Origin of the sequence: Aeromonas allosaccharophila (assembly GCF_000819685.1) — a bacterium.
Taxonomy (GTDB): domain Bacteria; phylum Pseudomonadota; class Gammaproteobacteria; order Enterobacterales; family Aeromonadaceae; genus Aeromonas; species Aeromonas allosaccharophila.
Genome location: NZ_CDBR01000066.1, coordinates 1 through 57,671, shown reverse-complemented (window position 1 = coordinate 57,671; position 57,671 = coordinate 1). Strand labels below are relative to the sequence as shown.

Genomic DNA, 57,671 nt, shown 5'->3' with positions numbered 1-57,671 from the left:
GGGTGCCGAGGTTCTGCTTGGCCAGGATGGCATCCACCAGATAGCGCGGTTTGAGCTCGGTGAGGGTGGCGCAGTCGGGGTCAACCAGCAGCGGGATAATGCCCCGATCCAGCTGCTCGAACGCCTGCTCGACGCTCTCGACCCGCTTGGCGCGCACTCCCTCGACACTGGTTTCACCATCGAACATCCCCTGGGCGAAAGCGACGGTGCGGCGGATCACCGTGGGTTTGTCGAGATCCAGCATCACCACCTTGAAGCCCGCATTGTGCAGCCGCAACGCGACGCCGGTGGCGATATCGCCGGAGCCGCGCATCACCACCAGTTGATCCCGCTTGAGGCGCACATCGTCCTGCATCAGGCCACCCGATTTGCCGTTTTTCACTTGAAGCAGCTCGGCGAGAATGCTGATGGCGATCTCCTCGGGGGTCTCGGCACCGATGTTGTAGCCGATGGGGGCGTGCAGCCGCTGCAGTTGCTCCTGATTCACCCCTTGCTGGCGCAGGGCCTGGGTGAAAGTCTGTACCTTGCGCTTGCTGGCGAGCAGCCCCAGATAGGCGAGGGGACGGCTTATCAGCCGCTCCAGCGCCTCCTTGTCCTGATGGTTGGTAGCGATGATGACAAAGTTGGCGGGCTCGATGGCCAGCGCCTCAATCACCGCGCTGATGGTATCGGCCTGCTTGAGATGGGTGCCGGCGGGGAAGTGTTCGGGGTTGAGGCTCCCTTCAAAGCAGTCGCCCACATGGATATCAAAGCCCAGCGGCGCGGCGGCGTGGGCCAGCGCCCGGTTGACGTGACCGGCGCCGATCAGTACCAGACGGGGGCGCAGGCCGTAGACATCGATATAGACCGACATGGCGCCGCCACAGTCCGATCCCACCGCATGCTCGCCGTTGCGGGCCATCCGGCCATGGAAGATGCGCGGCTTGCGCTCACCAATGGCCGCTACGGCCTCTTCGATCACCAGCCGTTCAATCATGCCACCGCCGATGGTGCCGAGGATCTGGCCATCGGCCATCACCAGCATCTGGGCCTGATGGCGGGGGGTGGAGCCACGGCTCTCGATGATCTGGGCAATGGCAAACGGGGTGTTCTCCTGTTCCAGTCGGGCTGCGTGTGAAAACAGATTCATAAGGTACCTCTTTTTATCCTTAAATCATCATGGGCGAGGCGGCTGTGCCTCATCCTGAGCGAAGTAGCCGAGTGCGTGGCGAATGGGCTGTGGCTCGCGAACCGCCCCCTGCCAGATGGCGTGAAGCTCGGGGTGCCGGGCCAGTAGGTTTATCAATGGCGTTAGCCATGACGGCTCATTTTGATAATCGCCATTGATAAACCAGATCCGGCGCGCCCTGGCCGGGGTGCCCTTGAACACCCCCTGAGGGTGGGATAGCAGCTTGTGAAACAGTGCCCAGTCGAGCGGGTCACCGGCCTCTATCCCGCACAGGGCCTGGAATTCGGCCCAGCGGTGGATCTGCTGCGGGTCGGCCTTGGCCCCCACCATGGCGCCGCCCGTCAGGGCGATCACCCAATCACTGCTCTGGGGAATGCAAGGTTCGTGCAAAGCGGGCACTTTCAATAACTTGTGATTGGCGCCATCCGCTTCGACCAGGATGAGATCGAAGCGTTGCTGCCCCTTGATGAGATCAATCTGCTGGGGTGTGGGGCCCGCCACCTTGCCGCTGGCCTGATCGATATGGCTGAACAGGGCGACCAGGGTCGGCTCATCGGGCAGTTGCTGACAGCGGGTCAGTTGGCGGACGGGATCGGCTTCCAGGATCAATTCCCGATAGTGTGACGGGGCTGGCAGAAACATCCGGGTGGTGGTGGTAATTAGCACCCTTTTACCCTGTTTATAAAAATATTCCGCCAGCCAGAACAGGGTGCTTGTTTTTCCACCGGCCCCGCAGAGGCTAATTAAGGTGGTATGGCTATCAATATTTTTGGTGAGCGGGTTTAATAGCGAATCTATATCTGGAAATGCGACAGCAACAGCGTGTGGGTGCGACATGATGACGACCAAAATAAATATCGAAGGGAGTAGGAAACAACGTTGCCAGGAACAAGTGCAGTGTGACTGTATAATAACGGCGGCGGGTTTATCTTCCCGAATGGGTACCTGGAAAATGATGCTACCTTATTGCCAGGGGACAATGCTTGATGCAAGTCTCAAAAATGCCCTGGCTTTTTGTCAGCGGGTTATTCTGGTGGTGGGCCATCGTGGCGAGGAGCTTCAAGAACGCTACCTTGAGCGGCCGGATATTGTTGTTGTCCACAATCCCGACTATCGGCAGGGGCTGGGCAGCTCCATCCGCTGCGCCCTGGCGGCCAGTGACGCTGATTACCTCTTTATCAGCCACGGGGATCTCCCCTGTATCCCGCGCGAGGTCTATCAACAGCTCTGGCAGGCAAGGTGCTGTGAGGCACTCTTTCCCACCTGGCTGGGGGAGGCGGGCCATCCGGTGTTGCTGCCCAAATCCCTTGCCCGCGAGCTGGCAGCGGCCCCGGTGCAGTCGTCGGTACGGCGCTGGTTGCAAGGGCATCCCCACCGTATGGTGCCAGTCGACAGCCCCGCCATCCTGTTTGATGTGGATACCCCGGAGCGCTATCAGGCGCTGCTGGGCGGCATTCTTGAAAATGAGACCGAGCCCACGAAATAACCCTGTTTTAAAAAGATAACGGGGAGATAAATGGCGTATCAAAGTGATATTTCTCGCACTTGATCTGATAGGGCGAACTCTTTTTAATCAGCTCATTCAGTAAATTTCAAAGTGATTGATAACTACTCGCAATACCCATAATGGTGGCATCGTAAATTCTCATCATTAATTGGAGCTGTCTCACGCTTTCACCCTAAAAAATAGTTTTGTAGCTGGTGTGGCCTGATAGTTGCTCCTCTCCTTGCCAAGGGGTAAAGCCCGTGCGGGATACCCCATTTATTCATGCTGCCAATGGGCAGAACAGCTGCAAGGAGATTGCCATGGGCGATATTATGCGACCCGTTCCGTTCAAGAACCTTCTGACCCGTATTTTCGCGGAATATAAAGAGAGTCAGAGCATTTTCGGTATTCCCGCCGCGCAATTCTATCGCAAGCAGGACGAGCGCAAGATCAAGGTGTTCGGTGAAACCTGCGAAACCCCCATCGGTCCGGCGGCTGGCCCTCATACCCAGCTGGCCCAGAATATCGTCACCTCCTGGCTGACCGGCGGGCGCTTTATCGAGCTCAAGACGGTGCAGATCCTGGACCGTCTTGAGCTGGCAAAGCCCTGCATCGACGCCGAGGATGAGTGCTTCAACACCGAGTGGTCCACCGAGTTCACCCTGCCCAAGGCGTTCGACGAGTACCTGAAGGCTTGGTTTGCCCTCTATCTGCTGGAGGAGGTGTTTGACCCGCGTCTTGAAGGGGAGGCCAAGTCCTTCATCTTCAACATGAGCGTGGGTTACAACCTCGATGGCATCAAACAGCCGCCGATGCAGCAGTTTATCCACAGTTTGAAAGATGCCAGCACCAGTCCGAAGTTTGCCGAGTACCAGCAAGTGCTGCGCGAGCTGGTGGCCGATGAGCAGTTTATCGCCGAGCTGGGACTGGGTTCCCGCCGCGATCGCCTGCAACAGCTGGTGGCAACCATCCCGGCCAATCTGGTTCACGGCGTCACCCTATCCACCATGCACGGCTGCCCGCCCAACGAGATCGAGGCCATCTGCCGCTACATGCTGGAAGAGAAGGGGCTCAACACCTTCGTCAAACTGAACCCGACCCTGCTGGGCTACCCGCGGGTGCGCGAGATCCTCGACACCTGTGGCTTTGATTACATCGGTCTGAGCGAAGAGTCGTTCGATCACGACCTCAAGCTGGATCAGGCCAAGGCGATGCTGACCCGCCTGATGGCGCTGGGTGCCGAGAAGGGGCTCACCTTCGGGGTCAAGCTGACCAACACCCTCGGCACCATCAACCGCAAGGGGGCGCTGCCGGGTGATGAGATGTACATGTCCGGCCGGGCGCTGTTCCCGCTCTCCATCAACGTCGCCGCCGTGCTGTCACGCGCCTTCGATGGCAAGTTGCCCATCTCCTACTCGGGCGGTGCCAGCAAGTTCAACATCGCGGAGATCTTCGAGACCGGTATTCGCCCCATCACCATGGCCACCGACCTGCTGAAACCGGGTGGCTACCTGCGCCAGATTGAGTGCCTCAAAGAGATCGATGCGTCGGGCAGCTGGGGCATGAGTCAGGTGGATGTGGCCAAGCTGGAGGCGCTGGCCGCCAAGGCCCTCACCATGGATTACACCCAGAAGGAGTGGAAGTCCGACGATCGCATCGAAGTGGGTGGCGGCCTGCCGATGACCGATTGCTACGTGGCACCCTGCGTCACCGCCTGCGCCGTGCATCAGGATATCCCCGAGTACATTCGCCTGATGGGCGAGGGGGAGTATGTGGCAGCCCTTGAGCTGATTTATCAGCGCAACGCCTTGCCCGCCATCACCGGCCATATCTGTGATCACCAGTGCCAGTACAACTGCACCCGTCTCGACTACGACAGCCCGCTCAATATCCGTGAGCTGAAAAAAGTGGCGCTGGAGCGCGGCTGGGAAGGGTACAAGGCCCGCTGGCACAAGCCGGCAGGCAGCGGTGACAAGCACCCGGTTGCGGTAATAGGTGCAGGCCCGGCCGGTCTCTCAGCCGGTTACTTCCTGGCCCGTGCCGGTCACCCAGTCACCGTGTTCGAGCGCGAAGCCGATGCCGGTGGCGTGGTCAAACACATCATCCCCGAGTTCCGCATCCCGGCCGAGCTTATCCAGCACGACATCGACTTTGTCGCCGCTCACGGGGTCAAGTTCGAGTTTGGTTGCGATCCGGCGCTCACCGTCGACAAGCTGCACGCCCAGGGCTTTACCTATGTCTTCGTCGGCATCGGCGCCGACAAGAATGGCGGCATGCGTCTCGAAGGGGGTCATGATCGGGTCTACAAGTCCTTCAACTTCCTGCGCAGCTTCAATCAGGGCAAACCGCTGCCGCTGGGCCGCCATGTGGCGGTGATCGGCGCCGGTAACACCGCCATGGACTGCGCCCGCGCCGCCCTCAAGGTGCCGGGAGTGAGCGATGTGACCGTGATCTACCGCCGCAGCGAGAAAGAGATGCCCGCCTATCGCGAGGAGTATCTGGAAGCGGTGGAGGATGGGGTACGTTTCTGCTTCCTCACCAATCCGGAGCGCTTTGACAAAGATGGCAAGCTCACCGTGCGGATGATGGCGCTGGGGGATCCTGACGAGCAGGGCCGCCGCCGTCCGGTGCCCACCGAGCAGACCGAAGTGATGCAGATGGATGCCTTGATCACCGCCATCGGCGAGCAGCCTGACTGCGAAGTATTGAAAGCGATGGGCATTCCCCTTGGCAGCGATGGCTGGCCCGAGGTGGATAGCCAGACAGGCGAAACCAGCCGTCGCAACGTCTTCCTGATCGGTGACGTGCAGAGTGGCCCATCCTCCATCGTCGGTGCCATCGGTGGTGCCCGCCGCGCCGCAGATCTGGTACTGGCCCGCGAGCATATCGCTGGCAGTCAGGCCGAGGTCTCAATCCAGCCGTCGGGCAAGGACGAGATCTACCGTCGCAAGGGAAGCATCGCCGTCACCCTGGTTGACAAGAGCGAGCGGGAGGCCTTCGTGGCGCAAGAGGCGCACCGTTGCCTCGAGTGCAACTACCTCTGCAGCAAGTGTGTGGATGTCTGTCCCAACCGGGCCAACGTCGCCATCGCGGTGCCGGGCTTCAAGGACCAGTTCCAGACATTGCACCTGGATGCCTACTGCAACGAGTGCGGCAACTGCGCCCAGTTCTGCCCGTGGCAGGGCAAGCCCTATCAGGACAAGGTCACCATCTTCAGCCTGCCCGAGGACTTCGACAACAGCCGCAACCCCGGTTTCTATCTGGCGGATGGTGGCAAAGGGGAGGGCGAGCTGCGGGTGCGTCAGGGTGGCGAGACCTACCGTCTCACTATCGATGCGCAGAGCCGGATCAAGGATGCCCCCGAGGTGCTCGCAGACATGTGCCGCATCATCAGCCATGTCCACGCCCATCACTACTACCTGCTGGGGGCCGTCGAGGTCTGAGCGAATAACGAATAAGCGAAGGAGCAAACCATGTTTATTCTGAAAAACATCACCGCCGTCCAGCTGGAGCCGACCCGGGTACTGGAAGGGGTGGATATCGCCATCGAAGGCACCCTTATCAAAGCGGTAGGGCCCAATCTGCGGGCCCTCTACCCGGAGGCCAACTATCGGGAGATGGGGGGCAAGCTGGTGATGCCGGGCATCGTCTGTGCCCACAACCACTTCTACTCCGGCCTGTCGCGGGGGATCATGGCCAACATCGCCCCCTGCCCGGATTTTATCTCTACCCTGAAAAACCTCTGGTGGCGGCTCGATCGGGCGCTTGATGAAGAGTCCCTCTACTACAGCGGCCTCATCTGCTCGCTGGAGGCGATCAAGAGCGGTTGCAGCGCGGTGATCGACCACCACGCCTCGCCCAACTTCATCAAGGGTTCCCTGAATGTGCTGCGCAAAGGGTTTGTGGAGGCGGGTCTGCGTGGCATGACCTGCTTCGAGACCACGGATCGCAACGGCGGCCTCGCCGAACTGCAGGCCGGGGTGGAGGAGAACATCCTGTTCGCCCAACAGATCGATGCGGCCAAAGCCAAGGGGAACGAACCTTATCTGGTGGAGGCCCATATCGGCGCTCACGCTCCCTTCACCGTGCCCGACGAGGGGCTGGCCATGCTGCGCGAAGCGGTGCAGGTCACCGGTCGCGGTCTGCATATCCATGTGGCGGAAGATAGATACGACATGGCTCATGGTCACCATCACTATGGCAAGGAGCCGATTGCCCGGCTGGACGAGTTTGGCCTTATCGACAGCAAATCCTTGGTGGCCCACGGCATCTACCTGAGCCCGTCCGACATCGAACTGCTTAACAGCCGCGATGCCTTCCTGGTGCACAACGCCCGCTCCAACATGAACAACCACGTGGGCTACAACATGCATCTGCCGGAGTATCGCAATCTGGCGCTTGGCACCGACGGCATCGGCTCCGACATGCTCGAAGAGCTCAAGTTCGCCTACTTCAAGCACAAGGATGCCGGCGGCGTGCTCTGGCCCGACAGCTTTGCCCGCTTCCTGTGGAACGGCAACACCTTGCTGGAACGTAACTTCGGCGCCAAATTTGGCCGCCTGGAGCCAGGCTACAAGGCCGACCTCACACTCTTCGACTACGACGCGCCGACCCCGCTGGCGCCGCGCAACCTCGGTGGCCATCTCGCCTTTGGTATGGGATCGAACAGCGTCAACAGCGTGATGGTGGAGGGGCGCATGGTCTATCAGGACCGCGAGTTCCCGTTCGATGTCGCGCCCATTTATGAGCAGGCCAGCAAGGTGGCGAGCCGCCTGTGGCAACGGATGGATCAGCTGGCCTAAGGCCACCTTCCACAGTTTTGGACCGGATTGCCCGCCCTGTGGATCTCCCCGGCGGCGGGCAGCAAGAGTAAGGACGACACATGATTGAGCAATTCTTCCGACCCGAACAACTGGGTCAGGCTTTGGAACTCAAGGCCAGCTTCGGCAACGACGCCGTCTACATGGGGGGCGGCAGCAAGCTTAACGCCGCCCCGACCCGCACCGACAAGAAGGTCGCCATCTCGCTGGAGAAGCTGGGGCTTGACCAGATTGAGCAGCAGCACGGCCAGATCCATATCGGCGCCACCGTCACCCTGCAGACCCTGAAAGAGGATCCCCGTACCCCGGCCGCCCTGTGCGAGGCGCTGGGGTTTGTCTACTCCCGCCATCTGCGCAATCAGGCCACCATCGGCGGCGAGATTGCCTGCCAACAGCAGGATTCCCCCTTGCTGCCGGTGCTGCTGGTGCTCGAAGCGGTGGTCGTGCTGGAGAACAACCTGCTGCAACCCATCGACGCCTATCTGGCGGGTCAGCGCAATGCCCTGGTGCTGGGGATTGTGCTGCCGGAGCCTGAACTGCGCTGCGCCACCCGCCGCATCAGCCGCAACGCCGACGGGCTGGCAGTGATGACCGCTGCCGTGGCCCTCGACAGCATTGGCGAGATGCGGGTGGCCGTCGCTGGCGTTACCCCGCAGCCGATGCGTCTGCGGGATCTGGAGCGCCGCGAACTGCACGATGCCGCGCTGGAGGCCGCCGTGAGCGAGCTGATTTCGCCCCGTGAGGATTTGGCGGGCAGCGTGAGTTACAAGCGGTATATCACTGGCGTGGTAGTGGCGGATCTGCTGGTGGACTGCCAGCAGCAGGAGGTGCAAGCATGATGGAACTCAACTTTACCCTGAACGGTGCCCTGCGTACCGTCATCTGCCAGGCCGGTGACAATGCCCAGCGGGTGCTGTTCAACCAGTGCAGGATGCACTCGGTACGCAACAGCGACGACGGCTTCGGTTTCGCCGGCTCCGACGCCATTCTCTTCAACGGCAAGGTGATCAACGCCTCCCTGCTGATCGCCGCCCAGCTGGAGGGAGCGCAGGTGCGCACCGCCGAGTCCCTCGGCAGCTGGAACCAGCTCAGTCTGGTGCAGCAGGCGATGGTGGATGTGGGTGTGGTGCAGTCCGGCTACAACGATCCGGCCGCCGCGCTGATTGTCACCGACCTGCTTGATCGCCATCCCGAGCCCAGCCGTGATCAAATCGATGATGCCCTCTCGGGCCTATTTCACCGCGATGGCGGCTACCAGCAGTTCTATCAGGCCATCGAGCTTGCCTGCTCACGGATGAAGGATCCCGATTATCTGTGCCAGATCGCCCCGGAGTTTCGTGACGACCTGCGCCACATCGGCAAGAGCTGTCCGAAAGTGGACGCCGCCAAGATGGTGCAGGCCAAGCCCTGCTACGTGGAGGATCGGGTTACCGACGATGCGCTGATCATCAAGATGCTGCGCAGCCCCCATCCCCATGCGGTGATCACCAAACTTGATGTGAGCCGTGCCGAGGCGCTGCCGGGTGTGGTGCATGTCATTACCTATCTCAACTGCCCGGATGTGTTTTACACCCCGGGTGGCCAGAGTGCCCCCGAGCCGTCACCGCTCGATCGCCGCATGTTTGGCCGCAAGGTGCGTCACGTCGGTGATCGTGTCGCCGCCGTGGTGGCAGAGAGCGAAGCGGTCGCGCTGGCGGCCCTCAAACTCATCGATGTCGAGTATCAGGTGTTGCCTGCGGTCATGAACATCGATGAGGCGATGGCCCCCAATGCCCCGCTGGTGCATGACGAACCCATCGTCTACATGGCCGGAGCGCCGGCGGATCTGGAGCAGCAGAACGCCTGCTCGGTACGCCGTGGCGACGAGCACATGATCATCAACTTCCCCATCGGCTCCCGCCCGCACGAGAACCTGGCCGCCAGCGTCCATGGCCAGATCGGTGACGTGGCAAAAGGCTTTGCCGAGGCGGACGAGATTGTCGAGCGCACCTACGAATCGACTCAGGCCCAGCAGTGCCCGACCGAACCGCACATCTGCTTCACCTACATGGATGGCGATCGTCTGGTCATTCACGCCTCCACCCAGGTGCCGTGGCACGTACGCCGTCAGGTAGCGCGTATCGTCGGCCTCAAGCAACATCAGGTGCACGTGATCAAGGAGCGGGTAGGGGGCGGCTTTGGCTCCAAGCAGGATATCCTGCTGGAAGAGGTGTGCGCCTGGGCGACCAAGGTCACCGGCCGTCCGGTCACCTTCCGCTATACCCGTGAAGAGGAGTTCATCAGCAACACCTCGCGCCACGTGGCCAAGGTGAAGGTGAAAGTGGGGGCCAAGAAAGATGGCTCCATCACCGCCATCGAGATGGATTTTCGCGCCAACACCGGCCCTTACGGCAACCACTCATTGACGGTGCCGAGCAACGGCCCGGCGCTCTCTTTGCCGCTCTATCCGTGCGACAACGTGCGCTTTACCGTCAACACCTACTACAGCAACATCTGCCCGACCGGGGCCTATCAGGGCTACGGCGCGCCCAAGGGCAACTTCGCGCTGACCATGGCGATTGCCGAACTGGCCGAGAAATTGGGCATCGATCAGCTCGACATGGTGGAGCACAACCGGGTGCATGAGGGGGATATCCTCAAGGTGCTGGGTGCCATCGGCGAGGGCAAGATGCCTACCTCGGTGCCCCACGCGGCCAGCTGTGCCCTCGAACCCATCCTCAAACAGGGTCGCGAACTTATTGCCTGGGATAGCCCCAAACCCGCTGACGGGGATTGGCGCATCGGTCGTGGCGTCGCCATCATCATGCAGAAATCGGGGATCCCGGATATTGATCAGGCCAACTGCATGGTCAAGCTGGAATCTGACGGCACCTTTATCGTCCACTCCGGTGGTGCCGACATCGGTACTGGCCTGGACACTGTGGTGGCCAAGCTGACTGCCGAAGTGCTCGGTTGCCCGCTCAGCGATGTGCATGTGATCTCCGGTGACACCGACCACGCCCTGTTCGACAAGGGGGCCTACGCCTCGTCCGGTACCTGCTTCTCCGGCAACGCGGCCAAGATGGCGGCCGAGAACCTCAAGGCGAAGATCCTGTTCCACGGCGCCGCCATGCTGGGCGAGCCGGTGGAGGATGTGGAACTGGTTCACCCGGGTATAGTGCGCGGCAAGCAGGGGGAGGTGACCCTCGCCAAGCTGGCCCACAAGGCCGAGACCGGCACCGGCTTCGGTATTCTGGTGGGCACCGCCAGTTACATCACCTCCGAGCTGGCCTTCCCGTATGGGGCCAACTTCGCCGAGGTGGCGGTCAACGTCAGAACCGGCGAGATCCGTCTCGACAAGTTCTACGCCTTGCTCGACTGCGGTACCCCCATCAACCCGGAGCTGGCGCTCGGCCAGATCTACGGGGCGACCATGCGGGCCATCGGCCACACCATGAGCGAGGAGATCTGCTACGACAGCAAGGGCATCCCGCTCACCCGGGATCTCAAGAGCTATGGCGCGCCCAAGATTGGCGATATTCCGCGCGACTTCCGGGCTTTCCTGGTACCGAGTGACGACAAGGTCGGCCCCTACGGCGCCAAGTCCATCTCGGAGATCGGGGTGAACGGCGCGGCGCCCGCCATCGCCACCGCCATCCACGACGCCTGCGGGGTCTGGCTGCGCAAGTGGCACTTCACGCCGGAACAGATCCTGCGCGAACTGGGCAAGCTGGAGCAAAAAGTGTCGGCATAACAAAAGAAAAGGTGAGGGGCGGGTGAACGCTCGCCCCCAGCGCCTGATGGCGGAATGAGTACTCCGCCTCCATTCTGTGTGATGGGACAAACACGATGTCTAAAACAACACGCAAGCACTCTGATCTTATTTACGAGCTGGAAGACAAACCCCCGTTTTATCAAACCCTGATGGGCGCAGTGACCCATCTGCTGGCGATTTTTGTTCCCATGGTGACCCCGGCGTTGATTGTCGGCGGTGCCCTGGGCCTCTCCACCGAGACCACCGCCTATCTGGTCTCCATGGCGATGATCGCCTCCGGTATCGGCACCTGGCTGCAGGTGAATCGTTATGGCCCTATCGGTTCGGGGCTGCTCTCCATTCAGTCGGTCAACTTCTCCTTCGTCACCGTGATGATCGCCCTCGGCGGCGCCATGAAGAAAGATGGCATCCACGAGGAGCTGATTGTCTCGACCCTGCTCGGAGTCTCCTTCGTCGGCGCCTTTCTGGTGATGGGCTCCTCCTTCGTGCTGCCCTACCTCAAGCGGGTGATCACCCCGACCGTGAGCGGGGTAGTGGTGCTGATGATTGGCCTGAGCCTGATCAAGGTGGGGATCATCGACTTTGGCGGCGGCTTCTCCGCCATGAGCAGCGGCACCTTTGGCAAATATGAGAACATCGGGCTGGGGCTGCTGGTGCTCTGCGTCATCGTCGCCTTCAACTGCAGCCGAAGCCCCTTGCTTCGCATGAGCGGGATCGCTATCGGTCTGATGGTGGGCTATGCGGTGGCCCTGATGCTCGGCATGGTGGATTTCTCTGCCCTTGAGAACCTGCCGCTTATCACTGTGCCAATTCCGTTCAAGTACGGTTTCTCCTTCGATTTTCACGCCTTTCTGCTGGCGGGCACCATCTATCTGCTGAGCGTGCTGGAGGCCGTGGGGGACATTACCGCTACCGCCATGGTCTCCCGGCGGGAGATCCAGGGCCCCGAGTTTCAAAAACGGCTCTCCGGCGGAGTGCTGGCCGACGGTCTGGTATCGGTGATCGCCTCGGCCCTCGGCTCCCTGCCGCTCACCACCTTTGCCCAGAACAACGGGGTGATCCAGATGACTGGGGTGGCATCCCGTCATGTGGGCAAGTTTATCGCCGTCATGCTGGTGCTGCTGGGGCTCTTCCCCGTCGTAGGGCGCTTCTTTACCACCATCCCTTCGCCGGTGATGGGGGGGGCCATGGTCATCATGTTCTCCATGATCGCCATCGCTGGTGGTCGCATCATCATCAGCCACGGTTTCGATCGGCGAGAGACCCTGATTGTCGCCACCTCGCTGGGTCTTGGGCTTGGCGTCTCCTATGACCCGAACGTCTTTAAGGTGCTGCCAGCGGGCATCTACATGCTGGTGGAAAACCCCATCTGCGCCGGTGGGATCACCGCCATCATCATGAATCTGGTGTTGCCGCAAAGCCGCAAGCGCAAGGCGGCTATCAAGGATGCCGAGGCGGTGGAGGTGATCCAGCTGAGCGACAAACCGGATGTGATCTTTACCGCCCGCAGTGCGGGTCAGCCAGGGGGCAGGAAGGGTGAGGATTCACCAGAGCAAGTGCCCGGGCAAGCGGTGGCGCCACAAGTGGAACGGATCTGACGGTTAAACCGACAAAAACGTCAACAGAACAAGAAAAACAGGGAAACAGTTATGAAAAACGACAACTCTGTCAAAGCGGTGCGTGGCAGCTTCTTCGATATCACCCGGGTGGTGGATCAGCCCGAGGAGATTGAGGCCAATGCCCGTCTTATCGAGGATGGCCTGCTGATCATTCGCAACGGTTGCATCGACTGGTTCGGTCAGTGGGAGGAGGGCAAGGATCGCATTCCGGCCGAGGTGCGGGTGCGCGATTATCGCGGCAAGATGATAGTGCCTGGCTTTGTCGATACCCACATTCACTATCCCCAGAGCGAGATGGTGGGGGCCTATGGCGAGCAGCTGCTGGAGTGGCTCAACCGCCACACCTTCCCGGCCGAGCGGCGCTACAACGATCTCGAATATGCCCGCGAGATGTCCACCTTCTTTATCAAGCAGCTGCTGCGCAATGGCACCACCACCGCGCTGGTGTTCGGCACCGTTCACCCCGAGTCGGTGGATGCCCTGTTCGAGGCGGCCAGTCGCATCAATATGCGGATGATCGCGGGCAAGGTGATGATGGATCGCAATGCGCCCGACTATCTGCTCGATACCGCCGAGAGCAGTTATGTGCAGAGCAAGCAGTTAATTGAACGGTGGCACGGCAATGGTCGCCTGCTCTATGCCATCACACCACGATTTGCACCCACCTCGACACCCGAGCAGCTGACGATGGCGCGGCGACTGCGCGAAGAGTTTCCCACCACCTATCTGCACACCCATCTGTGTGAGAACAAGGACGAGATCGCCTGGGTCAAATCCCTCTTCCCGGCGCACAAGGGTTATCTCGATGTCTATCACCAGCATGGCCTCACTGGCCACAACTGCGTCTTTGCTCACTGCGTTCATCTGGAAGAGCAGGAGTGGGATTGCCTGAAGGAGACCGGCTCCACCATCGCCTTCTGCCCCACCTCCAACCTTTATCTCGGCAGCGGGCTGTTCAAGCTGCACAAGGCGTGGCGCAAGCAAGTAAAGGTGGGGATGGGCACCGACATCGGCGCCGGTACCACCTTCAACATGCTGCAGACCCTCAACGAGGCCTACAAGGTGATGCAGTTGCAGGGGGAGCGGCTCTCGGCCTATCAGGCCTTCTATCTGGCGACGCTGGGCGGTGCCCATTCGCTGGGGCTGGACGAGAAGATCGGCAGCTTTGCGGTGGGCAAGGAGGCGGATTTCGTGGTGCTCGACCCGGTTGCCACCCCGTTGCAGCAGCTGCGTTATGACAACTCCACCACCCTGCGGGACAAGCTCTTTGTGCTGTTGACCCTGGGGGATGACAGATCCATCTACCGCACCTATGTGGATGGCCAACTGGTACACGAACGGGGGTAGGGGATGGAGGGGGCTGCCGCGGCGCAGCCCCAAAGAATACGGCGGCTGGCGTGCCCCACGGGGCGCCAGTCTTGCCGCACGACAGGGGATCTCCCCGCAATAGAACCTGAAATGGCCCGGTTTTTTGACCAGCAAGGCAAACGTTTGAGTCAGGGTTGCCTCTCCTGGTCTGTCTGTCGCACTCTCTGCCGCTATCGCCTGTTTTTCACCATACCGGCGCTCGGCAGATCCGCAGATCCTGCCGCCATTTCGTCATGGAACATTCAGGCGCGTGTGAAGGAGTTGGGTATGACCCAAGCAAACAGCAGGACAAACAGCGTGGAACAGCTGGCCAATGATGACGCCGGCAAGAGCGCACCAAAGCAACAGCCGATCACCGCTCTTGATCGCTACTTTATGATCAGCGAGCGGGGCAGCAACATCAGACAGGAGGTACTGGCGGGCCTCACCACTTTCCTTGCCATGGTCTACTCGGTGATAGTGGTGCCGAGCATGCTCGGCAAGGCGGGCTTTCCTCCCGGCGCCGTGTTTGTCGCCACCTGTCTGGTGGCGGGTTTCGGTTCGCTCTTGATGGGGCTCTGGGCCAAGTTGCCGATGGCCATCGGTTGCGCTATTTCCCTCACGGCGTTTACCGCCTTCAGTCTGGTGCTGGGGCAGCAGATCCCGATCCCGGTGGCGCTGGGGGCCGTCTTCCTGATGGGGGTACTCTTTACCGCCATCTCGGTGACCGGGGTGCGTAGCTGGATCCTCGACAACCTGCCGATGGGGATTGCCCACGGCACCGGCATCGGGATTGGTCTCTTCCTGCTGCTGATCGCCGCCAACGGGGTGGGGCTGGTGATCAAGAACCCTCTGGAGGGGCTGCCGGTGGCGCTGGGGGCCTTTACCTCCATGCCGGTCATTATGTCCCTGATCGGCCTTGCGGTGATCTTCGGGCTGGAGAAGCTGAAAGTACCGGGTGGGATCCTGCTGGTGATCATCGCCATCTCCATCTTCGGCCTCATTTTCGATCCGGCAGTGAAGTATCAGGGGCTGTTCGCCCTGCCGAGCCTCTCGGACGCGCAGGGTCAGTCCCTGATCTTCAGTCTGGATATTATGGGGGCCCTCTCGCCGCTGGTGTTGCCGAGCGTGCTGGCGCTGGTGATGACGGCGGTATTTGATGCCACCGGCACCATCCGGGCCGTGGCGGGGCAGGCCAACCTGCTCGATAAAGATGGTCACATCATCAACAGCGGCAAGGCGCTCAGTGCCGACTCGGTCAGCAGCATCTTCTCCAGTCTGGTGGGGGCGGCCCCGGCTGCCGTCTATATCGAATCGGCAGCAGGCACTGCGGCGGGGGGCAAAACCGGCCTGACCGCGACTGTGGTCGGCGGCCTGTTCCTGTTGATGCTGTTCCTCTCGCCGCTCTCCTATCTGGTGCCAGCCTATGCCACCGCACCGGCCCTGATGTATGTGGGGCTCCTGATGCTGAGCAATGTCACCAAGCTCGATTTCGATGACTTTGTCGGGGCCATGTCCGGTCTGGTGTGCGCGGTCTTTATCGTGCTTACCTGCAATATCGTCACCGGTATCATGCTCGGCTTCAGCTCGCTGGTGATCGGCCGCATCTGCTCGAAGGAGTGGCACAAGCTCAACGTCGGCACCGTGGTCATCGCCCTGGCGCTGGTGCTCTTTTATGCTGGGGGGTGGGCTATTTAGGGATAACCCTCCCGTTTGGGGCCGCACTGGCGGCCCCATTTTTATGCCTGCGTTTTTTATATCTGCTTATGTCTGCGGCGCTCAGCCCGCCCACGCTGGCTATCACGCCTCGGTCGTCTCCGCAGTTGGGTGGTCTCATCGCGATACCATTTTGATAAATCCCCCTACCAGATTGATAGGCTCACGCCCTTGCTGTCCCCGCGCTGCCGCTTTTTTCACCGCTGATGCGCCCCATGTGCTCAGGGGCTGCGCTTGGTTTGTCGCTGCGAGCCAACAAAAGCGGGTTAGATGGGATCCCCTTCACACTTCTCCCCATTGTCCTGACGATGGCTGGAAACAGGCGCATATCTTGCTGTTTTTTATGCCGGTTCCAGATTTTTCCCTTCGAAAAAAGGACTTGCATATGTCCATAGGATTACCGCTCAAGCGGGTGGATGCCGAGGCCAAGGTGACCGGCAGCGCCCGCTATACCGATGACAACATCATGCTCGGGATGCGCCACGCCAAGTATGTGCGCAGCAATATCGCCCACGGCAAGGTGCTTGCCATCGACGCGACCGAGGCGCTGGCCCTGCATGGGGTCGAAGCCGTGTTTACTCATGAAGATGTGCCCACCACCTGTTTTCGCACCGCCGGCCACGCCTGGTCCCTCGATGAGGCGAAACGGGATGTGAAAGACCGCCGTCTGCTCACCGACCATGTACGTCACTTCGGCGATGGCGTTGCCATCGTGGTGGCCCGCGATCCGCTGGTGGCCGAAAAAGCGGCCTCGCTGGTCAAGGTGACCTATGAGCCACTGCCGGTGATGACGGATGCCGAAAGTGCGCTGGCAGAGGGGGCCTATCCCATCCACCCGAGTGGCAATTTGCTGCGCCAAAGTCAGCTTCGCGCCAATGACCCGGAGCAGGCCATTGCGGCGGCAGATCTGCAGTTTCAGGCACACTACCGGACACCGGTGGTGCAGCACTGCCATCTGGAGACGGTGACCTGCTACGCCTACATGGATCAGCCGGACCACATCATCGTCGTCAGCAGTACCCAGATCCCCCAGATTGTGCGCAGCCGGGTGGCCAAATCCCTCGGCCTGCCCTGGTCCAGCGTGCGGGTGATCAAGCCCTATATGGGTGGCGGTTTTGGCAACAAGCAGGATGTACTGGAAGAGCCGATGGCGGCGTTTTTGAGCTACAAGCTCGGTGGCGTGCCGGTCAAGGTGACCCTGAGTCGGGAAGAGTGTTTCTTTGCCTCCCGCACCCGCCACGGCTTTGCCATCGATGGCAAGATGGGCCTCAACCGCGATGGCACCCTCAAGGGTTATCAGCTCGATGTGCTCTCCAACACCGGCGGCTATGCCTCTCACGGCCACTCCATCGCCAGCGCCGGTGGCAACAAGATCAGTTACCTCTATCCGCGCAGCGCCTTCGGCTATGACGCCAAGACTTTCTACAGCAACCTGCCCACCGCCGGTGCCATGCGCGGTTACGGTGCACCGCAGGTGATTTTTGCCCTCGAGTGCATGCTGGATGATGCCTGCGCCGAGTTGGGGCTGGATCCGCTCGATGTGCGGATCGCCAACGTGGCGCGCGAAGGCGACGTCAATCAGGTCAACCAGAAGACCATCTACAGCGCCGGGTTGCCGGACTGCCTGCTGCGTGGCCGCGAGATGTTCGAGTGGGATCGGCTCAAGGCCGAGTGTCTGGGGCAGGATCCGGCAAGCCGGGTGCGGCGCGGCATCGGAGTCGCCTGTTTTAGCTACGGCTCCAACACCTATCCGGTGGGGGTCGAAATTGCCGGTGCCCGCATGCTGCTCAATCAGGATGGCACCGTCAATCTGCAGATCGGCGCCACCGAGATAGGGCAGGGGTCGGATACCGTCTTTGCCCAGATGGCGGCCCAGACACTGGGGATCCCGTTTGAGCAGATCCGGGTCATCTCGACTCAGGATACCGACATCACCGCCTATGATCCGGGCTCGTTCGCTTCGCGCCAGAGCTATGTGGCGGCCCCCGCCATCCATCAGGCGGCGCTGCAACTGCGGGCTCGCATTCTGTCGCTGGCAGCCCAGCTCTGCCATCAGGATGTGGGGTCGCTCACTCTGATCGACGGCTACGTGGTGCTGGCTGGTGCGCCGGACAAGGTGCTGATCAGCGTGGCCGAGGTGTCGGTCAACGCCTATTACCACCTCACCATCGGCGGCCAGATCACCGCCGAGGTCTCCCACAAGACCACCACCAACCCGCCGAGTTTCGGCTGCACCTTTGTCGATCTCAGCGTCGATATTGATCTCTGCAAGGTGACCATCAATCGCATCATCAACCTGCACGATGCCGGCAAGATCCTCAATCCGCAGCTGGCGGAGGGGCAGGTGCACGGCGGCATGGGGATGGGGATCGGCTGGTCGCTGTTCGAGGAGATGATCATCGACGCCAAGACCGGCGTGGTGCGCAACCCCAACCTGCTCGACTACAAGTTCCCCACCATGCTGGATTTGCCTGAACTCGAATGCGACTTCGTGCAGACCTATGAGCCCCAGTCGGTCTATGGCCACAAATCACTGGGGGAACCGCCCATCATCTCGCCGGGCCCTGCGATCCGTAACGCCATTCGCATGGCGACCGGGGTGGCCATCAACGAGCTGCCTATCACCCCCAAGACCCTGTTCCGGGAGTTTGTCGCGGCGGGTTTGATTGGCGAGGGATCAGGGGAGGAGCAACACCATGTTTGATATTGCCCGTTACTACAAGGCGCACAGCGTGGCCGAGGCCGTCGCCCTGCGCCAGGCCTACCCCGAGGCGCGCCTGCTGGCCGGTGGCACCGATGTGATGATCCAGCTGCATCACCTCAACGCCGCCTATCGCCATATCGTCGATATTCACGACTTGCCCGAGCTCAAAGGGGTGAGCGAGTTGCCGGACGGATCGATCCGTATCGGCTCCGGCACCACCTTTACCGAGATCATCGAAAACGAATTGGTGCAGCGCCGCCTGCCGATGCTGGCGGAAGCGGCTGCCACCATCGCGGGCCCGCAGATCCGCAACGTCGCCACCTATGGCGGCAATATCTGCAACGGTGCTACTAGTGCCGACTCGGCGGCGCCTACCGTCGCGCTGGAAGCCGAGCTGGAGATTGCCGGGCCAGACGGCACACGCCGCATTCCCATCGCCGGTTTTCACACCGGCCCCGGCAAGGTGGCGCTGCAACCGGCGGAAATCCTGGTGGCATTTCACTTTGCCCCGGACTCACACCCCCATGTGGGCTCCCACTACTTCAAGTACGCCATGCGCGATGCCATGGATATCGCTACCATCGGCTGCGCCGCCTACTGCCAGATTGAGGATGGTCACTTCAAGAGTCTACGGCTGGCCTATGGCGTGGCGGCCCCGACCCCGGTGCGCACCCCTCACGCAGAAGCTGCGGCCGAAGGGCAACCGCTGACTCGCGCCACACTGGCCGCGATTGCCGAGGCGGTGGTGGCCGATGTGGCGCCGCGATCCTCCTGGCGGGCAGAAAAGGAATTTCGCCTGCACCTTATCAAAACCCTGGCGCAGCGGGTGGTCGCCTGCGCAGTCGAACGTGCCGGAGGCAAGATCCTATGATGCAACCGCAAACCTGTCCCGCCGTAGAGATCCAGTGCGAGATCAACGGCAAACCTTACTCCTACGCGGTGTCGCCCACCATGTCGCTGCTCCACTTCCTGCGCGGGCAGGGGCTGATCAGCGTGAAAGAGGGGTGCAGTGTCGGTGAATGTGGCGCCTGTACCGTGCGGGTGAATGGCACCGCCATCGACAGCTGCCTCTATCTGGCGGTGTGGGCCGATGGCAAATCCATTCGCACCGTGGAGGGGGAGCGCAAAGGCAATGAGCTCTCCGACGTGCAGCAGGCCTTTATCGACGAGGGGGCGGTGCAGTGCGGTTTTTGCACGCCCGGGCTGGTAATGGCGAGCGCCGCCCTGCTCGACAAGACCGAACGCCGCCCCTTGACCGATGCGGAGATCCGACGCGGGCTGTCGGGCAATCTCTGCCGCTGCACCGGTTATCAGAACGTGGTGCGGGCGGTGAAAAAGTGCTGCAAGGGATGACGGCCTGAGCGCAATGACCGTGAGTGCCGCTGTTTGAAAAAAGTTAAACAAGCCACCCCATAAACCACAGGCCCGCCTAGAAAGAGGCGGGCCTGTGGTTTATGGGGTCAGGAGACATCACACTTTTGGCTGGTCGATCACCAGTTTGCCATCCTTGACCGGAATGGTGGCGCCGGGGGCTTGCTTCATGCGGATCACCCCCTCTTGACCTGCGAGGCGATAGGTCACGTCATAGCCGATGGTGTTGACGCTGCTATCCTGCACGGTTTTGCAGCGCTGCTCAGTGGTGGTGTAGGTATCCCCCGCCTGCATATTGCCTTGCACCTGATTACCGGCATACCCCCCCGCGACCGCTCCGGCTGCGGTGGCCACTTTCTTGCCGCTGCCACCGCCAAACTGGTGGCCGACCACGCCACCCAGTGCCGCGCCGACCACGGTGCCGAGGATCTTGTGCTCATCCTGTACCGGCTTGCGGTGAGTCACGGTGACGTTGCGACACTCCTGTCTTGGGGTCTTGATGGTCTCGGTGATCGGTTTGCTGGCGATCACCTCGGCAAAGGTGGGCTGCGGCGTAAAGAGGGAGCCACTGGCTGCCGCCGAGAGCGCCAGGGCCGAGGCGATGCCAATACCGATACCTGCCATCATGGATCTGTTCATTTTATGGTTCTCCTGCATGCCCATACGGGCTGTTCCAATCTGGCGCCATCTTGTCATAACCGGTTGGCCGGACAAGGCGAGGGGGGCGGTTCTGCGACAACTGCTGGCAAGGTCAAAAAATAGCCACCCCGAAAAAGTGTCTGGCTTTGGCGACAATGCGCTGAAAGTGACCAGTTTCCGGCGCATGTCGCGCTCTGTTGGTGCGACAAGGAGCAATTCGAGTCGCATTTTGCAATGACATTCGCGGGCAGAAGGCAAGAGCGGCAAAATGCTGACGACTGTTGGTCAGGCATTTGCCATGAAAGCGGATACTTGTGCTCCGGGATCGGCGCCAACGGGTTGATAAATGGCTATAGCCCCCTTGATTAGATGCCGATAAGAGATTACGGCAAGCATTTTGCTTTGATTAAGTGGCAGGCAAAGGGTGAACGGGTCGGCAGACAGCCGCGTAAGACCTGATATGAAGATGTTCACCCGAGGTCACCGGATCAATGAGGGGGAGATATGTCAATGTTACCCAGCTGGATCACCCCGGCCATCCAGGCCAACATCATCACGGCGCAGCAGGCCGAACGTCTGCTCTCATCCCTCTACCGGCCTCTGGCCGAGCGGGGCGAGGAGCTTCCCGCCGATATCGCCGACATCAGCCTCAAACTCTACTGTTTCCGCCAGCAGGGGCGGGTACGCCACTAATCATTGTTTGGAAAGGCCTCCGCCATTGACGGGGGCTACTCTCTTTCTGGTGCTCTCCCCACACGTTCCTGCCGTTGTTCCTCTAAGACGTTTTGCTAATACCTGCCGCCACTGGCGCACTGTTAGGCTGTCATCCCCATAAGAGACCAGCGACGGGCAGGATGATCATGTCGCTTGCTGATCTTTGAATGAGCCCGGGACAGCCCGTTGTGTGCCACCTGTGAGGAAGGAACCCGATGACAGTGCAGAACATCTATGAGCGCGACCTTGCTAAAACCGCCGCCAATTTCGAGGCCCTGACCCCCATCAGCTTTTTGGGGCGGGCGGAGCGGGTCTATCCCGACTATCCGGCGCTGATCCACGGCCCGCTGCGCCAGAGCTGGGGCGAGACCGCCCGCCGTTGCCGCCAGCTTGCCTCGGCCCTGCGGCTGCGCGGCATCGGGGAAGGGGATACCGTCTCCATCGTCGCGCCCAATATCCCGGCGATGTTTGAAGCGCACTTCGGGGTACCCATGAGCGGCGCCGTGCTCAACACCATCAATACCCGGCTCGATGCCGAGTCGATGGCCTTTATCTTCCTGCATGCCCAGAGCAAGGTGGTGCTGGTGGACAGGGAGTTTGGCCCTGTGGTGCGCAAGGCGCTGGATCTGCTGGAGAGCCAACCGCTGGTCATCGCCATCGATGATCCTCTCTATCGGGAGGGGGCGCTTGTCAGTGACCTCGACTATGAACAGTTTCTTGCCCAAGGGAACGGGGATGAGCCCGGCTGGCTGCCGCAAGATGAGTGGCAGGCCATCTCCCTTAACTACACCTCCGGCACCACCGGCAATCCCAAGGGGGTGGTCTATCACCATCGTGGTGCCCACCTCAACGCCATCAACAACGTGCTCTCCTGGGAGCTGCCCAAACACCCCGTCTATCTCTGGACATTGCCGATGTTTCACTGCAACGGCTGGTGCTTCCCCTGGACGCTGGCGGCCACTGCCGGGGTGAGCGTCTGCCTGCGCCATGTGCAGGCTGCCGCCATTTATGAGGCGCTGCACGAGCACAAGGTAAGTCACTTCTGCGCGGCGCCCATCGTGCTCAACATGCTCAACAACGCCGATCCGGCGCTCAAGCAGGGGCTGGATCACCCCATCAAGGTGATGACCGCCGGGGCTGCGCCGCCCGCGACCGTGATCGCTGGCATGGAGGCGATGGGGATCGCCGTGACCCACGTCTATGGCCTGACCGAAACCTATGGCCCCTGCGTGTTGTGCGAACCGCAGCGCAGTTGGCAAGGGCAGGATGCCACCACGCTGTCGCGTCTCAAGGCGCGCCAGGGCGTCGCGTCGCCCCTGCAGGGGGAGATGCGGGTCATCAATCCGGTCAGCGGTGAGCCGGTGGCCAAAGATGGTAAGTCCATGGGGGAAATCGTGCTGCGCGGCAATGTGGTGATGAAGGGCTATCTAAAAAATCCCGCGGCCAGCGCCGAGGCAATGGCGGAGGGGTGGTTTCGCAGCGGCGATTTGGCGGTATGGCACCCGGATGGCTATGTGGAGATCAAGGACAGATCCAAGGACATCATCATCTCCGGCGGCGAGAATATCTCCAGTCTGGAGGTGGAAGATGTGCTCTATCGCCATCCCGATGTGGACGAAGCGGCGGTGATCGCCATGCCCGATGAGAAGTGGGGGGAGGTGCCCTGCGCCTTCGTGAAACTGAAAGAGGGGCGAGAGACCACCCAGGCGGAGTTGATCGCCTTTTGCCGGGAGCAGATGGCCCACTTCAAGGCCCCCAAACGCATCATCTTCACCCCGCTGCCGAAGACCTCGACCGGCAAGGTGCAAAAGTTTGTGCTGCGCAAACAGCTGGGATAGTGCTCAGCAAGCTCCGTGACAGCGCCGGCGTGAGGGAGAACAGCAGGAGAATGGAGGGTCGCAGGCCCTCCCGTTGTTTGGCTAGCCTGCCTTGCAGGCAACGCAATTGCGGCCAGTCTGTTTGGCCTGATAGAGCAGCTGATCGGCGCGGGCGTAGAGGCTCTCCATCAGCTCCCCCTCACTATTCTCCACCAGACCGGCGCTGATGGTCATGATGAGCACATCGCCATCTGGCAGGGGGAGCGGACTTTGCATTACTTGCTGGCGCAACCGCTCGGCCAGATAAGTTGCCGCCGACAGCGTGGTGTTGGGCAGCAAGATGGCAAATTCGTCGCCGCCGATCCGGGCCAGCACATCTTCGCTGCGCAGCACCGACAGCATCACCTTGCCCAGATGGACCAGCGCCTGATCCCCTAGTGGGTGACCGTAGCGATCATTGATGCACTTGAACTGATCCACATCCAGCACCATCAGCACCGAGCTGAGGTGGTGGCGGATGTTCAGGCTGAGGTTCTTCTCGCACATCTCGAAGAAGAAGCGGCGGTTGTAGAGGCCGGTAAGACCATCGCGCACCGACTGCTGGTGGAGTTGCTCCTTGAGCTGGTGCAGCTCGGTAATGTCAGAGGAGATGCCGATCAGGGTCGGGGTGCCATCGGCCAGCAAAAAGGGCACCTTGACCGACCAGTAGTAGTGCTGATTGCCCTCGCTATCGGTCAGCGTCTCTTCCCCGGCTTGCAGCTCACCGGTTTCGAAGACCCGGTTGTCCAGCCGCCACAGTTGGCACGCGCTGGCCGCCGGGATCACCTCGTCATCGCGCCGGTTGATGATCTGCTCGGCAGGCAGACCGAGCAGTCCACACACCTTCTGATTGACGTAGAGAAAGTGGTGCAGGCTGTCTTTCATATAGATATGGGCATCGACGTTGGCGAGGACTATCTCCAGCAACTTGTGCTGTTCTGCCAAGCGCGTCTCGATCAGCTTGTGCTCGGTAATATCGGTGGAGATGCCGCACAGGCCGATCAGCGTGCCATCCCTGTCATACATGGGCTTCTTTACGGTCCAGTAGACCCGTTTCTCACCTGTGGGTTTGAGATAGTTCACCTCTTCCCGGGCGATGGCGATCTGCTGATCCAGCACCTGTCGATCGTTTTGCTGAATGGCGTTGGAGTCCTCAAAGGAAAAAAAAGACGTGTCATCCTGGCCTTGCAGCTCATCGAGAGTACAGCCAAAGAGATCCAGTACAGCCTGATTGGCATAGGTGTAACGGCCGTCCAGATCCTTGGTAAAGAGGTAGGCGCCCATCTCGTTAAAGACGGATCTTAGGTGATCCAGCTCATGCTGCAATCGGGTAGAGAAGGGGTCATCCTTCATGGGGCTGGCCATCCTTGGTCATTGTTCCGGGTCGGTTGTATACGGGGCCAATCTGTATCAACTGCTTTAAATTAAGCACTGATCCTCACATATTTCGCGATTATTTCCGCAGCTTCTGCGCCATGTCACACGGTTGTCATCGCTGGCGAAGTCAAAAGAAATCAGAAACGGCCCACCGAAGTGGGCCGCCGAGATCGAGATTTCAGGTCACGGGTCAGATCCCCGGTTTGCGCTCTGGGCAGCGGCCGATGATATCGGGTGGCAGATCGCCGTTATCCTGCTCCAGCACCACGTCGAACCCCCACAGTTGATGCAGGTGCTTGAGCACCTCGTGGCGCGAGTCGCCAAGGGGGATGCGGTTGTGGGGCACATAGCGCAGGGTGAGGGAGCGATCTCCCTTCACGGCCACGTTGTAGACCTGAATGTTGGGTTCCAGATTGCTGAGGTTGTACTGGGCCGACAGGGTATTGCGCACCTGACGGTACCCCTCGTCATTGTGGATGGCGGAGACCTTCAGATAGTTCTTCAGATCGTCGTCATCGATGGCGAACAGCTTCATATCCCGCATCACCTTCGGGCTTAAGAACTGGCTGATAAAGCTCTCATCCTTGAAGTTCTGCATGGCAAAGTGGAGGGTTTCGACCCAGTTGCTGCCAGCGTAATCGGGGAACCACTGTCTGTCCTCCTCGGTCGGGTTCTCGCAGATGCGGCGCAGGTCGGTAAACATGGCAAACCCCAGCGCATAGGGGTTGATCCCCGAGTAGTAGCGACTGTTGTAGGCCGGTTGATAGACCACATTGGTGTGGCTGTGCAGCACCTCCATCATGAAGCGATCGCTCAGCTTGCCCTCGTCATAGAGGTGATTGAGGATGGTGTAGTGCCAGAAGGTGGCCCACCCCTCGTTCATCACCTGGGTCTGCTTTTGCGGATAGAAATACTGGCTGATCTTGCGCACGATGCGTACCACTTCCCGCTGCCAGGGCTCCAGCAAGGGGGCATTTTTCTCGATGAAGTAGAGAATGTTCTCCTGGGGCTCGGCGGGGTAGCGCCTGTCCTCCACGCCAGCAGCTTTATGCTGCTTGGGCAGGGTACGCCACAGCTCGTTGACCTGAGTCTGCAAATAATCTTCCCGCGCCTTCTGACGCCGCTTCTCCTCGGCCATCGAGATCTTCTGGGGCCGCTTGTAACGATCCACCCCGTAGTTCATCAGCGCATGACAGGAGTCCAGTAATCGCTCTACAGCTTCAATACCGTGTTTTTCTTCACATTCGGTAATGTATTTTTTGGCAAACAGCAGGTAGTCGATGATCGAGGACGCATCGGTCCACGCCTTGAACAGGTAGTTGTTCTTGAAGAAGGAGTTATGACCGTAGCAGGCGTGGGCCATCACCAGCGCCTGCATCGGCATGGTGTTCTCCTCCATCAGGTAGGCGATGCAAGGGTCCGAGTTGATGACGATCTCGTAGGCCAGTCCCATCTGGCCGCGCTTGTAGTTGCGTTCGGTGTGGATAAAGCGCTTGCCGAACGACCAGTGTTGATAGCCGATGGGCATGCCGACACTGGAGTAGGCATCCATCATCTGCTCGGCGGTGATCACCTCGATCTGGTTGGGGTAGGTGTCCAGCTTGTAGAAACGGGCGACCCGGGCGATCTCCTGATGATAGGTCTCCAGCAGATCGAAGTTCCAGTCTGGTCCGTCATCCAGTGGCGCTACACGTTTTTCAGTTTCGATCATGTGACCTCCTCACGCCGCTTGTTTCTTGAACAGCTCGCGGAACACCGGATAGATATCCTCGACCTTGCGAATGTGTTCCATCGCAAAGTGGGGGAACTGGCTGGCGACCGACTCATATTCGTGCCACAAAGTCTGGTGGGCACGGGTAGTGATCTCGATGTAGGAGTAGTACCGCACCCTTGGCATGATGTCCCGCGCCAGGATCTCCCTGCACTGCGGTGAGTCATCGGCCCAGTTGTCACCGTCCGATGCCTGCGCCGCATAGATGTTCCACTGGTTGGCGGGATAACGCTCGTTGATGATGTCGTTCATCATCTTGAGCGCGCTGGAGACGATGGTGCCGCCGGTCTCCTGGGAGTAGAAGAACTCGTGTTCATCCACCTCCTTGGCCTGGGTGTGGTGGCGGATATAGACCACCTCGACGTTCTTGTAAGTCCGGCTCAGGAACAGATAGAGCAGGATATAGAAACGCTTGGCCATCTCCTTGGTGGCCTGATCCATGGAGCCTGACACGTCCATCAGACAGAACATCACCGCCTGGCTGGAGGGGACGGGCCGCTTGACGAAGTTGTTGAACTTGAGATCGAAGGTGTCGATAAACGGCACCGCATCGATCCGCCGTTTCAGCTCCCGGATCTCCTTCTCGAGCAGGGCGATTTCGGCAAAGTGTTCGTTGGGATCGGCGGCCAGCAGGGCCAGCCGATCTTCCAGTTCATGCAGCTGGCGTTTCTTGCCCCCCTGCAGCGCCATACGCCGCGCCAGCGAATTTTGCAGGGAGCGCACCACGTTGATGTTGGCGGGCACCCCGTTGGAGGTGTAGCCCGCCCGGTAGGTTTTCATCTCCATCAGCTGGTTGAGCTGGGTTTTCTGCAGCCTTGGCAGCTCCAGATCCTCAAACAGCAGATCGAGATACTCATCCTTGGAGATCTGGAACACGAAATCATCGGCCCCTTCACCCTGATTGGATGCCTGTCCCTCGCCGGAACCCTGTCCACCGCCCCCTCCTTTGGGGCGGTCAATCTTGTCGCCGGAGACGAATTGATCATTGCCGGGATGCACCATCTCCCGTTTACCGCCTTGCCCCTGATGAAAATGGGGTTCGCCGATATCCTTGGTCGGGATGCTGATGTTCTCGCCCTTGTCTACGTCCTGAATGCTGCGCTTGGAGACAGCATCCGAGACCGCTTGTTTTATCTGCTTCTTGTAGCGGCGGATGAAGCGCTGCCGATTGACAGCGCTTTTGTTTTTGCCGTTGAGCCTGCGGTCGATAAAATGCGCCATAACTCCCCCTTGAACAGTCAGGGTCAGGATGACTTGCGTACCCTGAGATACCATTCGGAGAGCAGTCGCACCTGTTTGCGGGTGTAGCCTTTCTCCATCATCCGTTCGACAAAGTTATCGTGCTTCTTCTGCTCCTCGGCCGAGGTTTTGCTGTTGAAGGAGATAACCGGCAGCAGCTCTTCCGTGTTGGAGAACATCTTCTTCTCGATCACGGTGCGCAGCTTCTCGTAACTGGTCCAGTTGGGGTTACGGCCTGCATTGTTGGCCCGGGCCCGCAGCACGAAGTTGACGATTTCGTTGCGGAAATCTTTCGGGTTGCTGATCCCGGCGGGTTTTTCAATTTTCTCCAGCTCGCTGTTGAGGGACGCTCTGTCAAACAGCTGGCCGGTTTCGGGGTCACGGTACTCCTGATCCTGGATCCAGAAGTCGGCGTAGGTGACGTAACGATCGAAGATATTCTGACCGTACTCGGAGTAGGACTCGAGATAGGCGGTCTGGATCTCCTTGCCGATGAACTCCACATAGCGTGGGGTCAGATAGCCCTTGATGAACTCAAGGTAGCGATCGTGCAGCTCTTGCGGGAACTGCTCGCGCTCGATCTGCTGCTCCAGCACATAGAAGAGGTGCACCGGGTTGGCGGCCACTTCCGCGTGATCGAAGTTGAAGACGCGGGAGAGGATCTTGAACGCAAAACGGGTAGAGAGACCATTCATCCCCTCGTCTACACCGGCGTAGTCGCGATACTCCTGATAGCTCTTCGCCTTGGGATCGGTGTCTTTGAGGCTCTCGCCATCATAGACCCGCATCTTGGAGTAGATGCTGGAGTTTTCCGGCTCTTTCAACCGTGACAGCACCGAGAATTGACCCAGCAGTTCGAGGGTGCCCGGCGCACATTTGGCGTCGGTCAACTCGCTGTTGATCAGCAGTTTTTCGTAGATCTTCACCTCTTCCGAGACGCGCAGGCAGTAAGGCACCTTGACGATATAGACCCGGTCGAGGAAGGCCTCGTTGTTCTTGTTGTTGCGGAACTGCTGCCACTCGGATTCGTTGGAGTGGGCCAGCAGGATACCGTCAAAGGGGAGGGCAGAGAGCCCCTCGGTGCCGTTGTAGTTCCCCTCCTGTGTTGCTGTCAGCAGCGGGTGCAGCACCTTGATGGGCGCCTTGAACATCTCGACAAACTCCATCACACCCTGGTTCGCCTTGCACAGCGCGCCGGAGTAGGAGTAGGCGTCGGCGTCATCCTGGGCAAAGTGCTCCAGCATACGGATGTCGACCTTGCCGACCAGAGAGGAAATGTCCTGGTTGTTGTCATCGCCCGGCTCGGTTTTGGCGATGGCGATTTGATCGAGGATGGAGGGATTGACCTTCTCCACCTTGAACTTGGTTATGTCGCCGCCAAACTCGTGCAGGCGTTTGGCCACCCAGGGGGACATGATGGGGCGCAGGTAGCGGCGCGGGATGCCGTACTCTTTCTCCAGGATCTCCCCGTCCTCTTCGATATCAAACAGGCAGAAGGGGTGATCGTTGACCGGTGAGCCCTTGATGCGATAGATGGGTACCTTTTGCATCAAGGATTTGAGTTTTTCTGCCAGCGAAGATTTACCGCCGCCAACGGGGCCCAGCAGATAGAGGATCTGTTTCTTCTCCTCCAGCCCTTGGGCGGAGTGTTTGAGGTAGGAGACGATCTGCTCGATGGCCTCTTCCATCCCGTAGAAATCCTTGAAGGCGGGATAGCGTGCCACGACGCGGTTGGAGAAGAGTCGGCTCAGTCTGGGGTTGGCAGAGGTGTCTACCATCTCCGGCTCACCGATGGCGGTCAGCAGACGTTCGGCTGCGGAGGCATAACAGGCTTTGTCCTGCTTACACATATCCAGGAACTCCTGGATGGTATATTCCTCTTCTCTCGCTTTCTCATATCGCTGTTGGTAATGCTCGAATATGCCCATAACTTTGCCCTCGTTATAGTCGCTTACCCTGAAAAAAGTGGATGACTGCTTTTGTGTTGTGCGCTTTTAAAGCCTAGTCAACAGCCTCCAGTAATCCATCACGGTTGATTGGTTAAATTCTGAAGAATCCTGCCCGATCCTTGTGCGGGAAGGGTCAGTCAACAACACCGCTATGTTACTGACTGTTAAATTATTTTTGCCACGATAGTGAGGTAAATGTCAAAGACATAAAAAATAAATGTTTATGGGAAACGTGGAACTTATTGCGAAAAGATTAAGGCTTTCGATGAAAGGCAACAGGGGGGCGGGCTGGCGGGGCTATGGATGAAAATGTCATTACGTGTACGTCAACGTAAATGCGCTTGTTTGGAGTTTAGGCTCTAATTTTTACATTGACGCTACATTTCGGGTGCCCTAGATTGGCGATGTGTGAGCAGCATGACGCTTTAGCAAGAGAGTTGACTGTTACCTCACCAAGCTCTGTTTAAGCACGTTTCCGTTGGCTTGACCCTCGCAACCGCGAGGGTCTTCTTTTTTCAGCATCCGCAGACGCGGATCGCTGCTGGTGGTTGTAGAGGCCGCACATGATCACCCGATCATAGGGATCACCGATCAAGGGTAGGCTTGTTGCACTGCCGCCAGGACGCAGGCAAACGGGTGCGCGGCCAACTGGCCTGCGCCCGCCAGCGATTTGGCTTTGATCCGGCTGGTCAGCGGTGTGGTGATGCCGCACAGGAAACGGGCCAGAACACGCGCATCCACGGAACCGGTTTTGGTAATCAGCGGATCGCACCAGGCGCGGATCCCCGCCTCGTTTGGCATGGTCAGTGAGGGCAGGGGCGGGAGATGCGCCACCTCGCCGCGACAGACCGAACAGTGGCCGCAATGAACCGGCGCTGCCCCATCGGCGAAATAGCGGGCGAGGCGGTGACTCAGGCACTCATCCGAGGTGAAAAAGTCGAGCATGGCTTGCAGTCTGGCCAGCTCGCTCTGCTCTTTTTGCAAGAAGAGCGCATGGAGTGCGTTAGCCTCCTGCTCGCTGTCCCACCCCTGACGGGTGATCCGGTAGACCTCGGTCATCTGCTTGCTTTCGAGTTCGATCCAGCCCTGTTGCTGCAGGTAGTCGAGCGCCGCAACCGCCCGCTGTCGCTCCCCCTGATAGCCCTGCCAGAGGGCGTCAAAGTCCATGGTGCACCAACTGCGCGCTTGCGGGGCGCAGGCGAACAGTTGCTCCAGAAACTGGCGACGATCCGGATTGAAGCGGCTCACTATCTCGCCTTTATCCAGCACAAATTTGAAGCGGTAGTCGGCGTAGTAGCTGTAGGCCGGGGTGATGATGCCTGCCATCTCCAGATAGACCAGCAGGGTTTTAAGGGGCAACTGGCGGATATTGGTGTCGTTGGAAAGGCGCAGCAGGGTGAATTCCCACTCGTTCCCGCTCTGCTTGATGATGGCAAGGAGCTGGAGGATGGCGCTCAAATCCGGCGTATCGCCGTAGACGAAGTTCTCCAGCACCGGCAGCTGGCTCTGGTTGGCCAGCACGATACAGCGCGATGGTTGGCCATCTCGTCCGGCGCGGCCAATCTCCTGGCTGTAGTTCTCGATGGATTTGGGTAGATCGTAGTGAATGACCCGCCGGATATCCGCTTTGTCGATCCCCATGCCAAAGGCGATGGTGGCGACGATGCAATCCACCTTGCCCGCCATGAAGTCGTGCTGGATCTGACTGCGCAGTGCCGAGTCGAGTCCGGCATGATAGGCGCGGGCGTTGATCCCTTCTCTAATGAGGTGCTCGGCACAGGCTTCTGCGGTGTGTTGCAAGGTGACGTAGACGATGGTGGGGGCCGCCGGATCGTTGGCCAACTCCTGCGCGAGCCAGCTATCCCGCGCGTCGGGCGACAGGGGAATGACCGCCAGATCAAGATTGGGGCGATAGAAACCGGTGACCACGACCCCCTCCGGCGCGATGCCGAATTTGGTCTGCATATCCTGAATCACCGCCGGCGTGGCGGTGGCGGTGAGCAGCAACACCTGCGGGATCTTCAGGTCATGGCGATAGCTCGGCAGCTTGAGGTAGTCGGGGCGAAAGTTGTGGCCCCACTCCGAGATACAGTGCGCCTCATCGACGACCAGCAGCGAGAGCGGCACTTGCTGGATAAAGCGGCGAAAGCGCTCGTTCTTGAGCCGCTCCACCGAGATCATCAGTATCTTGAGCTGCCCATCCAGCGCCTGCTGCATCACTCTGCGGCTCTCTTCCGGGCTTTGGCTCGAGTCGAGGGTGGCGGCGCTTATTCCCTTGCTTTTGAGGAAGGCGAGTTGATCGTGCATCAGCGCCAGCAGCGGCGAGATCACCAGGGTCAGGTGGGGCAGGGCGAGGGCGGGCAGTTGATAGCAGAGGGACTTGCCGGAGCCGGTGGGAAAGATGGCGGCGGCACTCTGGCCAGCCAGCACCCGGCTGATCACCGCCTCCTGGCCTGGCCTGAGTGTGGAGAAACCAAAGTATTGGTTGAGCAGGGATGGGATCATGGCAAGGCTCCGCAGCAAATGGGGGATGATAGCACAGTGACACCGGTCACGGATGGCGACCCATGGCGCAGGGTGAGTGTGCCGATAAAACGTACAAAAATGGGTGGTTGCGCTGTAGTTAAGGTTTTGTTGCGGTTTTTTGTGATGGAAACAGGATATTTTTTGGTGAGCCGCTGGAAAAAAAAGATGGCGAATGGGATATTCCGTCATGCAATCCGGTGACTGGCGGATCGGCCCGACAGAAGGCTGGCCACAGACACCACACTCGGGCGACAGGGGTTGCTCGGGTGCAAGATTGCTGACAGGACTCATGATTCATGCACTACGGTGCCTAGGGACTTTTTGATGACACAACAACACCCCCTCCTTCGGCTGGTCAATAGCACCAGTCTGGTCAGCCAGATCCTGGTTGGTCTGGTATTCGGTATCTTGCTGGCACTGTTTGCGCCCGAGTGGGCGAAAACGGCAGGTCTGCTCGGCAGCCTGTTTGTTGGCGCACTGAAAGCGGTGGCGCCGCTGCTGGTCTTCGTACTGGTCATGGCGGCCATCATCGGTCACAAGCAGGGTCAGAAGACCAACATGCGACCGATCCTGCTGCTCTATCTGTTTGGTACCTTCTCTGCGGCCGTGGTCGCGGTAGTCGCCAGCTTCCTGTTCCCCTCCAACCTCCATCTGGTCGCCAATACTGCCGAGATCACCCCGCCGGGCGGGATCACCGAGGTGCTGCAGACCCTGCTGTTCAACGTGGTGACCAACCCGGTCAAGGCGCTGATGGATGCCAACTATATCGGGATCCTGGCGTGGGCCATTGGTCTGGGTATCGCCATGCGCCATGCCAACGAGAGCACCAAAGCGCTGATCACCGATCTCTCTCACGGTGTCTCCACCATAGTGAAAGCGGTGATCCGCTGCGCCCCGCTCGGTATTCTGGGTCTGGTGGCCTCGACCCTGGCCGAGACCGGCTTCGATGCGCTGTTTGGCTATGCCCAACTGCTGGTGGTGCTGATCGGCTGCATGCTGTTTATCGCCTTCGTGGTCAACCCGCTGATCGTATTCTGGAAGATCAAGCGCAACCCCTATCCGCTGGTGCTGACTTGCCTGAAAGAGAGCGGTGTGACTGCCTTCTTCACCCGCAGCTCTGCCGCCAACATTCCGGTCAACATGACGCTGTGTGAAAAACTGCGTCTGCCGGAAGATACCTATGCGGTCTCCATCCCGCTGGGCGCCACCATCAACATGGCCGGTGCCGCCATCACCATTACTGTGCTGGCCATGGCCGCGGTACATACCCTGGGGATGGAAGTGGACATGGCAACGGCTGTGCTGCTCTCCGTGGTGGCAACGGTCAGCGCCTGTGGTGCGTCCGGCGTGGCCGGTGGTTCCTTGCTGCTGATCCCGCTGGCGTGCAGTCTGTTTGGCATCAGCAACGACATCGCCATGCAGGTAGTAGCCGTCGGCTTTATCATCGGCGTGCTGCAGGATTCTGCCGAGACAGCCCTTAACAGCTCCACCGACGTGCTGTTCACCGCCGCGGCTTGCATGGCCGAAGATGAAACCCTGCTGGAACCTTCCGCGCTGCCCAGCAGCGAGGCGTGAGCCGGTAGCGGTTTACATCACGATAATGTTGCGCCCTCTTCGGAGGGCGTTTTTTTATGAGCCAATGTCGTCATCGCTGCTTGAGCCGGTCGCAAGTTCATTGTCTGATGTTTCGTATATCTGGCGGTGTTGGTATCGCTCACCGCTTGTTATCCAGCGCTCATGTTAGATAGTTCCCTTGCGCTGGTGGCTGCCCCTCTCTGTGTGTCTCTGGTCTATTTGTCTCCGGTCTATTCGATAGCAGCAGTTCGCTCCTGTCGTTCCCCTTGTCTGGATACGCGCCTGTCTCTCTCTGCAAAAGACGGGGAGGGCGACAGCATTAGCCGTTGCCCCGTTACTTTGGAAAGACCTCGGGACTATGCAAAGGTTGGATATTTCGCAGGGGCGTATCGACGTGGTGTGGGGTGACAGAAAACGCATTTATTCCATACCGGTTGCTGGTCAAGGTCGCGCTTGCGCCATGGCGAGTCCGGGTGACCAGCAAATGGGGGGATTGGCTATGGGCTGTAGAAGATAGGGGAGTAGAGGATGAGCAGAGCGCAGAGATAAAAAAGCCAGCCGAATGTTCGGCTGGCTTTTTTGCTATCAGAGGAGGTTGCGGAGATTAACCAACCAGCTGATAGAGGATGGCAGAGATGGCGATCATCCCCATGGTTGCAACGAAGGCGTTGCTGATATGGCCCTGATACTTCGCCATGGCGGGTACGCGCTTGATGGCGTACATCGGCATGATGAACAGGATGGTGGCGATAATCGGGCCGCCCAAGGATTCAATCATGCCCAGGATGGAGGGGTTAGCCACGGCGGTGCCCCACAGGGTCAGGATGAAGAAGGCGATGATGAACATCTCGACTTTCTTGGCATTCGGCTCTTTGCCGGAGTTGCGCATGTTCTGCACGATCATCCCTTTCAGACCTTCACGGGCACCCAGATAGTGACCGAAGAAGGAGGAGACGATGGCCACGAACGCAACCAGCGGACCGAAGTAGGAGATGATGGGGCTGGCATGCTGGTTGGCCAGATAGGAGAGCACGGCGATGTTCTGGGCCTTGGCTTCTGCCAGCTGGGCCGGTGTCAGGCTCATGACGCAGGAGAAGACGAAGAACATCACGAAGCCCAGCAGCACCATGGCGGTACGCTTGAGGATGGCATCGGCTTTCTGGACGGCGTGATCACCGTGATCGCGGCGCTGTGCCAGCGAGAAGCTGGAGATGGCCGGGCTGTGGTTGAAGGAGAAGACCAGTACCGGGATGGTCAGCCACAGGGTGGTGGCGAAATCTTTGGCAGAGGGTACTTGCTCCAGCGCGGCGCCGGTCCAGTCCGGAATGAGGTACAGAGAGATACCGGCCAGAATGACGATCAGCGGGTAAACCAGGAACTCGGTGACTTTCAGCATCAGCTTCTCACCGGCCAGCATCACCGACATCATGCCCATGATCAGCACGATGGAGAGGATCCAGCGCGGCGGGGCGCTCATCTGCAGCTGGTTGACCATGAAGCTTTCGACGGTGTTGGTGATACCCACGCCGTAGATCAGCACGATGGGGTAGATGGCGAAGAAGTAGAGCAGGGTGATTAATTTACCGGCCCCCACGCCAAAGTGCTCTTCCACCACTTCGGTGATGTCTGCATTGGGCTTTTTGGAGGAAAGCACGAAGCGGGCCAGACCACGGTGGGCCAGATAGGTCATGGGACCCACCAGCAGCGCCATGACGACCAGCGGCCAGAAACCGCCCATACCCGCGTTGATCGGCAGGAACAGGATACCCGCGCCCACCGCGGTCCCGAACAGGCTGATGACCCAGGTAGAGTCGCGTTTTTCCCAACGAGTGGTTTGAGTAGAGCGGATCCCTTGCTCTGTTGACGCCGCAACTCCCTGCGTGCCAGTGACTGTGTTTGACATCTATCTCACCCCGAATGTGTGGTTCTTATTAAGTCGGCGCAAGGATACGGTTTTTTTAATCAAAAATGTTGATCAAATTCATCTTTACGGCACAGAAAACCGCACTTTCTTATGGAAATGTGATCAAAACAAGAAAAGTTCAATTTTTGTTTATCATCTGGCACGTTAGTTTAGTGTTAACGAGCAAATTTTGCGCGCGTAAATGTAAGCAAGATGTTATCTGGTAAGGTGCCGGGCTAGCTGGTTGATCATGCTGGCGGTGGCCCCCCAGATAAAGTGCTGTTGCCAGGGGATCCAGTAGATGGTGTGCTGTTTTCCGCCTCTGGTAAGGGTCAGGGGGATGTGGTTGCGCCGATCCAGCAGATGGGTCAGCGGCACTTCGAAGGCATGATCCACCTCATCCGGACTCAGGATGAGGGGATAGTCGCCATCGAGCAGCCCCAGCACCGGCAGCACCTCGAATCGTGACACCGTATTGAGCGGGTTGAGGGTGCCGATCACCTCGATCAGCTGCGCCGGAATGCCGAGCTCCTCTTCGGTCTCCCGCAGTGCCGTGGCGATCAGGCTCTCGTCGCCGGGATCCTGTCGCCCGCCGGGGAAGCTGATCTGCCCCCCATGATGACGCAGCCGGGGGCTGCGCCGGGTCAATAACACGCTGAGCCCTTCGTCGCGCATCACCACTGGGATCAACACCGCCGCCGGACTGAGCCCGCCAATGGCGAGGCGATGGGCCGGGGCGGGTTGCTGCAACTGGAAGCGGGTCAGCAGTTCGTGGCGATCCATGGCGGGGGAGCTCTCCTGTGCGTTGGCCTGGCAGTGGGGAGGGTTACAGCGTCGACAGTGGCGGCAGAATGCGGGCGACCTTGTCATAGGTTTCCTGATATTCGCTGTCGGCATCGGAGTCGGCGATGATACCGCCACCGGCCCAACAGTGCAGACGACCCGCTTCGGCGATCAGGGTACGAATGCAGATGCTGGTATCCATCCGGCCATGCTGGCTGAGATAGCCGATGCTGCCGCAATAGGCATTGCGGCGCTGGGGCTCCAGCTCCTCGATGATCTCCATGGCACGGATCTTGGGGGCGCCGGTGATCGAACCTCCCGGGAAACAGGCTCGCAGCAGATCGACCCCTTGCCAGCGCGCATCCAGCTCACCGTGGATGGTGGAGACCAGATGATGTACCGCCGGAAACGACTCCACGCTAAATAGATGAGGCACGCTGACCGAGCCCGGCCGGCTGACCCGACCGATGTCGTTGCGCAGCAGATCCACGATCATCAGATTTTCTGATCTGTCCTTGTCGGCCTGGGCCAGCTCCAGCGCGACTTGCCGATCGGTAGCCGGATCTGGGTGGCGAGGGCGAGTGCCCTTGATGGGCTTGGTTTCGATATGGCGGCCATCGAGCAGCAGGAACCGCTCGGGGGAGAGACTCAGCAGCGCACTATCCGGCAAGCGGATAAAGGCAGAGAAGGGGGCCTTGTTGGCGGCCGCCAGCAGGCAATAGGCCTGAAACTCATCCCCCTGATAGGGGGCGCTGAAACGCTGGGTCAGGTTGATCTGGTAGCAATCCCCCGCGGCGAGGTATTCCTGAATGCGGGCAAACTTCTCGCCATATTCCGCGCGGCTCATATTGCTCTGCCACTCCCCCTGCAAGGAAAAAGCGGGGAGCGGGGCGGCCTGTTGTTGTTCAAGCCAGGCCAGCCGCTTGGCAAGGCCCGCTTCATCTCCCCAGTGCACCAGCTGCCAGTCGCCGCTCGCCACATTGCGCAGCAGCGCCCAGTCGTAGATACCCACCGCCATGTCGGGCACTGCGATATCGGCGGCAGCCTGCACCGGTAGTCGCTCGAAGCGGCGGCCCAGATCATAGCCAAACAGACCGAGGGCGCCGCCAATAAAGGGAAGGCGAGTGGCGCACAGATCCAGTTCCCCCAGCAGCTCTTGCTGGGTATGGGCCAGCAGGGCGAGGGGATCTTCATGGTGCTCGCTGCTCTCGCCATGCCGGGTAAGTGTGGTGACCAGACCACGGGTCTCGAGGGTCGCCAGCGGATCGGCGCTGATGATATCAACGCCGTTGTCGGCGCCGAGTGGCCCTGCCGATTCCAGCAATATGGCCCACGGCTGATGTTGCAGACGGGCAAAAAGCTGATGGAGTTCAGCGCGATGGTCTAGATGATGGATATGAAGTGTTGGCGTCATTTTATGTTACACAGGCAACAGTTTAGTTCCCGAACCCTAGTCGGTGCTGGTGGGCAAGCGTATCATAGGTGCCGGTGACTTAAGAAAAAACTGCCGTGTCGTTCGTTTTTTGCTGGTTGATAGTTTTTAGCCAGCACGTCAGCACGGCCCATCATATGGAAGCCCTTGCTCTGCCTTTTGGCAGGGATAAGGACCAGTGAGGATGATATGAGCATTATAAAAAAACAGGATTTCATCGATTCTATCGCAGATGCCCTCCAGTACATCTCCTATTACCACCCGTTGGATTTTGTCCAGGCAGCCAAAGCGGCCTATGACCGCGAGGCCAACCCGGCCGCCAAAGATGCGCTGGCCCAGATCCTGATCAACTCCCGCATGTCCGCCGAAGGCCATCGTCCGCTCTGCCAGGACACCGGCATCGTGACCTGTTTCGTCAAGATCGGCATGCAGGTCCAGTGGGACAGCGACATGACGGTGCAGGAGATGGTGGACGAAGGTACCCGTCGTGCCTACACCAATCCTGACAACCCGCTGCGCGCCTCCGTGTTGGCCGATCCGGCTGGCAGTCGCAAGAATACCAAAGACAACGCTCCTGCCGTGGTGCATATCGACATGATCCCCGGCAACAAGGTGGAAGTGAGCATCGCGGCCAAGGGCGGCGGCTCCGAGAACAAATCCAAGATGGTGATGCTCAACCCCTCAGATGATGTGGTCGAATGGGTGCTGAAAACCGTGCCGACCATGGGCGCAGGCTGGTGCCCGCCCGGCATGCTGGGCATCGGTATCGGCGGTACCGCCGAAAAAGCGGCGGTGCTGGCCAAAGAGGCGCTGATGGAGCACATCGACATTCAGGAGCTGATCGCCCGTGGTCCCGAGACCACCGAAGAGAAGTTGCGGGTCGAGCTCTACGACAAGGTCAACAAGCTGGGGATCGGTGCCCAGGGGCTGGGCGGCCTGACTACCGTGCTGGATGTGAAGGTCAAATCTGCCCCGACTCACGCCGCCTCCAAGCCGGTGGTGATGATCCCCAACTGCGCCGCCACCCGTCACGTTCACTTCGAACTGGATGGCTCCGGCCCCGCCGAACTGACCCCGCCGAAACTGAGCGACTGGCCGGAAATCACCCGTGAAGCGGGTGGCAATGTGCGCCGCGTCAACGTCGATGGCATCACCAAGGCAGAGCTGGCCAGCTGGAAGAGCGGCGATACCGTGCTGCTGTCGGGCAAGATCCTCACCGGTCGCGATGCCGCCCACAAGCGTATCGCCGACATGCTGAAAAATGGCGAAGGGCTGCCGGAAGGGGTCGATTTCACCAACCGCTTCATCTATTACGTTGGCCCGGTTGATGCGGTGCGCGACGAAGTGGTCGGCCCGGCTGGCCCCACCACCTCTACCCGGATGGACAAGTTCACCGACATGATGCTGGGTGAAACCGGCCTTATCGGCATGATCGGCAAATCCGAGCGTGGCCCGAAAACCGTCGAGAGCATCAAACAACACAAGGCCGTCTATCTGATGGCCGTCGGTGGCGCAGCCTATCTGGTGGCCAAGGCTATCAAGAAGGCGCGCGTGGTAGCCTTTGCCGATCTCGGCATGGAAGCGATCTACGAGTTTGAAGTGGAAGATATGCCGGTGACCGTAGCGGTCGACTCCGAAGGCAACAATATCCACGAAACCGGCCCGGCCTACTGGTCTGCCAAGATTGCCGAGCTGGACGGCAAACTCTCCTCCTGAGTGACCGTTTCCGCTGCCGGTTAACGGCATCGGCCATGTAAACAAGGCGCGTCCATCCGGATGCGCCTTGTTGCTTTGGCTGGCCTGTGATGGGCTCAGGTTGGCCGTTTGCGGCAAGCGGGTATAAAAAAGGATGGCGTGACGCCATCCTTTTTCGTTGTACTTGTGCTTTGGTAGTAGACAGCAGAGCAATCGCCCTTGGCTTAGGCCTTTTTCAGGTAGGCGGCAACCAGTACGATCTGCACGCCGTTGACCTTGCCTTCGATATGGAGCGGGTTGTTGGTCAGACGGATGCCCTTGACCAGGGTGCCGCGCTTGGCGGTGAAACCGGCGCCTTTCACGTCCAGATCCTTGATCAGGGTGACGGAGTCGCCCTCTTGCAGCACGGCGCCGTTGGAGTCAACGGTCGGCGTGCTGTCGTCATCTTCGTCAGCCAGTCCGGCTTCGGCCCACGCCTTGGCTTCGTCTTCCATGTACATCATGTCCAGCAGATCCTGAGCCCACACCTCACCCTTGCCGGAGAGTGCTTTGAGCTGGCGCCATGCCATTACCTGCACCGCAGGCACCTGGCTCCACATGCTGTCGCTCAGGCAACGCCAGTGGTTGACCACCAGGGTATCCGGTTGTTCCAGCTGACCACGGCAGGTGTCACAGATGGCAACGCTGTGATCATCGTCGCTGGCGGGGGAGTGAGGCACCACGAAGGCGGTCAGCGCCTGCTCGGCGCTGCACAGTTCACACTTGGCGCCCGCGCGCGCTTGCAGAATGGCGTTGATGGTCATGTTGTTGGTCCCATAGCTAGTGGTAAAGCGACCCGCGTTGGCGGGGCGCGTGAAAGAGGGGGCGGAATATAGCATAAAACCCCGTACTTTGTCAGGTCTGCCCTTGGTCACTGGTTGGCCGTGTTGTCGCGTGGCGCTGATGACAAGGTATTGAGGGTGCAATTTGAAGCGGGATCGCTAGAATGAGCCTCTTTTTGACCGCAAGGCAGGGGCATTCGTGCTGGCTCAACGTTTTCAACAACTGGATCGACTGCTCACCCGCTACCGGCGCTGGTGGCAATATCAGCCATATCATCATCTGACCATGGCCTTTGCCGATGAGGCGCCCGAATTGGCGGCGCAGCTCAATGGGCTGACGCTGACCCAGTTGGCGGAGCTCGATGCGGATATGGATGCCCTCAGCACGCTGCTTGCCCCCTGGATTGCCGAGGGGGCCGAGTTGCAGCACCTCAGCCAGCTTGCCCCTTTTACCCCGGAGCCCATCACCTGCAGCAAGGAGATGGCGCTGCATATGCCGGGGCGCAAGCAGGCCCAGATCGAATCGTTCACCGCCTGTCTGCCGGCCCATCAGGGCCCCTATCTGGAGTGGTGTGCCGGCAAGGGCCACCTCGGGCGGCTGGTGTCACTTCATCGACAGGCTCCGATCCTCAGTCTGGAGCTGCAAGATCAGCTCTGTGACGAAGGGCGGCTGCTGGCCGAGCGGGATGGCGCCAATATGACCTTTACCTGCGCCGATGCCTTTGCCCCCGAGTCGGCGGCGCTGATCGCCCCCGAACATCACGCCATGGCACTCCATGCCTGTGGCGAGCTGCACACCCATCTGCTGGCGCGGGTGGCCGAGCGCAGTGCCAGCGGAGTGACTATCTCTCCCTGTTGCTACCACCTGATCCGCAGCAGCCACTATCGCCCGCTGTCGGCAGCGGCCAACGCCAGCGAGCTGGTGTTGAGCAAGGCGGATCTCAAGCTGCCGCTGCAGGAGACGGTGACCGGCGGCGCGCGGATCGCCCGCCTGCGGGAGCAGGAAGTGGTGTGGCGGCTCGGATTTGACTGCCTGCAGCGTCAGGTGCGTGGTGTGGATGAGTATCTGCCGGTGCCCAATATGCAAAAGAGCCTGCTGACCGGCACCTTCGAGGCATTCTGCGGCTGGGCTGCCGAGCGCAAAGCGATAGCGCTGCCCGCCGGACTCGACTATCCCGCCTTTTTGGCGAAAGGGGAACGCCGCTTTGGCGATGTCGCCCGCATGGAGTTGGTGCGCCACCTGTTTCGCCGTCCTCTCGAGATCTGGCTGGCGCTGGATCGCGCGCTCTTTTTGCAAGAGCAGGGCTATCGGGTCGAAGTGGGGGAGTTCTGTGCCAAACCCATGACCCCGCGCAATATCCTGATCCGTGCCGTGCGCGCCTGACGTCCGGCTCTCTTGAGCATTCTTCTTGAACATTGATGATGGCTGACAGGCTGAGCGTGTCAGCCATTTTTTGCATCTCGAATAATGAGCAGGTGACAGGTTGCCTGACCGTCCCACCTTTGCAAAAACTGGCTACAGATCACGCTTTTTCGTTGTCGTTTGAGTTCTCTTTCTTTGTTTCAGTTGCGCTGAATATCACAAGGTGAAATGGCTCACAAATTCCGTTTATTTCTTAATTCTCATCGTGAACTTAGTTGTTGGAACACCTACTCTTGGAGCGCGTTATTCCCAAACAAGGACGGTACACATGTTCAAACCCAAGCGTTGCGCCTGGCTGATCGCCGCTGCCTGCGCATTGCCAAGCTATGCCACAATGAGTGCCGCCATGAATATTCAACCCGATCCGCAAAATGCGGGGGGATATGTCATTGCGGCACCGGATCTGGCCGCCATGGAAAAAGCCAAGACGGTCAATCCCATGTATGCAATATGGGCCAAGGCATTGGCCACCCGGTCAAATAAAATAGTCGATGCCATTGAACCGGGTCTGGCAAGCAATCCTGACAACGTAAAACGGGTTGAACGGGTATTTCCCCAATCTGAATGGGAATATTTAACCCAGATGGCGGCGCCGGAATATACCTATGTCCGCTTCTTGCGGGCCATCGGCAAATTTCCTGCGTTCTGCGGCGAATATACCGAGGGCGTGATGCCGATGCCATCTGTAAAAAATCCATTGTAACGGCCTTTGCTCATTTTTCGCAGGAGACCGGTGGCCATATCGCCAAGGAGAACGTCTCCGATAACCCGCTGGGGTTGGAAGAGTGGCAACAGGCGCTGGTGCATGTGCGGGAGATGGGCTGGTCAGAGGGGCAGACCGGTTACACCACCGGCTGCGGTCAGAACGATTGGCAGAACAAGAAGTGGCCCTGCAGCACTGGCCAGGGGTATTTCGGCCGTGGCGCCAAGCAGCTCTCCTACCACTTCAACTACGGCGCCTTCTCAGAGGCGATGTTTGACGGCGATGCCTCCGTGTTGCTCAACAACCCGGGGCTGGTGGCGGACTCCTGGCTCAACCTCGCATCTGCCATCTGGTTCTTCCTCACCCCGCAGGCCCCGAAACCGGCCATGTTGCACGTGATTGATCGCACCTGGGTACCTTCCAAACGGGAAGCCGATGCCGGTATCGGCTATGGCTTTGGCACCACCATCAACGTCATCAACGGCGGCATCGAGTGCGGTGAGCAGAACAAGGACAAGGGGCAGCCGGTCAATCGCATCCGTTACTGGGAAGGGCTGGCCAACCACTACCAGATCCAGATCAAGGCGGATGAGAAGAACACCTGCTGGCAGCAGACCCCCTATGGTAGCCTCAATCTTAACGGTGCTACTGACGTGCTCTACACCAACTGGGATGGCAACTGGGATGGCAACTGGAAATACTATCCGGATCGCCCGGGCGGTTACTCCTTCGAGTGCGAGCTGGTGGGCTTCCAGACCGCTTATTCTGCGTTGGTACCGGGTGATTACGAGAAGTGCGTGACCAACTTCTACGGCTCCCACGCGAACTGGCCGAAAGTGCGGATCGTCGCCAAGCTCGATCCCGCCCCGGTCGATCCGGTTGACCCGCCCGTTGATGGTCAGGCTGCCTGGGAGGCCAACAAGGTCTATACCGCTGGCAGCAAGGTAAGCTACAAGGGCGCCGTCTATCAGGCCAAATGGTGGACGCAGGGGGATGATCCCGCCAAAGGTGGCCCCTGGGCGTTGGTGACAACCAAATAAAGAGATAGTCCATTGACTGATCGATAAGGAGAGGGGGCTTGGCCCCCTTTTTAGATATTTTGACTGTGGGGGATAATATGCTGCCGCTATTGAAACGAACTCCATCAATGTGGCGAGGTAGTTGTGGTGTAGCTGTACTGATCAACCAACTTTACTTTTCTCGTTTAAATTGACACAAAATGGGGCATATCAAATTTTATTGATGGGCAATGGTTATGTTTGATTATTGTTGCCTGATGAGCTCGGAAAGTTATTGTGTGAGTTTTTGCTAAACAATTTTTTCGAATGGTGTACCCATTACGCCATCCTCCTCATACATGTGATGAGGGTGTTTATTATATCCATCTGTAAATCCATGCCATAACATCGTTTTTGAACACAATGTCTTTAACAAAAACAGACCGTAGCATTATTGGGCGTAAATAAGTTGTGTATCTATTTATTTACGGATGAGAGGCCGCAGTTCAGCGGATGTTTATTGACTGCCAACGAGGTAATCTTGATCGATTATTACATAATCGATTGGGTGTATGAGATGGATGGGGATTGTCATCGCATTTTCCGACAGGGAAGTCGCTTGCGGTTTTAACCAGTAAGCAGATAGCAGGAAAGAGGAGTGCACCATGGAACTGGTGGTGATCCGCCATGCTGAGACGCAGGCCAATGCTGAGGGACGTTATCAGGGGGCGTTGGATATCGGGCTCAATGACGATGGCGTGCGCCAGATCTCCCGCCTAGCTGAGGAAGTCGCAGTGGCTCTGCCGCCGTTCGATCGGCTGCTGGCGTCACCCCTGCTGCGAACAAGAGAGTGCGCGGCCATCTTGTCTCGCCAGTTGGGATTGCCTGTGGAACTTGCGCCAGCCTTTCGTGAGCGTAATGTCGGCCTGTTTGAAGGGCTGACACAGGCAGAGGCGAGGGCGCGATATCCTGAACTGTGGGCGCGTAATATCACCCGGCGCTGGACGGAAGCACCTCTCGGTGGTGAAACCCTGGACGAGGTGATTGCCCGGATCTCACAGGGAGTGACTGAGCTCGTTTCGACCATGCAGGGGGAGCGAATATTGCTGGTGGCGCACGGTGTGGTCGCCAAGGTGATCCGCGCTGTAACGATTGCCGGATTTGATGACTTCTTCGAGTGGCAACTGCCCAACGGCGGCATGCTGGCGGTCAATCTTGGCTCATCTATATCACCGTTACGATTCAACCGGCCGGTTGGGCAGGGTTAATTGAGTGCTGCTTTTTCTACTCTTCGATATCCAGCAACACCAGAATGGCGCTGTCGCCGCCCCATTCGCGGGGAGCCTGATGGAAGGCGCGCACATTGGGGTGCTGGGCCAGCCAGCTGGGAATGCGCTGCTTGAGAATATGTTTGCCGATGCCGTGCATCACCGAGGCGACGTGAATGTTCTCTTTTTGGCAGAGGGTGAGCAGGGCGGCCAGCTCCTGTTTTGCCTGCTGCTGGTTCATGCCGTGCAGATCGAGGTAGATCTCCGGTGGATAAATGCCCCGCTTGAGCTTTTTCAGCTCAAATTTTGACACATCTTCCCGCACGTAACGGGTCGGTCCATCGTCGTCGAGATGGGGTTGATACTCATCGCTGAAATAGTGGTCAACCCCAAGCTTTTCGCGGGTTTCGCGCAATTCGCGTTTCTGCTTGACCGGGCGTAACTCGGCCCTTATGGTATCTTGCTTGATTTTCCGGGTACCTTTTATCGCATCGCGGAACAGCAGGGTTTCCTCGTCTGTCGGTGAGGGCGTTTTTTTCATCGGATGCTCATTTATTAGGTATGCGTCTTGCCCGCTAGATAAGTTGGGCTCGGGCCGGATATTACTCGACTTGGAGGTGGATTTGGACAAGATATTTATCGATGAGGTGGTTGCCGAGATGCACACCATCCAGGACATGTTGCGTTGGGCCATGAGTCGTTTCAACGACGCCGGGATTTTTTACGGTCATGGAACCGACAACGCCTGGGATGAAGCTGTGCAGCTGGTACTGCCCGCGTTACATCTGCCACCGGATGTAGACCCGGCCATGCGCCACTCCCGTCTCACCAGCAGCGAGCGTCACCGTATTGCCGAGCTGATTATCCGCCGCGTACAGGAGCGGGTACCTGCCGCCTACCTGACCAACAAGGCCTGGTATGCCGGTTGGGAGTTCTACGTGGACGAGCGGGTGCTCATTCCCCGTTCCCCGATTGCCGAGATGGTGGCTGACCGTTTCGCGCCGTTCCTCAAACATGAACCGACCCGGATCATGGACTTGTGCACCGGCTCAGGCTGCATCGCCATCATCATGGCCCACGAGTTCCCGGAAGCGGAAGTGGATGCCATCGACATCAGCGTCGATGCGCTGAACGTGGCCGAGCGCAACATCAACGATCACGGGCTGGAGCAGCAGGTCATTCCGATCCGCTCCGATCTGTTCCGCGATCTGCCGGCCGGTGACAAGTACGATCTCATCGTCTCCAATCCGCCCTATGTGGACTCCGAAGACATGTCGGATCTGCCGGACGAGTTCCGTCACGAGCCCGAGCTGGCGCTGGCGTCCGGCTCCGATGGTCTCAAGCTGACCAAGCGTCTGCTGGCCCATGCGGCAGATTTCCTCAAGGATAACGGCGTGCTGGTGGTCGAAGTGGGCAACAGCATGATCCATCTGGAAGCCCAGTTCCCCGAGATCCCCTTTACCTGGGTTGAATTCGAAAACGGCGGACACGGTGTCTTTGTGATGACCCGTGACGAGCTGGTGCAGTATCAGGATCATTTCGCCATCTACAAGAACTAAGCAGGAGCGCGCATGGCAGGGAACAGTTTTGGTCAACTCTTTCGGGTCACCACCTTTGGCGAGAGCCACGGCCTGGCGCTGGGCGCCGTGGTCGATGGTTGCCCGCCGGGGCTGGAGATAAGCGAAGCGGATCTGCAGGGAGACTTGGATCGGCGCAAGCCGGGCACTTCTCGCTACACTACGCCGCGCCGTGAGCCGGACGAGGTGAAGATCCTCTCCGGGGTGTTCGAGGGCAAGACCACCGGCACCTCCATCGGGCTGCTTATCGAGAATACCGATCAGCGCTCCAAGGATTACTCCGACATCAAGGATCTGTTCCGGCCGGGTCACGCTGACTACACCTATCACCAGAAGTATGGTCAGCGCGACTATCGCGGTGGCGGCCGCTCCTCGGCGCGCGAGACTGCGATGCGGGTGGCGGCAGGTGCCATTGCCAAGAAGTACCTGAAACAGGTGCATGGCATCGAGATCACCGGTTTTCTCTCCCAGCTCGGCCCCATCAAGGCCGAGGCGTTCGACGCGGCGCAGATTGAGCAGAATCCCTTCTTCTTCCCCGATGCGGGCAAGCTGGAAGAACTGGATCAATACATGCGCGACCTGAAAAAAGAGGGCAACAGCATCGGTGCCAAGGTGCAGGTCATTGCGCGCAATGTGCCGGTGGGCCTGGGTGAGCCGGTGTTTGACCGCCTCGATGCCGACATTGCCCACGCCATGATGGGCATCAATGCGGTGAAAGGGGTGGAGATCGGTGACGGCTTCGCGGTGGTGGAGCAAAAAGGCTCCGAGCATCGCGACGAGATGACCCCGGCAGGCTTTGCCAGCAACCATGCGGGCGGCATTCTGGGCGGTATCTCTTCCGGTCAGGATATCGTGGTGAGCATGGCGCTCAAACCCACTTCCAGCATCACTGTGCCGGGCAAGACCATCAATACCGAAGGCGAGGCCATCGAGATGATCACCAAGGGTCGTCACGATCCTTGTGTCGGCATCCGCGCCGTGCCTATCGCCGAAGCCATGCTGGCGCTGGTGTTGATGGATCATCTGCTGCGCCATCGCGCCCAGAATCAGGGGGTGTTGACCCATACCCCGCAGCTGCGCTGATCGGCGTTGCTGCCTATCGACTGATCGCTCCTGCTCGGAGATCCGGTTCGGTAACCAACACAAAGGCGACCTCATGGTCGCCTTTGCTATTTTCGGGGGATGGTTTATCCCGTCAATGTTCGCTGATGGTGCGGGTCAGCAGATCTGCGGCCCCCGGATCGGCATTGAGGCGACAGCTGGGGGGCGAGAACTTGCCATGGATTTTGGGCAAGGCGTGAATGGCCTCGTTGATCTTGAGGAGCTGCGCGTCGTTCACGCTGTTTTTGGCAAACATCAGGCTGACCGGTTGGTGGTGCAGCAACAGCTGACAGCTGATAAATCCCTCGGCGCCCAATTGGGCCAGCCGGTAGCGGGCATATTGCCACTCCATGATGATGCCATCGAGGCGGCGGGCCAGCAGCAGATCGATCATTCGCTCATCGGCGTTGTACTCGGTTGCCCCCTTGAGGGCGGGGCACTCCTCCATCTGCTGGATGGGGCGGGTGCCGCGCAGCTTGCCAAGCTTGAGCCCCTTGCTGTGGCAAAGCTCGGGCAGGGTATCGAGCTTTGCCCAGCGATCCTGATGGCCGGGAATGGGGTCATTGCTCAGCAGCACATACGCGCTCTGGCGGTAGGGAGCCGAAAAGCGGGCGTACTGTTGGCGCTCCGGCAGTGGCAGGGCGGCCATCGCCACATCCAGCTGATCGTGCTCCACCAGATGGAGCGCCCGTGCCCAGGGGATCTCGCGAAACCTGGGGGTGAAGCCCGCCCGGGTGAGGATCTGGCGGGTCAGGCTGACATCCAGCCCGTCGAGCTCGCCCTTGTTATCGATCTGGCTGAAGGGGGGCCAATGGCTCCAGGCCACGGTCAGGGTCTGGTCGGCCTGCAACGCAGGGGAGAGCAGCATAAGCAGCAGGCCGATCCGAATGGACCATCTGCTGCGGATAGCATATTGCGTGGTCATAATAGCCAAACCTCGTTATCCCGTTCTTCTGTCACGTGTCCTGTCTCCCGCATGTTCGGGGCGGAGCTGCGGAGACAGATATTATGTTGGCAGTTAATAGTGTGGTGCCTGCGCCAGCGGTCAACGGGATTATTCGGGGGGCAGCAGGGGGCTTTTCTGTTCGTGCTGGGAGGAACATCACATTTTTCTCGTTTATCCCGGGCAACTCCGTTAGACTGCGCCTCTATTCTTTCCCCTTTGCTCTGCTCCCCGGGGAAATCGTTGTTTTCTCAATAGGCCCAGATCTTGTGAGATGGCATCGGCTCAGCAGAGGAGCCCCACCACAAATCCCCGGCGCCACTATCCCTAGCAGGTAACTATGAGTTTTACTTCCCTCGGTCTGGCCGAACCCTTGTTGCGTGCCGTTGCCGAACAAGGCTACGACACCCCGTCTCCCATTCAGCAGCAAGCGATCCCCGCCGTTCTGGCTGGCCGCGATCTGATGGCGGCGGCCCAAACAGGGACCGGCAAGACCGCAGGCTTTACCCTGCCGATGCTGCAACGTCTGATGGAGAGCAAGCGTAAGGTTTCTCCGAACCGCATTCGTGCGCTGGTGCTGACCCCGACTCGCGAGCTGGCCGCCCAGGTGGGCGAGAGCGTGCGTAACTACGGCAAACACCTGCCGATGCGCAGCCACGTTGTGTTCGGCGGCGTCAGCATCAATCCGCAGATGATGGCGACTCGCCGTGGTCTGGACGTGCTGGTGGCCTGTCCCGGCCGCCTGATGGATCTTTACAACCAGAATGCCGTCAAGTTCGACGAAGTGGAGATCCTGGTACTGGACGAAGCGGACCGCATGCTCGACATGGGCTTTATCCGCGACATCCGCAAGATCCTGGCCCTGATGCCGAAGAAGCGCCAGAACCTGCTGTTCTCCGCGACCTTCGCCGACGAAATCCGCGAGCTGGCCACCGGTCTGCTGGATAACCCGGCGGTGATTGAAGTCGCCCCGCGCAACAGCACCGCCGAGCGTATCGAGCAGCTGGTTCACCCGTGCGACAAGGCCAACAAGATCGGCCTGCTGAGCCATCTGGTCACCAGCAACAACTGGCAGCAGGTACTGGTGTTCACCCGTACCAAGCACATGGCCAACCGCGTTGCCGAGACCCTCGACAAGAACGGCGTCAGCGCTGCCGCCATCCACGGCAACAAGAGCCAGGGTGCCCGTACCCGTGCACTGGCCGGTTTCAAGGATGGTAGCGTCAAGGTGCTGGTGGCGACCGACATCGCCGCCCGTGGTCTGGACATCGACAAGTTGCCGCAAGTGGTCAACTTCGAGCTGCCCAACGTGGCGGAAGATTACGTGCACCGTATCGGTCGTACCGGCCGTGCCGGTGCTGCCGGTCACGCCATCTCTCTGGTTGCTGCCGATGAAGGCAAGCTTATCAAGGCGATCGAGCGTCTGACCAAGCAGAACATTCCGTGCGAGCAGGTGGCCGGTTTTGAAGCCTCCCGCGAGACCCTGGACAACATCGCCCGTGGTATCGGCGCGCCACTGCGCAAAGAGCCCCGTGATCCGAGCGAGCAGCGCCGCACCCCGCCGCGTCCGCAAGGTCAAGGCCAGCGTCAGGGCGCCGGTCGTTCTGCCTCTAATGGCAATGCAGGTGGCGCGCGTACCGGTAACGGTGGCAAGCCCAAGCCGCAAGGTGGTCAGCGTCCGGCTGATGGTGCTGGCAAACCGGCTCAGGCCCGTCGTCCCCGTCGCGCTACCCACAACCAGTAAGCGGTTCGGGAGCCAAGCTCCTCAGCTTTACGGTTGACTGAAAAAGCCCTGCCAATCTGGCAGGGCTTTTCTTTTTCCGGTAGACAGGGTTTTGGTGGGACAGCGTAGCCTGCCGGAAAAACGTCAGGGGAGCTGCGCCGTGATCAGGATATGGGCCGCGCTCACCAGGATCACCGCGAAGGTCAGCCCCATTCCTGCCACCCGGTAGCGGAAGTTCTCCGGCGTGTGGCTCATGCCAAAGGCGTGACAGACGCGACCAAGCAACAGGGCACTTCCCAGCAAATGGACAAGCCAGGGGGTCTGGCTGGTGGCTTCGACAAAATAGATCAGTAGCAGGGCGAGGGGAACATACTCGGCAAAATTGGCATGTACCCGCATGGCGCGCAGCATGGCGGGATCATCGCCGTGCCCCAGTGCCACTTTGCGGCTATGGCGAGTACGAATGGTGCGTATGCTCAGCAACACAAACAGCAGGGCGAGCAGGGCCGCGTAAACAGGCAGTATGGTCATGGTATCTGGCTCCCGGTGTGATGATGTCGAGCCGCCAGTGACTCGATTGATATTGCCCGGCGTCTCAATGGCTTGCCTCTGAGAGTAGCAGTCATCTGTACCAGATTGACCCGTCATATTGCGATGTTGCGAACGTTATGCCGACCCAAATAGCAAAAGCCCCACCAATATTCGTTGGCGGGGCTTTTGCTATTAAGAGAATTGAATCGTGGCAAGGATTAGAGCGCCGGCAGCATTCCGAGGCTGACGCTGACCTGTACGCCGACGATCAGCACCCCCATGGTGGCGGCCAGTCCCAGCGCCACTACGCCACCCGGGGCGCGGTAGTGGTGGGCAGGCGCCTGTTTGCGGCTCTGCCACACCAGCGCCACCGGCAGCAACACCGCGAGGATCGCCAGCGCAATGGCGGCGTAGCCGAGCGCCATGATAAAGCCCTGCGGGAAGTAGAGGGCAAACAGCAGCGGCGGCACAAAGGTGATAAGACCGGTCTGGCTGCGGCCCTGCCAGTTATCCTTGCGATGGGTCGCCTTGGCCATAAAGTCGAACAGCCCCAGCGTCACCCCGAGGAAGGAGGTGGCGAGCGCCAGATCGGCAAACAGGTGCATCGCCTGATTAAACGCAGGCCAGCTCACCAGCTTGCCGACGTTGGCCAGCAGGCTGTCCAGCGCGCCACCGGTTTGCAGCAGGGCTTGCTGGCCGAGCAGACCGAGGATCGCTACCTGCCACAGCACGTAGAGGATCAGCGGCAGGGCAGAGCCCCAGACAAAGACCCGGCGCAGTTGCTTGGGGCAGTCACCGAGGTAGAGCATGACGCTCGGAATGGAGCCGTGAAAGCCGAACGAGGTGAAGATGACCGGCAGGCCCGCCAGCAACAAGCCCTGACCCAACGGCATCGAGAGCAGATGTTGCCCCTCGGCGCGCGGCAGCAGCAGTGCCAGCACTGCCACCATGATCACCAGTTTCACGGTGAACATCAGCCGGTTGAGGTAATCCACCGAGCGGGTACCGACGCAGACCATGCCGCCAAACAGCAGGGTAAAGGCCCAGGCGGCCTGTTCCTGGCTGAGAGTCATACCCGCATCTGCCAGCGCCTGTGCCAGCAGGCTGCTGCCGCCGCTGATGTAGGCGGAGGCGAGCGAGTAGAACAACATCAGGATGCAGAAGGAGGCGATGCGCTTGCCCCAGGGGCCGAGCAGATGATCCGCCAGCTGGTGCAGGTACCACTTGCCGGTGTTGAGGCTCGCTTCTACTTGCAGCATGGCGGTGAAGGCCATCAGGGCCCACAGGCCGACCATCAGCATCAGGGTGGCGGGGCCGCCAAGGGAGGAGGAGGCCAGCGGCAGGGCCAGCATGCCGGCGCCTATGGTGGTGCCGGCGATCAACAGGGTACAACCCAGGGTTTTGGTATTCATGTTATCCATCCGAACGTAGCGGTGTCAGTGCAAACAGGTGGTGTCAGCAGTGACGTCAACAAGAGGGGTCAATTGGCGTTATCAGCAGGCGCCTCCGGGGATAAGGCCGGAGGCTAGCAATATCGGAACGGGAACATCTGTACCTAAAACCTGTCACTTGTAAAATATGGTTGCCACGTTAGCGGATCGAAATAGCGGAAACAACCCCTTTTATACGGATCTTGTGCTGGCTTGTGGCAATAAGTGGAAATAAATGATGACAGTGGTGGCTGGTTGCAGAAAAAAGCACCGAAAAAACGACTGACAGGACGGCTCATAGATACGGATAAGCCAAGTGGCAGCAGCACAGATAGGGGAGCGGGGAGGGCCTTGTATTGACGTTGGCGTGGCGTTGAAGGGCAAAGCGGTGTGGAGGCCGGTTGTTTAGTCGGTCAGGCATGCAGAGAAAGCAGAGCGTGCGGGCAGGGTTGTAGGGAGAAACAATAAGGCTGCCGATGCTGGCAGCCTTATTGTCATCTGTTCTCTTTGCCCACCCATTGCCAGCAAACCGGGTCTGCTGCAAAGCGGCTTAGCGGCGGCGCTTGAGGGTGCGGCTCACATAGTGCAGCCCGCTTTGGTATTCGCCGTTCACCGCCTTGAGCGCCAGCTCCAGCGCCAGGCTCGCCAGTGCGTCGTGTTGCTGGGGCAGGGAGTTGATGCCAAAGGGGAGGAAGTCGAGCAGCCGATCGTCCCCGAAGGTGGCCATGGCGAGCTGGCTCATATCGGTCTCTTGTTCCAACAGGTAGTCGAGTACCCCCTCCATCAGGATATAGGAGGTAGTGATCAGCGCTTCGGGCAACTGGCCCAGCTGCTGGTGCAGATTTTTGATCAGGCGATACCCCTCTAGGCGGGAGAAGTGATCCCCCTCGCACAGGTGGCGGGCCGCACTGTGGCTGGCGATCGCCTGCTCGCAACCGGCTTTGCGCTCCTTGCTGATCGTGAGTGCTGGTAGCGCGGTGATCAAGGCGATATGGCGTAAGGTAGGGGTGAGCAGGGAGCTGGTGAGATCGAAGCTCGCCTTCTCGTTTTCACTGGCGACGGTGACGAACTGGTCGGCGGCCATGGCACGGTCGATGGCGAGGATCTGGCTGCCTTGTGCCTGCAATTTGCCGTAGAAGGGGTCGTCCGGCGGCAGACAGCTGGCTACCAGCAGGGCGTCCACATGGCGGCTCACCAGCATCTGAGCCAACTCTTTTTCGGTGGCGGGATCATCTTCCGAGCAGACGATAAGCAGCTGATAACCCTGCGCCCGCGCCCCCTGTTCCAGCCGCTTGGCCAGCTTGGCGTAACTGGCGTTTTCAAGATCGGGCAGGATAAAGCCGAGGGTCTTGGTCTGGCCGCCACGCAGGGAGGCGGCGCGGCTGTCCGGCTGGTAGTTGTGGGCGGTGACCACAGCCATCACCTTGTCACGGGTAGCCTGGCTGATGCGGTATTGGTCGGCCTTGCCATTGATCACATAACTTGCCGTGGTGCGCGAGACACCGGCGAGGGCGGCGATTTCATCCAGTTTCATCATATTGGCTCTGTTTGAGTTGCAAGGCCCACGGTCACTGCCGGGTGAGGGCACCGAAAAGTGTGCGCGGGATCATATCATTGAAAAGCACTCTTTGTGGGTACTTGATCAATTCGCTGAAACGATTCAGTCTGAGTGTAAGTGAAACGATTCAGCCTGTCAGCAACGAAGAGACCCAGTAGCCTGAAAATCAGGCACCGATCACAGACAACCGCGATCGGGTCTATTGTCAGCTGGCGAGTTACTCGAATGTTCAATTGTGATCTACCGGCACGGCCGGAACCTGATGGAGAGTCTCTATGTTGAAGTTGGCGCGAGAGCAGATCTTGCTGGGGCAGACGGCGGTGACCAAGTCGGACGCCATTGCCCTGCTGGCAGGCAAACTGACCGAAGCCGGTCTGGTGGAAGCGGGCTATGTGGATGGGATGCTGGCCCGCGAGGCGCAACATGCCACCTACCTTGGCAGCGGCATCGCCATTCCTCACGGCACCACCGACACCCGCCATCTGGTGAAGAGCACCGGCGTCATGGTGGCCCAGTTCCCTCACGGTATCGAGTGGGATGAGGGGCAGATTGCCTACGTCGCCATCGGGATTGCCGCCAAGTCCGACGAGCATCTGGGCATTTTGCGCCAGCTCACCCATGTGCTGGGTGACGAGCAGGCGGCCGCGCAATTGAAAGAGGCTACCGATACCGACACCATCATTAACATCCTGACCGGTGCCACTGCCGCCAAAGAGGTGCAATACCTGACCCTGGCTGACTTCCCGGCCGATGATCGCGACCAGCTGCTGCTGGGGGCGGCCGCGCGCGCCAAGTCTGCTGGCTGGGGCGATGCCGCCATGGTGACGGCGCTGCTGGCAAGCGATCCTGCCTATCTGGGCGAGGGAGTCTGGCTGGCCCGTGCGCAAGCTGCCCAGACCGGTTGGGTGCTGGCAACGCCGAGCAGTGAACTGCGCGCTGGTGATCTGCCGGTCAGCGCCATGCTGCTGCTGTGTGCCGCAGATAGCAACCATCTGCCGCAACTTGAGAATCTGGCCAAACTGGCTGCGGCCGGTCAACTTGCCACGCTGGCGGGCAACGAGGGGCTGGCCATGCTGCAAGCGGGCCCCGCGAGCGGTCTTTCCGAAACCTTCACCATCATCAATCCTCACGGTCTGCATGCCCGTCCGGGCGCCATGCTGGTCAAGGTGGCCAAAGAGTTTGAATCCGACATCCGGGTTGCCAATCTGGATGGCAGCGGTGAGGCAGTCTCCGCCAAGAGTCTGATGAAGGTCATCGGCCTTGGCGTCAAGTGCGGGCACCGTCTGGCGTTTCGCGCCGAAGGAGCGGATGCCGAAGCCGCCCTCAAGGGGATCGGTGAGGCCATCGCCGCCGGCCTGGGCGAGGGGGCTCATTGATGAAGATTGTCACCATTACCCTCAACCCTGCCCTTGATCTCACCACCCGTCTCGAGGCGATGAGCCTGGGCGAGGTCAATCTGGTGAGCGAGGCCAACCTGCGCGCAGCGGGCAAGGGGATCAACGTCGCCATGGTGCTCAAAGACCTGGGCCGCGAGGTGGGCGTCACCGGCTGGCTTGGCGCGGACAATGAGCAGAGCTTTATCTCTCTGTTTGCAGAGCGGGCGCTGGATGATCATTTTGTGCGCGTGGCGGGCAGCACCCGCATCAACGTCAAGATCTCCGAACAGTCCGGTCGGGTCACCGATCTCAACCTGCCGGGGCTCACCATCCATGAAGGGGAAGTGAGCGCGCTGGAGCAGGCCATCGATGAGCTGGCATTGCAGGCGGAGTGGTTCGTGCTGGCGGGCAGTCTGCCCAAAGGGGTGGCCCCCGATTACTGCGCCCAACTTATTCGCCTGCTCAAGGCCAAGGGCAAGCAGGTGATCTTCGATTGCAGCGGCGCGGCCTTAAGCGAAGGGATCAAGGCGGCGCCGACCCTGGTCAAACCCAATCTGGAAGAGCTTGAGCAGTGGGCCGGCCGCCCCATCAAGACCCTGAGCGAGCAGGCCGAGTGTGCCCGTGCGCTGCAGGCAAGCGGGATCCCCAATGTGGTGATCTCCAACGGCGCCGATGGCCTCATCTGGTTTGCCCCGGATGCAGTCTGGCAAGCCATTCCGCCGCGGATGCAGGTAGTCAGCACGGTCGGTGCGGGCGACTCGTTGGTCGCCGGTCTCGCCCATGGTCTCAGCCTTGGCTGGGCGCCGGAGCAGACCCTGCGGCTGGCCACCGCTGTCTCGGCCTTGGCGGTCAGTCAGGTGGCGGTCGGTTTTAGCGATATCAGTGTGCTCAACCCCTTACTTGAACAGGTGCGCGTACAGCCTCTGGATGAGCTGGCACCGGTTCAATGCAATACCCCCTCAATGGAAAACTCAGGAGATGCCCAATGAAAGCAATCTTGGTTACGGCTTGCCCGGCGGGCATTGCCACCAGCTTTCTCGCTGCAAAACGGATAGAACAGCAGGCCAAACTGGCTGGCTGGGAACTCACCCTCGACGTCGGCTCCAGCGTGCAACCGCGCCAGATCCCCTCAAAAGAGCAGATTGCCGCCGCCGATCTGGTGCTGGTTGTCGCCAGCGCCCCAGTGGATCTCGCTGCCTATGATGGCAAGCGGGTCTATCAGGGCAGCATGGATCTCGCACTGCAAGATCCGGCTGCCTTGCTGGAAGCCGCAACCAGCGGTGCCAGCGTCTATCGTCATCAAGCCGCTCCCGCTGCAGCTAAACCCGCCGCCGCTGGCAAGCGCATCGTCGCAGTCACCGCATGCCCGACCGGTGTGGCCCACACCTTTATGTCGGCAGAAGCGCTGGAGACCATGGCCAAGCAGCTGGGTTACCAGATCCGCGTCGAGACCCAAGGCTCGGTCGGTGCCCAGAATGCCCTGACCGCCGAAGAGATTGCATCTGCCGATCTGGTGTTCCTTGCCACCGACATCGAGGTGGACATGGCCCGCTTCGATGGCAAGCAGGTCTATCGCACCAGCACCGGCGCTGCGCTGAAGAAAACCCGCGCCGAGCTCGACAAGGCGTGGAACGAGGCAAAACTGTATCGCCACAGTGGCGGCAGCCAGCCCAAGAAAGAAGAGAAGGCTGGCCCCTACAAGCATTTGCTGACCGGTGTCTCCTTTATGCTGCCGATGGTGGTGGCGGGTGGTCTTATCATCGCGCTCTCGTTCGTGTTCGGTATCGAAGCGTTCAAGGTGGAAGGCACCCTGGCCGCCGCCCTGATGAAGATCGGTGGTGGCTCCGCTTTTGCCCTGATGATCCCGGTGCTGGCAGGTTACATTGCCTACTCCATCGCTGACCGCCCAGGTCTCGCTCCCGGCATGATCGGCGGTATGCTGGCAAGCTCGCTGGGCGCCGGTTTCCTTGGCGGCATCGTGGCCGGTTTCCTGGCCGGTTACAGCGCCAAGTACCTGAGCGACAAGGTGCGCCTGCCGACCACTCTGGAAGCGCTCAAGCCCATTCTGATCATTCCGTTGGTGGCTAGCCTCTTTACCGGTCTGGTGATGATCTACGTAGTGGGTGGTCCGGTGGCTGGCATCATGAATGCCATGACGGAGTTCCTCAACAACATGGGCTCTGCCAACGCCGTGCTGCTGGGTGTCATCATCGGCGCCATGATGTGCTTCGACATGGGCGGCCCGGTCAACAAGGCGGCTTACGCCTTCGGTGTCGGCCTGCTGGCCTCCAAAACCTATGCCCCGATGGCAGCGGTGATGGCCGCCGGTATGGTGCCGGCACTGGGGATGGGGATCGCGACCTTCCTGGCTCGCACCAAGTTCATCAAGGCGGAGCAGGAAGCGGGTAAAGCCTCCTTCGTATTGGGACTGTGCTTTATCTCCGAGGGGGCCATTCCGTTTGCCGCCAAGGATCCGATGCGCGTCATCCCGGCCTGTATGGTCGGTGGCGCCCTGACCGGTGCGCTTTCCATGCTGTTCGGCTGCGAGCTGATGGCACCCCACGGCGGCCTGTTTGTGCTCTTTATCCCGCACGCCATCAGCAACGTCATGATGTATATCGTGGCGATTGCCGCAGGCTCGCTGCTGACCGGCGTCTCCTACGCCATGCTCAAGCGCGGTGAAGAGCAGGCCAAGCTGGCGACAGCCTGAGTGGTGTAGCGTAAGTAAATGTAATTAATAACAAAGCGGCCTTCGGGCCTAATGCCGATCAGTTA

Annotated in this window: 40 protein-coding genes and 1 pseudogene (1 of these 41 running past the window's edge); 24 read left to right on the top strand and 17 right to left on the bottom strand. The window is 59.7% G+C overall.

The window, feature by feature from the left end; translation table 11 throughout:
• Together yqeB and yqeC are read right to left on the bottom strand one after the other, a co-directional pair.
• Window positions 1–1,129, bottom strand: the 5' portion of a protein-coding gene (gene yqeB, locus BN1115_RS12550) for a selenium-dependent molybdenum cofactor biosynthesis protein YqeB (protein ID WP_042657411.1). The gene continues 464 nt to the left of window position 1, outside the view; 1,129 of the gene's 1,593 nt are visible here — the first part of the coding sequence; its start codon is at window positions 1,127–1,129; its stop codon lies beyond the left edge, outside the window.
• Window positions 1,130–1,156: 27 nt separating this feature from the next.
• Window positions 1,157–2,005, bottom strand: coding sequence for a selenium cofactor biosynthesis protein YqeC (gene yqeC / locus BN1115_RS12545; RefSeq protein WP_042657462.1), 849 nt, complete (start codon window positions 2,003–2,005; stop codon window positions 1,157–1,159).
• On the opposite strand from yqeC, the gene mocA reads away from it, so the two are divergent.
• From mocA to xdhC, 11 genes are all read left to right on the top strand, one after another.
• Window positions 2,004–2,654, top strand: a complete 651-nt coding sequence (gene mocA / locus BN1115_RS12540) for a molybdenum cofactor cytidylyltransferase (protein WP_341833832.1) — start codon at window positions 2,004–2,006, stop codon at window positions 2,652–2,654. The genes yqeC and mocA overlap by 2 nt on opposite strands.
• Before the next feature lie 320 nt (window positions 2,655–2,974).
• Window positions 2,975–6,097: a putative selenate reductase subunit YgfK gene (ygfK, locus tag BN1115_RS12535; protein WP_042657409.1), complete on the top strand. Its 3,123-nt coding sequence runs from the start codon at window positions 2,975–2,977 to the stop codon at window positions 6,095–6,097.
• A 30-nt stretch (window positions 6,098–6,127) separates the two neighbouring features.
• Entirely contained in the window at window positions 6,128–7,456 is a 1,329-nt protein-coding gene (gene ssnA, locus BN1115_RS12530; RefSeq protein ID WP_042657408.1) for a putative aminohydrolase SsnA, read from the top strand.
• Between the two features lie 80 nt (window positions 7,457–7,536).
• The gene (gene ygfM, locus BN1115_RS12525) at window positions 7,537–8,313 is read left to right on the top strand and encodes a molybdopterin-dependent oxidoreductase FAD-binding subunit (RefSeq protein ID WP_042657407.1); all 777 of its coding nucleotides are present in this window, start codon (window positions 7,537–7,539) and stop codon (window positions 8,311–8,313) included.
• A complete protein-coding gene (locus BN1115_RS12520; RefSeq protein ID WP_208597758.1) occupies window positions 8,310–11,207 on the top strand; it encodes a molybdopterin-dependent oxidoreductase Mo/Fe-S-binding subunit in 2,898 nt (965 codons plus the stop codon). Before ygfM ends, BN1115_RS12520 begins: the two co-directional genes overlap by 4 nt.
• A gap of 95 nt (window positions 11,208–11,302) precedes the next feature.
• Window positions 11,303–12,826 (top strand): nucleobase:cation symporter-2 family protein, encoded by a 1,524-nt coding sequence (locus BN1115_RS12515; RefSeq protein ID WP_042657406.1) that lies wholly within the window; start codon window positions 11,303–11,305, stop codon window positions 12,824–12,826.
• Between the two features lie 51 nt (window positions 12,827–12,877).
• Complete coding sequence (guaD, locus tag BN1115_RS12510) at window positions 12,878–14,194, top strand: guanine deaminase (protein WP_042657405.1); 1,317 nt, start codon at window positions 12,878–12,880, stop codon at window positions 14,192–14,194.
• 396 nt (window positions 14,195–14,590) lie between these two features.
• Window positions 14,591–15,892, top strand: coding sequence for an NCS2 family permease (locus BN1115_RS12505; RefSeq protein ID WP_197931153.1), 1,302 nt, complete (start codon window positions 14,591–14,593; stop codon window positions 15,890–15,892).
• 403 nt (window positions 15,893–16,295) lie between these two features.
• Window positions 16,296–18,614, top strand: a complete 2,319-nt coding sequence (xdhA, locus tag BN1115_RS12495; RefSeq protein WP_042657403.1) for a xanthine dehydrogenase molybdenum-binding subunit XdhA — start codon at window positions 16,296–16,298, stop codon at window positions 18,612–18,614.
• Complete coding sequence (xdhB, locus tag BN1115_RS12490; protein ID WP_042657402.1) at window positions 18,607–19,485, top strand: xanthine dehydrogenase FAD-binding subunit XdhB; 879 nt, start codon at window positions 18,607–18,609, stop codon at window positions 19,483–19,485. The genes xdhA and xdhB overlap by 8 nt, the downstream gene beginning before the upstream one ends.
• The gene (gene xdhC, locus BN1115_RS12485) at window positions 19,482–19,967 is read left to right on the top strand and encodes a xanthine dehydrogenase iron sulfur-binding subunit XdhC (protein WP_005352221.1); all 486 of its coding nucleotides are present in this window, start codon (window positions 19,482–19,484) and stop codon (window positions 19,965–19,967) included. Before xdhB ends, xdhC begins: the two co-directional genes overlap by 4 nt.
• A 117-nt stretch (window positions 19,968–20,084) precedes the next feature.
• Here xdhC and BN1115_RS12480 read toward each other — a convergent pair whose 3' ends face one another.
• Window positions 20,085–20,624: a glycine zipper 2TM domain-containing protein gene (locus BN1115_RS12480; protein ID WP_042062616.1), complete on the bottom strand. Its 540-nt coding sequence runs from the start codon at window positions 20,622–20,624 to the stop codon at window positions 20,085–20,087.
• A gap of 504 nt (window positions 20,625–21,128) precedes the next feature.
• On the opposite strand from BN1115_RS12480, the gene BN1115_RS12475 reads away from it, so the two are divergent.
• Together BN1115_RS12475 and BN1115_RS12470 are read left to right on the top strand one after the other, a co-directional pair.
• On the top strand, window positions 21,129–21,317 hold the full coding sequence (locus tag BN1115_RS12475) for a hypothetical protein (protein WP_042657401.1): 189 nt from the start codon (window positions 21,129–21,131) through the stop codon (window positions 21,315–21,317).
• 236 nt (window positions 21,318–21,553) lie between these two features.
• Window positions 21,554–23,176, top strand: a complete 1,623-nt coding sequence (locus BN1115_RS12470) for an acyl-CoA synthetase (RefSeq protein WP_042657400.1) — start codon at window positions 21,554–21,556, stop codon at window positions 23,174–23,176.
• Window positions 23,177–23,257: 81 nt separating this feature from the next.
• On the opposite strand, the gene BN1115_RS12465 is transcribed toward BN1115_RS12470, so the two are convergent.
• The 5 genes from BN1115_RS12465 to BN1115_RS12445 form a co-directional block, all read right to left on the bottom strand.
• Window positions 23,258–24,559 (bottom strand): sensor domain-containing diguanylate cyclase, encoded by a 1,302-nt coding sequence (locus BN1115_RS12465; protein WP_244152274.1) that lies wholly within the window; start codon window positions 24,557–24,559, stop codon window positions 23,258–23,260.
• 202 nt (window positions 24,560–24,761) lie between these two features.
• On the bottom strand, window positions 24,762–26,282 hold the full coding sequence (locus BN1115_RS12460; protein ID WP_042060437.1) for a SpoVR family protein: 1,521 nt from the start codon (window positions 26,280–26,282) through the stop codon (window positions 24,762–24,764).
• A gap of 9 nt (window positions 26,283–26,291) precedes the next feature.
• Window positions 26,292–27,563 carry a YeaH/YhbH family protein gene (locus BN1115_RS12455; protein ID WP_042657398.1) on the bottom strand — a complete coding sequence of 424 codons (1,272 nt, stop codon included), beginning with the start codon at window positions 27,561–27,563 and terminating at the stop codon, window positions 26,292–26,294.
• A 23-nt stretch (window positions 27,564–27,586) separates the two neighbouring features.
• The gene (locus BN1115_RS12450) at window positions 27,587–29,509 is read right to left on the bottom strand and encodes a PrkA family serine protein kinase (protein WP_042657397.1); all 1,923 of its coding nucleotides are present in this window, start codon (window positions 29,507–29,509) and stop codon (window positions 27,587–27,589) included.
• A gap of 612 nt (window positions 29,510–30,121) precedes the next feature.
• Entirely contained in the window at window positions 30,122–32,035 is a 1,914-nt protein-coding gene (locus BN1115_RS12445; RefSeq protein ID WP_042657396.1) for a RecQ family ATP-dependent DNA helicase, read from the bottom strand.
• A 345-nt stretch (window positions 32,036–32,380) separates the two neighbouring features.
• On the opposite strand from BN1115_RS12445, the gene sstT reads away from it, so the two are divergent.
• The gene (gene sstT, locus BN1115_RS12440; protein WP_042657395.1) at window positions 32,381–33,631 is read left to right on the top strand and encodes a serine/threonine transporter SstT; all 1,251 of its coding nucleotides are present in this window, start codon (window positions 32,381–32,383) and stop codon (window positions 33,629–33,631) included.
• Between the two features lie 604 nt (window positions 33,632–34,235).
• Here sstT and BN1115_RS12435 read toward each other — a convergent pair.
• The 3 genes from BN1115_RS12435 to pabB all read right to left on the bottom strand — a co-directional run bounded on the left by BN1115_RS12435 (window position 34,236) and on the right by pabB (window position 37,644).
• Window positions 34,236–35,534 (bottom strand): serine/threonine transporter, encoded by a 1,299-nt coding sequence (locus tag BN1115_RS12435; protein ID WP_042657394.1) that lies wholly within the window; start codon window positions 35,532–35,534, stop codon window positions 34,236–34,238.
• A gap of 216 nt (window positions 35,535–35,750) precedes the next feature.
• Window positions 35,751–36,317 carry a CoA pyrophosphatase gene (locus tag BN1115_RS12430; RefSeq protein ID WP_042657393.1) on the bottom strand — a complete coding sequence of 189 codons (567 nt, stop codon included), beginning with the start codon at window positions 36,315–36,317 and terminating at the stop codon, window positions 35,751–35,753.
• A 43-nt stretch (window positions 36,318–36,360) separates the two neighbouring features.
• Window positions 36,361–37,644, bottom strand: a complete 1,284-nt coding sequence (pabB, locus tag BN1115_RS12425; RefSeq protein ID WP_244152276.1) for an aminodeoxychorismate synthase component I — start codon at window positions 37,642–37,644, stop codon at window positions 36,361–36,363.
• Between the two features lie 294 nt (window positions 37,645–37,938).
• On the opposite strand from pabB, the gene BN1115_RS12420 reads away from it, so the two are divergent.
• Window positions 37,939–39,465 (top strand): fumarate hydratase, encoded by a 1,527-nt coding sequence (locus tag BN1115_RS12420; protein WP_042061720.1) that lies wholly within the window; start codon window positions 37,939–37,941, stop codon window positions 39,463–39,465.
• 203 nt (window positions 39,466–39,668) lie between these two features.
• Here the strand turns inward: BN1115_RS12420 and BN1115_RS12415 are convergent, their stop codons facing one another.
• Window positions 39,669–40,247: a PhnA domain-containing protein gene (locus BN1115_RS12415; protein ID WP_033136973.1), complete on the bottom strand. Its 579-nt coding sequence runs from the start codon at window positions 40,245–40,247 to the stop codon at window positions 39,669–39,671.
• A 217-nt stretch (window positions 40,248–40,464) separates the two neighbouring features.
• Here BN1115_RS12415 and BN1115_RS12410 point away from each other — a divergent pair, with 217 nt between their 5' ends.
• From BN1115_RS12410 to BN1115_RS12400, 3 genes and pseudogenes are all read left to right on the top strand, one after another.
• Window positions 40,465–41,649, top strand: a complete 1,185-nt coding sequence (locus tag BN1115_RS12410; protein WP_042657391.1) for a methyltransferase — start codon at window positions 40,465–40,467, stop codon at window positions 41,647–41,649.
• A 307-nt stretch (window positions 41,650–41,956) separates the two neighbouring features.
• A pseudogene (locus BN1115_RS12405) lies at window positions 41,957–43,431 on the top strand (chitinase).
• 623 nt (window positions 43,432–44,054) lie between these two features.
• On the top strand, window positions 44,055–44,657 hold the full coding sequence (locus BN1115_RS12400; RefSeq protein ID WP_042657390.1) for a histidine phosphatase family protein: 603 nt from the start codon (window positions 44,055–44,057) through the stop codon (window positions 44,655–44,657).
• A gap of 16 nt (window positions 44,658–44,673) precedes the next feature.
• Here BN1115_RS12400 and smrB read toward each other — a convergent pair whose 3' ends face one another.
• Complete coding sequence (gene smrB, locus BN1115_RS12395) at window positions 44,674–45,198, bottom strand: endonuclease SmrB (protein ID WP_005333198.1); 525 nt, start codon at window positions 45,196–45,198, stop codon at window positions 44,674–44,676.
• A gap of 82 nt (window positions 45,199–45,280) precedes the next feature.
• Here smrB and prmB point away from each other — a divergent pair, with 82 nt between their 5' ends.
• Together prmB and aroC are read left to right on the top strand one after the other, a co-directional pair.
• Window positions 45,281–46,216, top strand: a complete 936-nt coding sequence (gene prmB, locus BN1115_RS12390) for a 50S ribosomal protein L3 N(5)-glutamine methyltransferase (protein ID WP_042657459.1) — start codon at window positions 45,281–45,283, stop codon at window positions 46,214–46,216.
• A 12-nt stretch (window positions 46,217–46,228) separates the two neighbouring features.
• Complete coding sequence (gene aroC, locus BN1115_RS12385) at window positions 46,229–47,317, top strand: chorismate synthase (protein ID WP_021230156.1); 1,089 nt, start codon at window positions 46,229–46,231, stop codon at window positions 47,315–47,317.
• A 112-nt stretch (window positions 47,318–47,429) separates the two neighbouring features.
• On the opposite strand, the gene BN1115_RS12380 is transcribed toward aroC, so the two are convergent.
• Complete coding sequence (locus BN1115_RS12380; RefSeq protein ID WP_042657389.1) at window positions 47,430–48,260, bottom strand: substrate-binding periplasmic protein; 831 nt, start codon at window positions 48,258–48,260, stop codon at window positions 47,430–47,432.
• Window positions 48,261–48,618: 358 nt separating this feature from the next.
• Between BN1115_RS12380 and BN1115_RS12375 the strand changes: the two genes are divergently transcribed.
• The gene (locus tag BN1115_RS12375) at window positions 48,619–50,022 is read left to right on the top strand and encodes a DEAD/DEAH box helicase (protein WP_042657388.1); all 1,404 of its coding nucleotides are present in this window, start codon (window positions 48,619–48,621) and stop codon (window positions 50,020–50,022) included.
• A 123-nt stretch (window positions 50,023–50,145) separates the two neighbouring features.
• On the opposite strand, the gene BN1115_RS12370 is transcribed toward BN1115_RS12375, so the two are convergent.
• The 3 genes from BN1115_RS12370 to cra all read right to left on the bottom strand — a co-directional run bounded on the left by BN1115_RS12370 (window position 50,146) and on the right by cra (window position 53,499).
• Window positions 50,146–50,532: an MAPEG family protein gene (locus tag BN1115_RS12370; RefSeq protein WP_042657387.1), complete on the bottom strand. Its 387-nt coding sequence runs from the start codon at window positions 50,530–50,532 to the stop codon at window positions 50,146–50,148.
• 218 nt (window positions 50,533–50,750) lie between these two features.
• Window positions 50,751–51,944, bottom strand: coding sequence for an aromatic amino acid transport family protein (locus tag BN1115_RS12365; RefSeq protein WP_042657386.1), 1,194 nt, complete (start codon window positions 51,942–51,944; stop codon window positions 50,751–50,753).
• Between the two features lie 568 nt (window positions 51,945–52,512).
• Complete coding sequence (gene cra, locus BN1115_RS12360; protein WP_042657385.1) at window positions 52,513–53,499, bottom strand: catabolite repressor/activator; 987 nt, start codon at window positions 53,497–53,499, stop codon at window positions 52,513–52,515.
• Window positions 53,500–53,795: 296 nt separating this feature from the next.
• On the opposite strand from cra, the gene fruB reads away from it, so the two are divergent.
• Genes fruB through fruA form a run of 3 tightly spaced genes read left to right on the top strand, consistent with a single transcriptional unit; the run spans window position 53,796 to window position 57,606 of the window.
• Window positions 53,796–54,896 (top strand): fused PTS fructose transporter subunit IIA/HPr protein, encoded by a 1,101-nt coding sequence (gene fruB, locus BN1115_RS12355; protein ID WP_042657384.1) that lies wholly within the window; start codon window positions 53,796–53,798, stop codon window positions 54,894–54,896.
• On the top strand, window positions 54,896–55,885 hold the full coding sequence (pfkB, locus tag BN1115_RS12350; protein WP_042657383.1) for a 1-phosphofructokinase: 990 nt from the start codon (window positions 54,896–54,898) through the stop codon (window positions 55,883–55,885). Before fruB ends, pfkB begins: the two co-directional genes overlap by 1 nt.
• The gene (gene fruA / locus BN1115_RS12345) at window positions 55,882–57,606 is read left to right on the top strand and encodes a PTS fructose transporter subunit IIBC (protein ID WP_042657382.1); all 1,725 of its coding nucleotides are present in this window, start codon (window positions 55,882–55,884) and stop codon (window positions 57,604–57,606) included. Before pfkB ends, fruA begins: the two co-directional genes overlap by 4 nt.
• Window positions 57,607–57,671: the final 65 nt, after the last annotated feature.

What these genes read in the sequence shown, in the direction of transcription:
- BN1115_RS12475 (WP_042657401.1), top strand. Translation starts at nt 21,129, where the DNA reads ATGTCAATGTTACCCAGCTGGATCACCCCGGCCATCCAGGCCAACATC.
- sstT (WP_042657395.1), top strand. Translation starts at nt 32,381, where the DNA reads ATGACACAACAACACCCCCTCCTTCGGCTGGTCAATAGCACCAGTCTG.
- BN1115_RS12505 (WP_197931153.1), top strand. Translation starts at nt 14,591, where the DNA reads ATGATCAGCGAGCGGGGCAGCAACATCAGACAGGAGGTACTGGCGGGC.
- ssnA (WP_042657408.1), top strand. Translation starts at nt 6,128, where the DNA reads ATGTTTATTCTGAAAAACATCACCGCCGTCCAGCTGGAGCCGACCCGG.
- BN1115_RS12365 (WP_042657386.1), bottom strand. Translation starts at nt 51,944, where the DNA reads ATGAATACCAAAACCCTGGGTTGTACCCTGTTGATCGCCGGCACCACC.
- BN1115_RS12480 (WP_042062616.1), bottom strand. Translation starts at nt 20,624, where the DNA reads ATGAACAGATCCATGATGGCAGGTATCGGTATTGGCATCGCCTCGGCC.
- BN1115_RS12420 (WP_042061720.1), top strand. Translation starts at nt 37,939, where the DNA reads ATGAGCATTATAAAAAAACAGGATTTCATCGATTCTATCGCAGATGCC.
- BN1115_RS12435 (WP_042657394.1), bottom strand. Translation starts at nt 35,534, where the DNA reads ATGTCAAACACAGTCACTGGCACGCAGGGAGTTGCGGCGTCAACAGAG.
- BN1115_RS12455 (WP_042657398.1), bottom strand. Translation starts at nt 27,563, where the DNA reads ATGGCGCATTTTATCGACCGCAGGCTCAACGGCAAAAACAAAAGCGCT.
- fruA (WP_042657382.1), top strand. Translation starts at nt 55,882, where the DNA reads ATGAAAGCAATCTTGGTTACGGCTTGCCCGGCGGGCATTGCCACCAGC.
- pfkB (WP_042657383.1), top strand. Translation starts at nt 54,896, where the DNA reads ATGAAGATTGTCACCATTACCCTCAACCCTGCCCTTGATCTCACCACC.
- xdhA (WP_042657403.1), top strand. Translation starts at nt 16,296, where the DNA reads ATGTCCATAGGATTACCGCTCAAGCGGGTGGATGCCGAGGCCAAGGTG.
- smrB (WP_005333198.1), bottom strand. Translation starts at nt 45,198, where the DNA reads ATGAAAAAAACGCCCTCACCGACAGACGAGGAAACCCTGCTGTTCCGC.
- fruB (WP_042657384.1), top strand. Translation starts at nt 53,796, where the DNA reads ATGTTGAAGTTGGCGCGAGAGCAGATCTTGCTGGGGCAGACGGCGGTG.
- BN1115_RS12465 (WP_244152274.1), bottom strand. Translation starts at nt 24,559, where the DNA reads ATGGCCAGCCCCATGAAGGATGACCCCTTCTCTACCCGATTGCAGCAT.
- BN1115_RS12430 (WP_042657393.1), bottom strand. Translation starts at nt 36,317, where the DNA reads ATGGATCGCCACGAACTGCTGACCCGCTTCCAGTTGCAGCAACCCGCC.
- ygfK (WP_042657409.1), top strand. Translation starts at nt 2,975, where the DNA reads ATGGGCGATATTATGCGACCCGTTCCGTTCAAGAACCTTCTGACCCGT.
- mocA (WP_341833832.1), top strand. Translation starts at nt 2,004, where the DNA reads ATGATGACGACCAAAATAAATATCGAAGGGAGTAGGAAACAACGTTGC.
- BN1115_RS12460 (WP_042060437.1), bottom strand. Translation starts at nt 26,282, where the DNA reads ATGATCGAAACTGAAAAACGTGTAGCGCCACTGGATGACGGACCAGAC.
- BN1115_RS12375 (WP_042657388.1), top strand. Translation starts at nt 48,619, where the DNA reads ATGAGTTTTACTTCCCTCGGTCTGGCCGAACCCTTGTTGCGTGCCGTT.
- BN1115_RS12515 (WP_042657406.1), top strand. Translation starts at nt 11,303, where the DNA reads ATGTCTAAAACAACACGCAAGCACTCTGATCTTATTTACGAGCTGGAA.
- BN1115_RS12470 (WP_042657400.1), top strand. Translation starts at nt 21,554, where the DNA reads ATGACAGTGCAGAACATCTATGAGCGCGACCTTGCTAAAACCGCCGCC.
- aroC (WP_021230156.1), top strand. Translation starts at nt 46,229, where the DNA reads ATGGCAGGGAACAGTTTTGGTCAACTCTTTCGGGTCACCACCTTTGGC.
- xdhC (WP_005352221.1), top strand. Translation starts at nt 19,482, where the DNA reads ATGATGCAACCGCAAACCTGTCCCGCCGTAGAGATCCAGTGCGAGATC.
- ygfM (WP_042657407.1), top strand. Translation starts at nt 7,537, where the DNA reads ATGATTGAGCAATTCTTCCGACCCGAACAACTGGGTCAGGCTTTGGAA.
- BN1115_RS12520 (WP_208597758.1), top strand. Translation starts at nt 8,310, where the DNA reads ATGATGGAACTCAACTTTACCCTGAACGGTGCCCTGCGTACCGTCATC.
- BN1115_RS12415 (WP_033136973.1), bottom strand. Translation starts at nt 40,247, where the DNA reads ATGACCATCAACGCCATTCTGCAAGCGCGCGCGGGCGCCAAGTGTGAA.
- guaD (WP_042657405.1), top strand. Translation starts at nt 12,878, where the DNA reads ATGAAAAACGACAACTCTGTCAAAGCGGTGCGTGGCAGCTTCTTCGAT.
- cra (WP_042657385.1), bottom strand. Translation starts at nt 53,499, where the DNA reads ATGATGAAACTGGATGAAATCGCCGCCCTCGCCGGTGTCTCGCGCACC.
- BN1115_RS12380 (WP_042657389.1), bottom strand. Translation starts at nt 48,260, where the DNA reads ATGACCACGCAATATGCTATCCGCAGCAGATGGTCCATTCGGATCGGC.
- BN1115_RS12450 (WP_042657397.1), bottom strand. Translation starts at nt 29,509, where the DNA reads ATGGGCATATTCGAGCATTACCAACAGCGATATGAGAAAGCGAGAGAA.
- BN1115_RS12370 (WP_042657387.1), bottom strand. Translation starts at nt 50,532, where the DNA reads ATGACCATACTGCCTGTTTACGCGGCCCTGCTCGCCCTGCTGTTTGTG.
- BN1115_RS12445 (WP_042657396.1), bottom strand. Translation starts at nt 32,035, where the DNA reads ATGATCCCATCCCTGCTCAACCAATACTTTGGTTTCTCCACACTCAGG.
- yqeC (WP_042657462.1), bottom strand. Translation starts at nt 2,005, where the DNA reads ATGTCGCACCCACACGCTGTTGCTGTCGCATTTCCAGATATAGATTCG.
- BN1115_RS12400 (WP_042657390.1), top strand. Translation starts at nt 44,055, where the DNA reads ATGGAACTGGTGGTGATCCGCCATGCTGAGACGCAGGCCAATGCTGAG.
- xdhB (WP_042657402.1), top strand. Translation starts at nt 18,607, where the DNA reads ATGTTTGATATTGCCCGTTACTACAAGGCGCACAGCGTGGCCGAGGCC.